This is a genomic window from Acetobacter syzygii (assembly GCF_000964225.1).
In the GTDB taxonomy this organism is placed as follows: Bacteria; Pseudomonadota; Alphaproteobacteria; order Acetobacterales; family Acetobacteraceae; genus Acetobacter; species Acetobacter syzygii.
On the sequence record NZ_BAMZ01000021.1, the window covers coordinates 57,672 to 115,342 of the forward strand.

At 56.9% G+C, this 57,671-nt stretch carries 55 protein-coding genes and 1 tRNA gene (2 of these 56 cut by a window edge); 27 read left to right on the top strand and 29 right to left on the bottom strand.

The features are described 5' to 3' along the window. A protein-coding gene (locus Absy_RS08405; protein ID WP_084597022.1) for a heavy metal translocating P-type ATPase crosses the window boundary here: on the bottom strand, positions 1 to 368 show its beginning. It extends 2,014 nt beyond the left edge of the window; only the first 368 of its 2,382 coding nucleotides appear in the window; it begins with the start codon at positions 366 to 368; its stop codon lies off the left edge, out of view. Positions 369 to 491: 123 nt separating this feature from the next. On the opposite strand from Absy_RS08405, the gene Absy_RS08410 reads away from it, so the two are divergent. From Absy_RS08410 to Absy_RS08425, 4 genes are all read left to right on the top strand, one after another. Then, a complete protein-coding gene (locus Absy_RS08410) occupies positions 492 to 905 on the top strand; it encodes a hypothetical protein (protein ID WP_146802606.1) in 414 nt (137 codons plus the stop codon). Positions 906 to 990: 85 nt separating this feature from the next. Next, on the top strand, positions 991 to 2,700 hold the full coding sequence (locus Absy_RS08415; protein WP_048854300.1) for a copper resistance system multicopper oxidase: 1,710 nt from the start codon (positions 991 to 993) through the stop codon (positions 2,698 to 2,700). After that, the gene (locus Absy_RS08420) at positions 2,697 to 3,758 is read left to right on the top strand and encodes a copper resistance protein B (protein ID WP_084597024.1); all 1,062 of its coding nucleotides are present in this window, start codon (positions 2,697 to 2,699) and stop codon (positions 3,756 to 3,758) included. The genes Absy_RS08415 and Absy_RS08420 overlap by 4 nt, the downstream gene beginning before the upstream one ends. A gap of 147 nt (positions 3,759 to 3,905) precedes the next feature. Continuing rightward, positions 3,906 to 4,238, top strand: a complete 333-nt coding sequence (locus tag Absy_RS08425) for a metal-sensitive transcriptional regulator (protein ID WP_048854301.1) — start codon at positions 3,906 to 3,908, stop codon at positions 4,236 to 4,238. A gap of 58 nt (positions 4,239 to 4,296) precedes the next feature. Here the strand turns inward: Absy_RS08425 and Absy_RS08430 are convergent, their stop codons facing one another. Further along, a complete protein-coding gene (locus Absy_RS08430) occupies positions 4,297 to 4,869 on the bottom strand; it encodes a hypothetical protein (protein WP_245614781.1) in 573 nt (190 codons plus the stop codon). 55 nt (positions 4,870 to 4,924) lie between these two features. Here Absy_RS08430 and Absy_RS08435 point away from each other — a divergent pair, with 55 nt between their 5' ends. Continuing rightward, entirely contained in the window at positions 4,925 to 5,566 is a 642-nt protein-coding gene (locus tag Absy_RS08435; protein ID WP_181015897.1) for a LysE family translocator, read from the top strand. Positions 5,567 to 5,685: 119 nt separating this feature from the next. Here the strand turns inward: Absy_RS08435 and ilvC are convergent, their stop codons facing one another. From ilvC to miaA, 4 genes are all read right to left on the bottom strand, one after another. Further along, positions 5,686 to 6,705 (bottom strand): ketol-acid reductoisomerase, encoded by a 1,020-nt coding sequence (gene ilvC, locus Absy_RS08440; RefSeq protein ID WP_048854355.1) that lies wholly within the window; start codon positions 6,703 to 6,705, stop codon positions 5,686 to 5,688. 61 nt (positions 6,706 to 6,766) lie between these two features. Next, complete coding sequence (gene ilvN, locus Absy_RS08445) at positions 6,767 to 7,285, bottom strand: acetolactate synthase small subunit (protein ID WP_083503692.1); 519 nt, start codon at positions 7,283 to 7,285, stop codon at positions 6,767 to 6,769. 65 nt (positions 7,286 to 7,350) lie between these two features. Next, positions 7,351 to 9,165 carry a biosynthetic-type acetolactate synthase large subunit gene (gene ilvB, locus Absy_RS08450; protein WP_048854303.1) on the bottom strand — a complete coding sequence of 605 codons (1,815 nt, stop codon included), beginning with the start codon at positions 9,163 to 9,165 and terminating at the stop codon, positions 7,351 to 7,353. Positions 9,166 to 9,204: 39 nt separating this feature from the next. Then, positions 9,205 to 10,233 carry a tRNA (adenosine(37)-N6)-dimethylallyltransferase MiaA gene (gene miaA / locus Absy_RS08455; RefSeq protein WP_048854304.1) on the bottom strand — a complete coding sequence of 343 codons (1,029 nt, stop codon included), beginning with the start codon at positions 10,231 to 10,233 and terminating at the stop codon, positions 9,205 to 9,207. A gap of 30 nt (positions 10,234 to 10,263) precedes the next feature. Between miaA and serB the strand changes: the two genes are divergently transcribed. From serB to Absy_RS08475, 4 genes are all read left to right on the top strand, one after another. Then, complete coding sequence (gene serB, locus Absy_RS08460) at positions 10,264 to 11,151, top strand: phosphoserine phosphatase SerB (RefSeq protein WP_048854305.1); 888 nt, start codon at positions 10,264 to 10,266, stop codon at positions 11,149 to 11,151. A gap of 46 nt (positions 11,152 to 11,197) precedes the next feature. Further along, positions 11,198 to 11,392 (top strand): hypothetical protein, encoded by a 195-nt coding sequence (locus Absy_RS08465; RefSeq protein ID WP_048854306.1) that lies wholly within the window; start codon positions 11,198 to 11,200, stop codon positions 11,390 to 11,392. 145 nt (positions 11,393 to 11,537) lie between these two features. Then, a complete protein-coding gene (locus Absy_RS08470) occupies positions 11,538 to 11,804 on the top strand; it encodes a metal-sensing transcriptional repressor (protein ID WP_048854307.1) in 267 nt (88 codons plus the stop codon). A 15-nt stretch (positions 11,805 to 11,819) separates the two neighbouring features. Next, positions 11,820 to 13,001, top strand: a complete 1,182-nt coding sequence (locus Absy_RS08475; RefSeq protein WP_048854356.1) for an MFS transporter — start codon at positions 11,820 to 11,822, stop codon at positions 12,999 to 13,001. 84 nt (positions 13,002 to 13,085) lie between these two features. Here the strand turns inward: Absy_RS08475 and Absy_RS08480 are convergent, their stop codons facing one another. Beyond that, the gene (locus tag Absy_RS08480) at positions 13,086 to 14,117 is read right to left on the bottom strand and encodes a mitochondrial fission ELM1 family protein (protein ID WP_084597030.1); all 1,032 of its coding nucleotides are present in this window, start codon (positions 14,115 to 14,117) and stop codon (positions 13,086 to 13,088) included. A gap of 134 nt (positions 14,118 to 14,251) precedes the next feature. On the opposite strand from Absy_RS08480, the gene Absy_RS08485 reads away from it, so the two are divergent. From Absy_RS08485 to Absy_RS08495, 3 genes are all read left to right on the top strand, one after another. After that, on the top strand, positions 14,252 to 15,463 hold the full coding sequence (locus Absy_RS08485; RefSeq protein ID WP_048854358.1) for a DEAD/DEAH box helicase: 1,212 nt from the start codon (positions 14,252 to 14,254) through the stop codon (positions 15,461 to 15,463). 231 nt (positions 15,464 to 15,694) lie between these two features. Continuing rightward, a complete protein-coding gene (locus Absy_RS08490; RefSeq protein WP_052945732.1) occupies positions 15,695 to 16,732 on the top strand; it encodes a M14 family metallopeptidase in 1,038 nt (345 codons plus the stop codon). A 242-nt stretch (positions 16,733 to 16,974) separates the two neighbouring features. Further along, positions 16,975 to 17,688 (top strand): MgtC/SapB family protein, encoded by a 714-nt coding sequence (locus Absy_RS08495; RefSeq protein WP_048854308.1) that lies wholly within the window; start codon positions 16,975 to 16,977, stop codon positions 17,686 to 17,688. 93 nt (positions 17,689 to 17,781) lie between these two features. Here Absy_RS08495 and Absy_RS08500 read toward each other — a convergent pair whose 3' ends face one another. Beyond that, positions 17,782 to 19,074, bottom strand: coding sequence for a DEAD/DEAH box helicase (locus tag Absy_RS08500; RefSeq protein ID WP_048854309.1), 1,293 nt, complete (start codon positions 19,072 to 19,074; stop codon positions 17,782 to 17,784). Between the two features lie 266 nt (positions 19,075 to 19,340). Next, entirely contained in the window at positions 19,341 to 20,630 is a 1,290-nt protein-coding gene (glyA, locus tag Absy_RS08505; RefSeq protein WP_048854310.1) for a serine hydroxymethyltransferase, read from the bottom strand. A gap of 130 nt (positions 20,631 to 20,760) precedes the next feature. Between glyA and Absy_RS08510 the strand changes: the two genes are divergently transcribed. The 3 genes from Absy_RS08510 (at position 20,761) to Absy_RS08520 (ending at position 23,038) form a co-directional block, all read left to right on the top strand. Continuing rightward, positions 20,761 to 21,024: a hypothetical protein gene (locus tag Absy_RS08510; RefSeq protein WP_146802603.1), complete on the top strand. Its 264-nt coding sequence runs from the start codon at positions 20,761 to 20,763 to the stop codon at positions 21,022 to 21,024. A gap of 160 nt (positions 21,025 to 21,184) precedes the next feature. Next, positions 21,185 to 22,189: a porphobilinogen synthase gene (gene hemB / locus Absy_RS08515; protein WP_048854313.1), complete on the top strand. Its 1,005-nt coding sequence runs from the start codon at positions 21,185 to 21,187 to the stop codon at positions 22,187 to 22,189. 75 nt (positions 22,190 to 22,264) lie between these two features. Continuing rightward, positions 22,265 to 23,038, top strand: coding sequence for an arginyltransferase (locus Absy_RS08520; RefSeq protein ID WP_048854314.1), 774 nt, complete (start codon positions 22,265 to 22,267; stop codon positions 23,036 to 23,038). Between the two features lie 31 nt (positions 23,039 to 23,069). On the opposite strand, the gene parC is transcribed toward Absy_RS08520, so the two are convergent. From parC to dnaE, 8 genes are all read right to left on the bottom strand, one after another. Then, positions 23,070 to 25,280 (bottom strand): DNA topoisomerase IV subunit A, encoded by a 2,211-nt coding sequence (parC, locus tag Absy_RS08525; protein ID WP_048854315.1) that lies wholly within the window; start codon positions 25,278 to 25,280, stop codon positions 23,070 to 23,072. A gap of 86 nt (positions 25,281 to 25,366) precedes the next feature. Beyond that, complete coding sequence (recO, locus tag Absy_RS08530) at positions 25,367 to 26,125, bottom strand: DNA repair protein RecO (RefSeq protein ID WP_048854360.1); 759 nt, start codon at positions 26,123 to 26,125, stop codon at positions 25,367 to 25,369. A 39-nt stretch (positions 26,126 to 26,164) separates the two neighbouring features. Further along, entirely contained in the window at positions 26,165 to 27,070 is a 906-nt protein-coding gene (gene tsf / locus Absy_RS08535; RefSeq protein WP_048854316.1) for a translation elongation factor Ts, read from the bottom strand. A gap of 129 nt (positions 27,071 to 27,199) precedes the next feature. Continuing rightward, positions 27,200 to 27,988 (bottom strand): 30S ribosomal protein S2, encoded by a 789-nt coding sequence (gene rpsB / locus Absy_RS08540; RefSeq protein ID WP_048854317.1) that lies wholly within the window; start codon positions 27,986 to 27,988, stop codon positions 27,200 to 27,202. A gap of 163 nt (positions 27,989 to 28,151) precedes the next feature. Next, on the bottom strand, positions 28,152 to 29,258 hold the full coding sequence (locus tag Absy_RS08545; protein WP_048854318.1) for a Rieske 2Fe-2S domain-containing protein: 1,107 nt from the start codon (positions 29,256 to 29,258) through the stop codon (positions 28,152 to 28,154). 159 nt (positions 29,259 to 29,417) lie between these two features. Continuing rightward, the gene (locus Absy_RS08550) at positions 29,418 to 30,224 is read right to left on the bottom strand and encodes an aminotransferase class IV (protein WP_146802601.1); all 807 of its coding nucleotides are present in this window, start codon (positions 30,222 to 30,224) and stop codon (positions 29,418 to 29,420) included. Then, the gene (locus Absy_RS08555; RefSeq protein ID WP_048854320.1) at positions 30,221 to 31,597 is read right to left on the bottom strand and encodes an anthranilate synthase component I family protein; all 1,377 of its coding nucleotides are present in this window, start codon (positions 31,595 to 31,597) and stop codon (positions 30,221 to 30,223) included. Before Absy_RS08555 ends, Absy_RS08550 begins: the two co-directional genes overlap by 4 nt. A 3-nt stretch (positions 31,598 to 31,600) precedes the next feature. Beyond that, positions 31,601 to 35,020, bottom strand: a complete 3,420-nt coding sequence (gene dnaE / locus Absy_RS08560) for a DNA polymerase III subunit alpha (RefSeq protein ID WP_048854321.1) — start codon at positions 35,018 to 35,020, stop codon at positions 31,601 to 31,603. A gap of 184 nt (positions 35,021 to 35,204) precedes the next feature. Here dnaE and panC point away from each other — a divergent pair, with 184 nt between their 5' ends. The 3 genes from panC (at position 35,205) to Absy_RS08575 (ending at position 36,903) form a co-directional block, all read left to right on the top strand. Continuing rightward, positions 35,205 to 36,044 carry a pantoate--beta-alanine ligase gene (panC, locus tag Absy_RS08565; RefSeq protein ID WP_048854322.1) on the top strand — a complete coding sequence of 280 codons (840 nt, stop codon included), beginning with the start codon at positions 35,205 to 35,207 and terminating at the stop codon, positions 36,042 to 36,044. 40 nt (positions 36,045 to 36,084) lie between these two features. Continuing rightward, positions 36,085 to 36,435 carry a RidA family protein gene (locus tag Absy_RS08570; protein WP_048854323.1) on the top strand — a complete coding sequence of 117 codons (351 nt, stop codon included), beginning with the start codon at positions 36,085 to 36,087 and terminating at the stop codon, positions 36,433 to 36,435. Between the two features lie 153 nt (positions 36,436 to 36,588). After that, the gene (locus Absy_RS08575) at positions 36,589 to 36,903 is read left to right on the top strand and encodes an addiction module antidote protein (protein ID WP_048854324.1); all 315 of its coding nucleotides are present in this window, start codon (positions 36,589 to 36,591) and stop codon (positions 36,901 to 36,903) included. Positions 36,904 to 37,063: 160 nt separating this feature from the next. On the opposite strand, the gene Absy_RS08580 is transcribed toward Absy_RS08575, so the two are convergent. Further along, positions 37,064 to 37,139 (bottom strand) — tRNA-Asn (locus tag Absy_RS08580). A gap of 361 nt (positions 37,140 to 37,500) precedes the next feature. On the opposite strand from Absy_RS08580, the gene Absy_RS08585 reads away from it, so the two are divergent. Then, entirely contained in the window at positions 37,501 to 38,538 is a 1,038-nt protein-coding gene (locus Absy_RS08585) for an ABC transporter substrate-binding protein (protein WP_048854326.1), read from the top strand. Positions 38,539 to 38,627: 89 nt separating this feature from the next. Here the strand turns inward: Absy_RS08585 and Absy_RS08590 are convergent, their stop codons facing one another. From Absy_RS08590 to gluQRS, 5 genes are all read right to left on the bottom strand, one after another. Beyond that, positions 38,628 to 39,545: a DMT family transporter gene (locus tag Absy_RS08590; RefSeq protein WP_245614782.1), complete on the bottom strand. Its 918-nt coding sequence runs from the start codon at positions 39,543 to 39,545 to the stop codon at positions 38,628 to 38,630. Positions 39,546 to 40,500: 955 nt separating this feature from the next. Further along, positions 40,501 to 40,893, bottom strand: a complete 393-nt coding sequence (locus Absy_RS08595) for a hypothetical protein (protein ID WP_245614783.1) — start codon at positions 40,891 to 40,893, stop codon at positions 40,501 to 40,503. A gap of 94 nt (positions 40,894 to 40,987) precedes the next feature. Beyond that, complete coding sequence (locus Absy_RS08600) at positions 40,988 to 42,193, bottom strand: pyridoxal phosphate-dependent aminotransferase (protein ID WP_048854329.1); 1,206 nt, start codon at positions 42,191 to 42,193, stop codon at positions 40,988 to 40,990. 3 nt (positions 42,194 to 42,196) lie between these two features. Beyond that, a complete protein-coding gene (locus tag Absy_RS08605; RefSeq protein ID WP_048854362.1) occupies positions 42,197 to 43,399 on the bottom strand; it encodes a pyridoxal phosphate-dependent aminotransferase in 1,203 nt (400 codons plus the stop codon). 225 nt (positions 43,400 to 43,624) lie between these two features. Continuing rightward, on the bottom strand, positions 43,625 to 44,563 hold the full coding sequence (gene gluQRS, locus Absy_RS08610; RefSeq protein ID WP_048854363.1) for a tRNA glutamyl-Q(34) synthetase GluQRS: 939 nt from the start codon (positions 44,561 to 44,563) through the stop codon (positions 43,625 to 43,627). Positions 44,564 to 44,752: 189 nt separating this feature from the next. On the opposite strand from gluQRS, the gene Absy_RS08615 reads away from it, so the two are divergent. Next, entirely contained in the window at positions 44,753 to 45,316 is a 564-nt protein-coding gene (locus Absy_RS08615) for an HNH endonuclease (RefSeq protein ID WP_048854330.1), read from the top strand. Positions 45,317 to 45,338: 22 nt separating this feature from the next. Here the strand turns inward: Absy_RS08615 and Absy_RS08620 are convergent, their stop codons facing one another. Further along, a complete protein-coding gene (locus tag Absy_RS08620; RefSeq protein ID WP_048854364.1) occupies positions 45,339 to 45,605 on the bottom strand; it encodes a hypothetical protein in 267 nt (88 codons plus the stop codon). A gap of 188 nt (positions 45,606 to 45,793) precedes the next feature. Next, positions 45,794 to 46,006 (bottom strand): heavy-metal-associated domain-containing protein, encoded by a 213-nt coding sequence (locus tag Absy_RS08625; protein ID WP_048854331.1) that lies wholly within the window; start codon positions 46,004 to 46,006, stop codon positions 45,794 to 45,796. 140 nt (positions 46,007 to 46,146) lie between these two features. On the opposite strand from Absy_RS08625, the gene Absy_RS08630 reads away from it, so the two are divergent. Continuing rightward, positions 46,147 to 46,839 (top strand): hypothetical protein, encoded by a 693-nt coding sequence (locus tag Absy_RS08630; protein ID WP_048854332.1) that lies wholly within the window; start codon positions 46,147 to 46,149, stop codon positions 46,837 to 46,839. 96 nt (positions 46,840 to 46,935) lie between these two features. Here Absy_RS08630 and hpnR read toward each other — a convergent pair whose 3' ends face one another. Together hpnR and ndk are read right to left on the bottom strand one after the other, a co-directional pair. Beyond that, complete coding sequence (gene hpnR, locus Absy_RS08635) at positions 46,936 to 48,477, bottom strand: hopanoid C-3 methylase HpnR (RefSeq protein ID WP_048854333.1); 1,542 nt, start codon at positions 48,475 to 48,477, stop codon at positions 46,936 to 46,938. Between the two features lie 223 nt (positions 48,478 to 48,700). Next, a complete protein-coding gene (gene ndk, locus Absy_RS08640; protein WP_048854334.1) occupies positions 48,701 to 49,123 on the bottom strand; it encodes a nucleoside-diphosphate kinase in 423 nt (140 codons plus the stop codon). Between the two features lie 139 nt (positions 49,124 to 49,262). Here ndk and Absy_RS08645 point away from each other — a divergent pair, with 139 nt between their 5' ends. Then, positions 49,263 to 51,155, top strand: a complete 1,893-nt coding sequence (locus Absy_RS08645) for an ABC-F family ATP-binding cassette domain-containing protein (RefSeq protein ID WP_048854335.1) — start codon at positions 49,263 to 49,265, stop codon at positions 51,153 to 51,155. Between the two features lie 79 nt (positions 51,156 to 51,234). On the opposite strand, the gene Absy_RS08650 is transcribed toward Absy_RS08645, so the two are convergent. Then, a complete protein-coding gene (locus Absy_RS08650; RefSeq protein ID WP_048854336.1) occupies positions 51,235 to 52,434 on the bottom strand; it encodes an MFS transporter in 1,200 nt (399 codons plus the stop codon). A 157-nt stretch (positions 52,435 to 52,591) separates the two neighbouring features. Here Absy_RS08650 and Absy_RS08655 point away from each other — a divergent pair, with 157 nt between their 5' ends. The 5 genes from Absy_RS08655 (at position 52,592) to Absy_RS08675 (ending at position 57,069) form a co-directional block, all read left to right on the top strand. Then, positions 52,592 to 53,692, top strand: coding sequence for an AI-2E family transporter (locus Absy_RS08655; protein ID WP_048854365.1), 1,101 nt, complete (start codon positions 52,592 to 52,594; stop codon positions 53,690 to 53,692). Between the two features lie 83 nt (positions 53,693 to 53,775). Next, positions 53,776 to 54,453 (top strand): winged helix-turn-helix domain-containing protein, encoded by a 678-nt coding sequence (locus Absy_RS08660; protein ID WP_048854337.1) that lies wholly within the window; start codon positions 53,776 to 53,778, stop codon positions 54,451 to 54,453. A gap of 17 nt (positions 54,454 to 54,470) precedes the next feature. Beyond that, positions 54,471 to 55,892, top strand: coding sequence for a HAMP domain-containing sensor histidine kinase (locus Absy_RS08665; protein WP_245614784.1), 1,422 nt, complete (start codon positions 54,471 to 54,473; stop codon positions 55,890 to 55,892). A 107-nt stretch (positions 55,893 to 55,999) separates the two neighbouring features. Continuing rightward, positions 56,000 to 56,341, top strand: a complete 342-nt coding sequence (locus Absy_RS08670; RefSeq protein WP_048854339.1) for a hypothetical protein — start codon at positions 56,000 to 56,002, stop codon at positions 56,339 to 56,341. Beyond that, positions 56,338 to 57,069 carry an SIMPL domain-containing protein gene (locus Absy_RS08675; RefSeq protein WP_146802599.1) on the top strand — a complete coding sequence of 244 codons (732 nt, stop codon included), beginning with the start codon at positions 56,338 to 56,340 and terminating at the stop codon, positions 57,067 to 57,069. The genes Absy_RS08670 and Absy_RS08675 overlap by 4 nt, the downstream gene beginning before the upstream one ends. A gap of 107 nt (positions 57,070 to 57,176) precedes the next feature. On the opposite strand, the gene infC is transcribed toward Absy_RS08675, so the two are convergent. Continuing rightward, positions 57,177 to 57,671, bottom strand: partial view of a translation initiation factor IF-3 gene (infC, locus tag Absy_RS08680; protein WP_048854340.1) — the 3' portion only. Its footprint extends 42 nt past the window's final position; 495 of the gene's 537 nt are visible here — the last part of the coding sequence; the start codon falls outside the window, past its right edge — the gene reads right to left on this strand; it ends in the stop codon at positions 57,177 to 57,179.

Consider the following 57,671-nt stretch of genomic DNA (forward strand, 5'->3'; position numbering starts at 1 on the left):
AGGGATGGTGCATCCACCACGCCGGGTACAAAACAGACATGCGCCCGCTCCGTAGCCAGATTAACCGATGCCTGAACGGATGGCAGGGCGTTCAGCACTTTTTCCACCCGGTTTACGCAGGATGCACAGGTCAGACCTGTCAGAGCCAGATCCACACTGGTACTCTGGGGCGTAAATCCGGCCTGTCGCACGGTATCCAGCACGCCGGGCAACTGTTCGGCCACGTTCTGCACAGTAACCTGCGCCCGTTCGGTGGCAAAATTGACCGACGCCTGTACCCCCGGCTGCCTGTTGAGCACTTTTTCCAGCCGGGCGGCGCAACTGGCGCAGCTCATACCCTCCACGGGAAAACTGACTATCTGGCTCATACTGTTATGGCTCCATACCTGTGATCAGGCCCGGCCGGGCAAAAATGCAGTGGCATGGGGCGTGCCACCATACCGTGTTCCATTCTTCTTGCCATATATGCCCCCTAGGGGTATATGCAAATTATGCAGCGCCACTTTCCCCTGCGTGGATTTATTCTGACCTGCCTGCTTATGCTGGGCAGCATGGCTGGCGTCTGGGTGCTGCATTCCCCAGCCCATGCGACCCAGACCACCATGGTCCATGCCCCCCTCCACAATGGGCACCACCACGCCATGGCACCGGGCGGTCCGCACAACAATCCCACTTCCGCCGTTGGCTGCCCATCCGCTACGGCAGCGGTGCACCATTTGATGCACCACCACGCAGCCTGCTGCATGACGGGTAATGCCCTGTCTGTTATGGATCCATCGGCCGACATATTGCCTGCGGGTTTTTTATGGCACGCAGCGGTGCGCCCGGTGTTTACGCCCCAGCACGCACTACCTGACCGCAGGGCCGCCCCCCTGCTCCGCCCGCCCAGACTGCACACAGCCTGACCCAGCCGCCGGAGCCTCCCTACAGGCTCCGCCCGATCAGACCTGTGATCTGCCTCACGCAGACCATGCAGAATGGACCCATACCATGCCCCGACCTTCCCCCGATCGTGGAAGAGGTATTGCGCGCCGTCAGTTTATAACTGGCGCCAGCGCCCTTGCCGCCCTGACAAGCCTTGGCACCGTGCCGGGCGCCCGGGCCGACACTCTTTTTGCACCCACCGTGCCAGCAGGTGCCAGCTCGGTTTTTGACCTGCACATCAGCCCACTGACATGCACCATTGCCGGTAAAACCCAGACCGTTCCGGCCATGAATGGCAGCGTACCCGGCCCGACCCTCCGCTGGCGGGAAGGGGATGAGGTCACACTGAACGTACATAACCATTTGAGCGAAGATACCTCCATCCACTGGCACGGCCTGCGCTGCCCGGCCAACATGGATGGAGTGCCGGGCCTGAGCTTTGGCGGTATTGGTCCGGGGCAGAGTTTTACTTACCACTTCCCCATCAGGCAGAGCGGCACCTACTGGTACCATAGCCACTCCAACATGCAGGAAGCGCGTGGGCTGTATGGAGCCATTATTATTGACCCGCACACTCCCTCCAGCCAGACATGGGACCGGGACTATGTTGTGCTGCTCTCCGACTGGTCGGACGTTGCCCCGCACGACATTATCAGCAATCTTAAATTTCAGGACGATTACTATAACTTTCGCCAGCGCACGGCGGCTTCCCTTGTGCACGACGCCAAGCAGGACGGCCTGCTGCCAGCCCTGAAAAATCGCCTGCAATGGGCAGGTATGAACATGTCCGCCACCGACATTTCGGATGTAACAGGCATTATCTACACCTATTTAATGAATGGCTGCACACCAGACACAAACTGGACCGGACTGTTCCGCCCCAATGAGCGGGTAAGGCTGCGTTTTATCAACGCGTCCTCCATGACTTTTTACGACATTCGCATTCCCGGTCTGCAAATGGATGTGGTGCAGGCAGACGGTAACGATGTGGAACCCGTACGTGTTGATGAATTCCGCATTGGTGTGGCCGAAACCTATGACTGCATTGTGCAGCCTAAAAGCAACCGGGCTTACACCATTTTTGCCCAGACCGAGGACCGTACGGGGTTTGCACGGGGCACGCTGGCCCCACAGCCTCATATGCAGGCCGCCATTCCTCCAATGGACCCCCGCCCGGTACGCACCATGCTGGACATGGGTATGGCCGAAACCATGAACATGAAGAACATGGACATGAAAGGGATGAATATGGAGGCCCCCCTGCCAGCCCATACCCCTCCTTTGAATGTTGAAAACCAGAATATCGCCCGCACCCCCATAGACCGGCTGGCCGACCCTGGAGATGGACTCCGCAACAATGGCCGCCGCGTTTTAACCTATGCGGACCTGCGCGCCCTGCGCCCCGTACAGGACACACGCCCCCCCTCGCGCGAGATTACACTCCACCTGACCGGCAATATGGAACGCTACATATGGGGGTTTGACGGCAAAAAATTCTCCGAATCAGAGCCTATTCCCCTCCGTCTGGGCGAACGGGTCCGCTTTACTCTGATCAATGATACGATGATGGAACACCCCGTACACCTCCACGGACTCTGGAGCGAGCTGGAAAACGGGAACGGTGCTTATAATCCGGTCAAGCACACCATTATTGTGCAGCCGGGGTCCAGGCTCAGCTACCTTGTCTCCGCCGATACGCCGGGATTGTGGGCTTACCATTGCCATCTGCTCTACCACATGGACCTTGGCATGTTCCGCACTGTGGTGGTGTCATGATCCGCGCGGCAAGCAAAAGCTGTGTGGCGCTCCTTGTCGGGTTAAGCAGCTTCTACCCGACCGTTGCCACCTATGCCGCAGATGCCCATACCATGCCCGCAATGGCCGGCATGGACGATATGGGTGATATGCAGGGTATGGATATGGGCGATGAGAAGAGCACCATGCCCTCCCCTCCCCCACGGCAACCGCGGGCACAGGCACCTCATGGCCGCAAAAATAACCTGCCATCCACTCCGCAGCGCACTTCCGCCAGCATGGCCGCAGGTGGGCAAACCCACGCACAAGGGCAGAATACCCACCATATGCCAATGCACGTCACTTTACCTGCACTGGCCCCCAGTGCGCAGTGGCCCGCAACGCCCCCCATAACACCTGCTGTGCATTATATTCACAACATGCCACCGGTTATGGACCACAACACGTATTTTCATGTTCTGATGGAACAGTTTGAGGGACGTTACACAGCAGGCAACAGCTTACTGCGTTACTCTGGACAAAGCTGGTTTGGCACAGATTACAACAAGCTCTGGATCAAATCCGAAGGGACGGTGGATGGACATGGCCACATGAGCGATGGTGACCATGAATTTTTGTACGACCATGCCATATCCACCTATTTTGATGTACAGACCGGCGTGCGGCTGGATCTGGACAGTGGCCCCACACGTGCATGGGGCGCAGTTGGGGTACAGGGGCTGGCCCTGTATTTTTTTGATGTATCCGCAACCGCCTACTTCAACGCCCAAGGTGTGGCTGGCAAACTGGAAGGGTCTTATGACCTGCTGATTACCAACCGGCTGATCTTGCAACCACAGGCAGAACTCAACTTTTATTCTCACACGGATGCCCAGCGTAATGTCAGCCGTGGTTTTTCCGACATTGATGCGGGGTTGCGCCTGCGTTACGAATTCAAACGCAAGATTGCCCCCTACATTGCCGTCACCTACGCTGGCCATTACGGCAACACCGCCAACCGCTCAGCCAATGGGCATGGTGCGGCCGATAATGGTGTAGAAGATATACGCTTTACCTTTGGGGTTCGAACATGGTTCTGACCCACACTTGAGTTGGCCTCATTTACTGCCAATTCCACAAGCATTCTGCACGAATGCCAAGACGACCCACAAAGCTGAAGCCGGGTGTGTTATACCCGGCTTCGACCTTTTTCTTCCGCCACCTTAAAACAACCAGCAGAATGCTCCATGCCCACAGACAAACCCGGTTGCCAAGCCTGCACACCCCCCACCCCGGCCAGCCCTGAGCGGCACGTAACACAGCCTGACAAAACAGCTCTGATCAACCGCCTTAAACGGATTGAGGGACAGGTGGGCGGTATTCTCAACATGGTGCAGGATGACCGCTACTGCGTGGATATTTTAACCCAGTTATCCGCAGTTAAATCTGCACTTGATGGTGTGGGTGTTCAAATTCTCACCTCCCACGCCAAAGGCTGCGTTCGTACCGCCATAGCTGAGAATGGTGGAGAAGATGCGATAGAAGAACTGATGGGCGTTATCCGCAAGATGGTCAAATAGTGCTGCTCTGGCAGCTATTACCAGACACCCACACCTCTATGCCCCCACTTTACCCGGTTCAGCACTCCGTATCGGAAAGACCAAACAGCTCCGGGTAAGGCATGGCGTTTCTGCCGAGTTTCTTTTTCTTCCACTCAACCAGCGCCCTGTTATATTCGACATGACGCAGGACAAACTGCAACGCCTCCTCGTGGCGTTCGTTGGTGTCATCCATCACCTTGCGGCGCCAGCCTGCTGCAATCAGCCAGTATTCCCCCGCAAGCTGCCATGCCCCCGCCCGATGCTGCTCCATGGCAAGCCGCTCCAGCCCGTGCATACTAGCATCCGCACTGGCCAGCGCCTGCGCTGTTAGAATAAAGTCATCCCCCTTCCACAGGAAAGTTGACTTCATGCTCGGGAACTGACGGGTAAGAGCCCCCGGATCGCCAAAGTGTTCCTTGATCAGCATCGGAACCAGCCTGTCGTAAGACCTACGCCATTCGCACTGCACAAACTGCCCCTTGCCAATTCTGTTGAAAAACGCTGCCTCTATAACGGACTTGCCCTGCAAAGTCGATTTACACCAGCACCCCGCCCCGCAGAATGCAGGAAAAACCGTAGAACTGCCCGCTCCCCCAATACCTTGACGCATGAATGAGGGTTCTGGTCATAGTATCTGCTCCATTTTAGGGGAAAGAAGCATAGCCATGGATCTGGCACAGGATTTATCCATTATCGCTGCGGTTTCCGCATTCTGGCTGGTTGCCATGATCGTGCCGGGGCTGGATTTTCTGCTTGTCACGCGTCTGGCGGTCCTGCGGGGGCGCAGGGCTGCCCTACAGGCTACTCTTGGCATTGCAACGGGTGTTGCAGCATGGGGCGTGGCTGGTTTTTTTGGTATCAGAACACTCTTTATTGCAGCACCGTGGTTGTATCTGGCGCTCAAAATCGGTGGCGGCCTTTACCTGATAACAATTGGAATAAAGCTGTTCATCAGCAGTTGGCACAGCACGGCTGAACCAACTCAGGTAACCTCAGCCACGGAAGCGCGCAGCAGTCATTTTCTCGCAGGACTTCTGACCAATCTGGCCAACCCCAAAGCCCCAATTTTTATCTCAAGCCTTTTTGCGGCCACCATGCCCAGACATGCCCCTATTCATCTCGGTCTGGCCTGTGTTGCTGCCATGTTTGCGGTGGCCGTTGCATGGTTTGCACTGGTGACGTTGCTGCTCAGTCTTGAGCGTGTTTCGGCTGTTTTTCTCAGGTGCCGTCGCTGGGTTGACCGCTGCGCCGGCCTTGCATTCATGGCGCTTGGCATGCGCTTTGTCACCGAACGCGCACCAAGCTGAGCCTGCTCTGCCGGACAACAGAGTTACCGTGGCAACGGTGGCCCTTACCAACAAAAAAGGCTCCCCCACATCTGTGAGGGAGCCTTTTTTACAGCGTTATGCCGTTAAGGGCCGCAGTCTTAGTTCTTGGTTTTGTCAACCAGACGGGACTTGGCGATCCAGGGCATCATGCCACGCAGTTTTTCACCAACGGCTTCAATCTGGTGGGCATCGTTGCGTGCACGGGTTGCCTTGAAGAACACGTTGCCGGACTTGTTTTCCAGCACGAAGTTACGCACGAAGGTGCCGTTCTGGATATCCGTCAGGATGTCCTTCATGGCCTTCTTGCTTTCTGCCGTGATCACACGCGGGCCAGACACATACTCACCATACTCAGCGGTGTTGGAGATGGAGTAGTTCATGTTGGCAATGCCGCCTTCGTAGATCAGGTCCACGATCAGCTTCATTTCGTGCAGGCATTCAAAATATGCCATTTCCGGGGCGTAACCGCCTTCGACCAGCGTTTCAAAGCCAGCGCGGATCAGTTCGACCAGACCACCGCACAGCACGGCCTGCTCACCAAACAGATCGGTTTCCACTTCTTCCTTGAAGGAGGTTTCGATCGTGCCTGCACGGCCACCACCAATGGCGGATGCGTAAGACAGGGCAATGTCCAGAGCCTTGCCGGACTTGTCCTGTGCAATGGCCACCAGGCAGGGCACGCCGCCGCCACGCTGGTATTCGGAACGCACGGTGTGGCCAGGGCCTTTTGGTGCAATCAGGAACACGTCCAGATCAGGGCGGGCTTCGATCAGGCGGAAGTGGATGGACAGACCATGAGCAAAAGCCAGAGCGGCACCCTGCTTCAGGTTCTTTTCCAGAGATTCGGTGTACAGCGCGCCCTGACCTTCGTCGGGGGTCAGCACCATAACAACATCGGCCCATGCAGCAGCTTTGTCGGGCGTCATAACCGTAAAGCCAGCATTACGGGCTTTTTCTGCCGCCGTGGAGCCTTCACGCAGGCCGATCACAATGTCGGATACACCGCTATCCTTCAGGTTGTTGGCATGGGCATGGCCCTGGCTGCCGTAACCGATAACGGCCACCTTTTTGGACTTGATCAGGTTAACATCGGCGTCACGGTCATAATACACGCGCATAGCCATTATTCTTTTCTCCCTGTTGCCGGAGTCACTCCCCGGCGTTGCTGCCTGCTATACTTCAGAAGTTCTGAATTGTCTGCGGCCCACGGCAAATGGAGGCCACCCCGGTGCGGGACACCTCAACAAGCCCGAGCGGGCGCATCAGCTCAATAAAACTGTCCAGCTTGTCTGTAGAGCCGGTCAGTTCAAACACAAAGGAACTGGCAGTTGTATCCACCGCCCGCGCCCTAAACGCCTGCGCAATACGCAGGGCTTCTGTCCGTGGTTCGCCGGAAGAGACCACTTTGACCAAAGCCATTTCCCGCGCAACATAAGGCCCTTCCGCCGTCAGATTGACCACGCGGGAGACGGGAACAAGCCGCTCAAGCTGTGTTTTAACCTGCCGGATGGAAGACTGCGTCCCTGTTGTAACAATATTGACGCGCGAAGTCTGTCCGTGCTCATCCACTGGAGCGACGGTCAGGCTCTGGATATTGTACCCACGGCCAGAAAACAGTTCTACAATACGCGCAAGTGCCCCGCTTTCATTATCCACCAGAAGGGAAATAACAGCGGAACCGGAAACTTCGACCTGCATATTCATGTTTCTCACAATCAAAGCAGAATGAACAAGACAGAACCCAAAAGCAAAGCTGGTTTTGTTTAAACCAGCATCTGCCCTTCCTTGCTGATCGTAGCGCCACTTTCCTCCTGTTCGGGGCCCAGAATCATCTGGTTATGAGCCGCGCCAGAAGGAATCATGGGGAAGCAGTTTTCGCCTTCTGCCACGCAAATATCCACAACCACAGGCCCATCATGCTCCAGCGCCTGACGGATGGTGGCATCCAGCTGGTCAAGGCGGGTAACGCGCAGGCCGGTCGCATGAAAACTTTCCGCCAGCTTTACAAAATCCGGCAGTGCATCGCTGTAGCTTTCCGAATAGCGGGAGCCATGCAGCAGTTCCTGCCACTGGCGAACCATGCCCATGTAATGGTTGTTAATAATAAAAATCTTAACTGGCAGACGATACTGCGCAATGGTCCCCAGTTCCTGAATGTTCATCAGGGTAGAGGCTTCACCCGCCACATCAAGCACCAGCGCATCGGGGTGAGCAATTTGCGCACCAACAGCGGCAGGCAGGCCATACCCCATGGTGCCAAGCCCGCCAGAGGTCAGCCAGCGGTTAGGCTGGTCAAACCGGAAGAACTGTGCAGCCCACATCTGATGTTGCCCGACCTCGGTGGACACATAAGTGTCTCGCCCGGTCTGGCGTGCCAGTTCGTAAATCCGCTGGATGGCCTGCTGCGGCTTGATCACCGCATCGGCTGCATTGTCCTGCGTAAAGCGCAGGCAGTCCAGCGCACGCCATGCTTCGATCTGTGCCCACCAGGCCTCCAAATCGGCTTTGTGCGCGTATGCGGGCTGTTTTTCCCACTCTTCGATCATCATAGCGATGATCTGGCCGACATCGCCCACAATGCCTTCGTTCACATGCACGATCTTGTTGATCTGCGATGGATCAATATCAACATGGATCTTGAAAGAATTGGGCGAGAACGCATCCAGCCGCCCGGTCACCCGGTCATCAAACCGGCTGCCAAGGGCGATCAGCACATCGCAATCATGGGTTGCCAGATTAGCTTCGTACGTGCCGTGCATACCCAGCATTCCAAGGAAGCGGCTATCCGTTCCGGGGAACGCCCCAAGGCCCATAAGCGTGGAAGTAATGGGAAAACCCGTCAGCTCCACCAACTTACGCAGGTTCTCGCTTGCCTGCGGCCCTGAATTAATGACCCCGCCACCAGTATAAAACAGCGGACGTTTGCCTGCCTTCATGGCTGCTACGGCGCGGGCAACGGCTGCACGGTCTGGCGTTGCGCCCATGCGGGTGGTGCGGGGCGTTACGGACTGCGCATCTGTATAAGGCGCATCGCCCACTGTAATGTTCTTGGGCAGATCGATCAGAACCGGGCCGGGGCGGCCAGAACGGGCAATGGCAAAAGCCTCATGCACAGCAGGCGCCAGATCCTCGGGTTTACGCACCAGATAGTTATATTTGGTAACCGGGCGGGTAATGCCTGTTGTATCCGCCTCCTGAAACGCATCATTCCCGATCAGGGGAGTTGGCACCTGCCCGGACAGGCAGACCAGCGGAATGGAATCCATCATGGCGTCCAGCAGGCCGGTCACGGCATTGGTTGCACCCGGTCCGCTGGTTACCAGCACCACGCCCACCTTACCGGTTGAGCGGGCATAAGCTTCCGCCGCGTGCACGGCAGCCTGTTCGTGCCGGACCAGAACATGGCGGATATGGGTCTGCTTGAACAGCGCATCATAAATAGGAAGAACAGCGCCACCGGGGTAGCCAAAAATAACCTCGACCCCCTGTTCGACCAAAGCGCGCATAAGGACTTCCGCACCCGGCAGGGTTGCAGTTGTCTGAGCGTCCAATGTGGTCGAACCCGTTGTGCGTGTCATAGCGTCCTCTCTTCCCGGAATTGGGAGCAGGTCGTCTGTTTAGGGCCCGATCCTTGGGGCGTCAATCCCCCTTAGAATAAAAGAAACAATTTCATTGTAATTTCTTTCCGAAAATTGCTCAAAATCGGAAAAACAGGCACTAACTATGCTTGTGAGTCCCTCTGCCGTAAGCGGATGGTGCGCAAACCATGTAGCCTGCCGCTTGGTGTAGCGCCCTGTGGCGGCTGTAGCCTGCGTCTGGGCTTCGGGCAGCGTTATTTCTCCCCGCAGCATGGCTGCCAGTTCGGGCACACCATGGGCGCGCATGGCAGGCAGGGTCGGGTCCAGATTCTGTTGTAACAAATGCCGGACCTCATCCACTGCACCCTGTTCCAGCATGGCCGCAAAGCGCGTGGCAATCCGTGCACGCAACTCTGGCCGGGAGGGATGCAGCCGCACGGCAACAAAACGGCACGGAGCGGGTGGCAGACCAGGCTGGGCCTGCCACCAGCCCAGCCCCTGCCCCGTACCCCGCCAGACCTCCCATGCCCGGGCCACACGTTGCGAATCTACAGGTTTAAGCCGCATGGCCGTTTGCGGGTCCACCGCCATAAGCCTTGCATGTACGGCGGGAGCCCCTTCAACCTCCACAAGAGTACGGGCTTCCAGCCGAACGCTTTCTGCACATTCGGGGATCTGGGCAAGACCATCGGTCAGGGCACGCATGTACATGCCCGTTCCCCCACATAATATGGGCAACTGGCCAGCACACCATGCCTGCTGCATGGCAGCCAGAGCCTGCTCACGCCACCATGCAACGCTGCCTTTTTGTGCAGCGGGTAAAACACCATATAATTTATGCGGGGCAAGCTGCTCCTCCCGCTCATCCGGGCGGGCGGTCAGCACACGCAGATCGCGGTAAACCTGCATGGAATCCGCATTGATAATGACCCCGTTCAACTGCTGGGCAAGCCGGAGCGCAAGCGCGGATTTGCCCGAACAGGTCGGGCCCGCAATAATAAGGGCGGGCGGGTTTGCATGGGCCTGAGCCACCGCATGGGTGGGGCCTGGGTGTTCTGCTTGCTTCATGCCCGTATTCCTGCCACACACCCAAGTGCCATGACGAGCCTTGTTCTGACCCTGGTTGCCCCCCGCGCGGCAACCGTACTCGATACCGCCACCATCTCCCTCGCGCGTGATATTGTCCGCGCCAATGGCGAGACGATTATCCTCTCACCCGGGGAGGCGGTCGATATTCCATGCCCGCCCTGTGCGCAGGACGCACTCCCCGTGCTCCGCGAGCAGCTTGGGGGCAAGGTGGATACCATCATTACCCCAGCACAGGGACGCCGCAAAAAACTGCTGGTCTCGGACATGGACAGCACAATCGTTGCGAACGAAACATTGGATGATCTGGCGAGTCTGGCCGGAATTGGGGACAAGGTAGCCGCCATTACCACCCGCTCCATGAATGGTGAACTGGATTTTGCCACCTCACTGCGGGAACGCGTGGCCCTGCTTAAAGGCCTCCCCCTGAGCCTGCTGGACAAAGCCTGGCAGGATGTACGCCTGAACCCCGGTGCCGTGGAACTGGTCCGTACCATGCGGGCGCATGGGGCCTATACAGCGCTGGTTTCTGGCGGATTTACCTTTTTTACCTCACGCGTAGCCGCACTTTGCGGATTTGAGGAAAACCACGCCAACACCCTGCTGGCGGATGATACGGGCCATCTGACGGGTGCCCCCGGCCAGCCCATTCTGGGCGCACAGACCAAGCTGGACCTGCTGGAAAAACTGACCAGCCACCACAAGCTGGAAAAAACACAGACACTGGCTATTGGCGATGGTGCAAACGACCTGCCCATGCTGGGCAAGGCGGGCCTTGGCATTGCCTTTTTTGCCAAGCCTGTTGTGCGCCAGAGCATAGCCGCCCAGATCAACCACACTTCGCTCCGCACAGCCTTGTTCATGCAGGGCTATCCCGCATCTGCCTTTGTCAGTGCGTAACCCACACCACCAGAGCTGGACCGTACCTTAAAGGAAGCAAAGCACCATGCAGTTTGACCCAAGGGATATTTCCACCTACCCCATTGCCCGCGTCATCTGCATTCTGCTTGGTGCGGGGCTGGTTCTTTACTGCTTCAACTTCTATCTGACCTTGCCGCAGGATACGCCTGAGCATGTTATGCGGCATGTTGCGGCCCTGATTGTGGGCACCATTCTGCTGCTTGGCAGTATATGGATTTAACGCTGTTCGTGCATTTTCAAGCGTATTTTCCAATATAACAATTCCCACGGCATCGTCTGTGCCTCATCCGCTTTTATGTTCGGCGTGATCTGGATAATAGCCTTGCCCCTTGCATACCCCCTCCCCTACAGGGTAGGGCTTGGGGATGATTCATAAATCACACGCTCTTATCCGGCAGCACCTGCAACAGGCCCATGGTCATCTGGCAAAAGTCATTACCATGATGGATGAAGGCCGGAGTTGCCCCGAACTGGCGCAACAACTGGCAGCCGTGGAAAGCACATTACGCAAATCCAAGCGAATGCTGGTGCAGGACCATCTGGAGCACTGCATTATCGATGCCATAGCCGATGGGCAGATCAGCCGCGAGGACGCCCTGCAGGCCTTTACCTCCCTTACCAAATATCTTTAGGAGCAGGAGCGGCACATGCTGCATGTTCTGCACCACCGAACGTACCGCCGCCTGTTTGCCGCACAGCTTGTTGCCCTGACTGGTACGGGCCTTGCCACTGTGGCTCTTGGACTTTTGGCCTACCACATAGCGGGGGAACAGGCCGGGGCCGTGCTGGGCACGGCATTGGCCATAAAAATGCTGGCTTATGTTGGCGTTGCCCCTTTTGCCGCAGCTTTTGCCAACCACTTACCCCGGCGCACCCTGCTTGTGCTGCTTGACCTTGTGCGCTGCCTTGTGGCGGCCTGCCTGCCCTTTGTCAGCACGGCGGGGCAGATTTACGGCCTGATTTTTGTACTGCAAGCTGCATCCGCGGCGTTCACCCCAACTTTTCAGGCGACCATCCCCGATATTCTACCCGATGAAGACGATTATACCGATGCCCTCTCCCTCTCGCGCATTGCGTATGACATGGAGAGTGTTCTCAGCCCGCTTCTGGCCGCAGCCCTGCTAGGCATTGTGCCCTTCAATATACTGTTCATAGGAACGGCTGTCGGGTTTTTGTGCTCCGCCGCTCTTGTTCTTTCCGTGCCTCTCCCACGCCCACAACAGGAGCCAAAACGTGGTGTGATCGAGCGGACAACCCGGGGCATCCGCCTGTATTTGGCAACACCCTGCCTGCGTGGCCTGCTGGCCATAGATATGGCGGTTGCTGCCGCAGCATCCATTGTGCTGGTTAACACGGTTGTTTACGTGCAGGCCCACTTTGGTCTTGGCCAGAGTGCTACGGCTCTCGCACTCGCCTGCTTTGGCGGTGGGTCCGTGCTGGCAGCGCTGGGCCTGCCACGCCTGCTGGCACACATGGCCGACCGCACCGTTATGCTCGCAGGGGCGGGTATGCTGTGTGCCGGTGCCTTTATGGCCATATGGGTGCCAAGCTATGGCTGGCTGCTACCACTATGGACGGTTTTTGGCATTGGGTATTCGGTCGCGCAAACGCCCTCCGGCCGCCTGCTCCGCCGCTCCAGCACAGCGGAGGACCGCCCCGCCCTGTTTGCGGCCCAGTTTTCACTCTCGCATTTATGCTGGCTACTGGCTTACCCACTTGCAGGGTGGTTGAGTGCTGGTCTGGACCTCTCCGCTGCGGCTATGGGGCTCTGCGCACTTGCAACCATAGCGACCATGCTGGCTCTGTCCATCTGGCCAGCACAGGATTGAGGCACAACAGCCCTAGGGCCAACTGCTGTCCCTGCACCTTTTTGCACAACCCGGGCAACAGGCACCTGCTCTTGTAGCAGAGGGTTAAAAACCCAGCCTATTATGCATTTCCCCCACAAGTTCGGGCGTATCATCCAGTGGGGTTACGTACCATGGTGCAGGCAGGCGGGTTGCGCTCTCCCCCAGCACACGCACACGACCGGCCAGTTCCAGTTCTTCCACAAACTCACTGATCCGGCGTGATTTGCCCGGAAGCGGAAAAACCGTGACTGGTGCACGACCTGCCACGGATTCGGACATCATGGACACGCTATCTATGGTAACCAGCAGGTTATCCGCACACGCGATCAGCCCGATGTAGGGATTCTCACCCTCCCCATCCCACACGTAGCCACCTGCGGGTTCTATAATTTCCTTCAGCACGGCCAGAGCCTGCGGATCTGTCCGGCGGGAGGCCGTCACAATCAGGCTGCCACCTTCGGCCTGCCGGGTCTGCACCAGCACATTGGCCAGTCTGCGCGCTTCAGCCTCCCCTAGCTGGAAGCGCCCATTGGACCCGCCAACAAGGGCGGCCACCAAGGGGCGGGGCAGATGGGCCAGCTTTGGTTCCCACTCCTGTTTGGCATGTTCCAGCTCTTCTGGGGTCAGACCATGGAGTGCCGTACGCCCCAGCAGCACATTGGGGCCAGAAATATCATCATGGCGGCAGGCAATCACCAGATCAAAGCGGGCAAGGGACTGGCGTGGATTCTGAATTTGCACAACAGGCCGGCAGGAGGAGCGCAGGGCAGCCCCAATGGCTCCCCCTTTGCCACCAATGCTGATCACAACATCCGCACGCAACAGGTCTGCGTGGGATTCCAGGGTCTGCCCGCTGCTTCCGCGCAGGCAGGGTTTGCCCAGCCAGCGCGGACCTGCCAGGGCCATACGTGCAACACGGCCGGGGCACACGGGCTGAAAAACGCCATGCCACCCGGCACGGTTGGTCAGCCCCAATGCCTGCGAACGCATACCGGCAAAATTTTCCCCCACAACAAAAGCATGGGGCTGCGCACAGGGTAAAACCTCTGTGGGATTTGAACCAGTTTGCGCACCTGCATACATTGCGCTCGCCATAACGCGCATTCCTCCGCTACACATCGGCCTTTGCAACCATGCGCCCTGCATGGTCCTGCTTTGTCCTTGCAACCGGATTGCCTTTAAAAGCAAGGCACCTTGTACGCATTACAGACCACGAGAAAGGCAACAGTATGTCCGCTAGCTTTAAGGAGACGGGTCTGTCCCCAGCCCTTTGCGCCCACGCACAACAGGCAGGCATGGTAGAACCGACCCCCATCCAGCTGGCCGCCATTCCCGCTGCGCTGGATGGGCGGGATATTCTGGCAACGGCCCCAACCGGCACGGGCAAAACCGCAGCTTATGCGCTTCCCATGCTGCACAGGCTGCTCAAGGCGCGCAAACCGCGCACGCTGCTGGTTATGGTCCCTACGCGTGAACTTGTATTGCAGACCGCCAAGGTTTTCCGAACCTGCATGGGTGATACAGGCAAAAACAAGCAGCCTTCCAATACCAAACCCATCAACCTGCCCCTTATCTGCCTTTTTGGCGGAGCAGACAGGGACGAACAGGCAGCAGAACTCATCCAGACCAGCGGCGCCACGCGTATTCTGATCGCAACACCGGGACGGCTGCTGGATTTTATTGGCACAGGCACCTGCGACCTTTCGGACTGTTTTCAACTGGTCATGGACGAGAGCGACCGCCTGCTCACCCACGAGTTTGAGGAGGAAACCATGACCATCCTCAACTACCTGCCCACTCCGCGGCAAACCCTCGCCTTTTCCGCCACAATGCCTGCAGCGTGCAAAACCATTCTGGCTGGCATTGTGTACAAGCCCGTTGAACTGAGCGTGGAAAAACCGGCAGAGGAACGCCCCGCCATCCGGCAGGGGGTCCTGTTCCTTGAGAACGAGCAGAAAACCGCTTTCCTCAAAACCTTTTTTGGCCGCAGCCCCAAAACACGCAGCATTGTTTTTGTACGCACCAAAGCCGAGGCCGACGTGCTGGCCGCCACTCTTAAAAAAGCACGGTTGGCAGTTGCTCCCCTGCACGGCGATCTGACGCAGGACAAACGCACAAGCACGGTTGCCAGCTTTGGTGCGGGCCGCCTGTTCATTCTGGTAGCAACCGATGTGGCCGCCCGTGGGCTGGATATTGCCTCGGTCACGCAGGTCATCAATTACGATGTGCCGGAACTGCCAGAAACCTATCTCCACCGCATTGGTCGCACTGGCCGGGCAGGAAAAAAGGGATCAGCCCTCACGCTCTGCTCGGGTGCCGAGCGCAAGCTGTTACGGCAGGTGGAAGTTGGTGCCCATGTTAAACTGCGCGTTTTAAGCATGGAACAGGCCCTTCCTAGCCCAGCGCCTGCCAAACCCCGCACCAGACCTGCCAGCACGTAAAGCCCTGCCGTTAAACCCATTTTTGTGGTGGAAGCCCGCTTCCACCACAATTATGCACACGCGTACGCACACCGGCAGAGAAACCGCTCCACGCACTTAACCCGGCACGGAGGGATTGCAGCCAGCCCAAACCCGAACCATACTTGCATCCATGTGGTGCAGCTCCTTCCCCCCTCACCCATTCTGCCGCGTTTTTATGCCAACGCGCCGTTGCAATGCACCGGGGCAACCATGAGCTGTGGTGCCAAACGCAAGCGGAGTGGCCAAAACTCTTACCGCTTCCATACCCTGCCGGAAGTTCTGCCTCCGCCACTCCCCCCTTTACCCCATGCCGCACCGGAATATCCTCTACCCGACCTGACCCCGTGGGCGCAGGGAAATTGCGGCATAAAAGGGGTACATCATTTTGAAAGCCACAAACCCGGCCCACATATTGCCATTACTGCCCTTATGCATGGGAATGAATATGCTGGGGCCCATGCGCTAACCCAGTTACTCAGCACTCCATTGCACCCGGCCCATGGGCGATTAAGTCTGATTTTTCTTAATCTGGAAGCATATGCTGCGTTTGACCCACGCCGCCCCTCCCAGTTCCGCTTTATTGAGGAGGATATGAACAGGCTGTGGATGCCACACCTGATCCGCTCATCCCACACATCGCTTGAAATGCGTCGGGTGCGCGAGTTGCTCCCCGTTATCGACACGGTGGACATTCTGCTCGACCTGCACACCATGACATGGCCTTCCGCAACCCTGCTGCTCACCAGCATGGCGGAGCGGAACCTGCATATGGCAAGCGCACTGGCCAATGGGCAGGCGGCACCGCCACAGGTTGTGCTGGACCACGGGCACCCCACCGGCCCCCGCCTGATTGACTATGAACGGTTTTCCGCACCGGCGGGAACAGCCCGCGCCTGCCTGCTTGAAGCAGGGCAACACTGGACACGCTCCGCCGCAGGGCAAAGCCTGCTCTCAGCACGCCAAATACTGGCCCTGCATGGAATGCTTCCCGTTGCCGCGCAGGAGGGCCTGTGCCCGTCAGCTTCGTGCGTAAACGCCATGGTTACCGACTGTGTGGAAGCCTACACCGCCAGCTTTGCTTTTGTGCGCCCTTTTGTGGGGGGAGAAATTATAGAGCAGGCAGGCACCATAATTGCCGTTGATGGCATGGATGAAATCCGCACCCCTTACAACAACTGTATGCTGGTCATACCCAATTTACGCCCCCGGCGTGGCCACACGGCGGTAAGGCTGGCGCGCATTCTTTAAAATCCACTGTCAGGCACTGCGACTATTCCCCAACAAACGGGGCAATAAAACTTTAATATGGGCACCAGATCTGACTCGTCCCCACACGTATGGGTCATCGCGTGCCCCAAGCACTTCCATATCCGTCACACACAACACTTCCCGGGTCTTGACGGTGTTCCCCTCCCTGCGCACCCTGCGCCACGCACCCACCACACGGTGCGTGTTCTGGCAGTTTTTTTAACAGGCAGGAATGAGGCGCAATGCATTTTATTACGACATTCGACCCATCCTCTTTTCGCGATACATTTATAAGTTATCTGTCTGCTTTTATTTTTGGCACCCTTATTGGCGCAGAACGCCAGTACAGGCAGCGTACGGCTGGCCTGCGCACCAACGCACTGGTGGCCCTTGGGGCAGCAGCTTTTGTGGATCTGGCCCAGCAGCTTGCAGGCAATGCAGATGCCGTGCGGGTTATTGCCTATGTTGTCTCCGGCGTAGGTTTTTTGGGCGCAGGTGTGATCATGAAGGATGGTGCCAATGTGCGCGGGCTCAACACCGCGGCAACATTATGGTGTTCCGCTGCCGTTGGGGCATGTGCCGGAACCGACATGGTGGCCGAAGCCGGGTTACTCACACTCTTTATTATTGCGGGGAACACCCTGCTACGGCCTTTGGTTAAAGCCATTGACCGCATTCCCGCCGGTCAATCGGACGAAGCAACCTACTCCGTAAGCGTCCTGACCGACCATGCCCATGCGGGCCTGTTGCGAGACCTTGTGGTGGACCGGCTGGAGGAGGCCCGTTTTCCCGTTGCCGAGGTCGCCTTGTCCGACCATGCGGAAGGAAGTGTGGAAATTTCGGCCATACTCAGTTCCAACGTGCTGGACACAGTGGAACTGGAACGCGTTGTAAACCAGTTGGAAGCCGAAAAAGGCGTTACACACGCAACATGGCTGACCGCGCGGGAAAACTAGGCCCGCACATTCCAGCAGACAAGGCCAGACTTTACGCCACATTCCGCAAATATGTGGCTAGTAAAGCCGCGCCCCTGACCTTATGCAGCGTAATCAGCCTGCGGCTTGTGCTTTTTGGGCGGCTGCGCGGGCTGCCATTTTTTCTTCCTCGGTCCAGACCTTACGCTCACGCTTTTGCTGCGGCTTGACCTGCTTGACCGGCCCGCCACCCAGCACAGGTGGACGCATGGTGGAATTCTGGGCAGCATCCGAATGCCATGGATGATCGCGCTGCACGTCCAGACCACGCCCAATTTCGCGCTCTACAGCATGGAGCCATGCTCTTTGCTCGGCATCGCACAAGGTAATGGCAAAACCGCTCCGCCCCGCGCGGCCTGTCCGGCCAATACGGTGGACATAACTTTCGGGCAGGCTGGGCAGATCGTGGTTAAAAACATGCGTCACCGTATCCACATCAATGCCACGGGCGGCAATATCCGTTGCAACCAGAACCTGCGCATGACCCGTGCGGAAGGCCTCCAGCGCACGTTCGCGCTGGCCCTGGGATTTGTTGCCATGCAGGGCTTCGGCGGTCATGCCCGCTTCGGTAATAAAGGCACAGACCTCGTTGGCAATGTTCTTTTGCAGGGTAAAAACCACAGCCTGCCCCATACCCGGTGTTTGCAGCAGGGACAGGAGCGCGTCCTTTTTGTCCGCAGCGTTCACAAACATGACCGACTGCTCAATCCGGTCAACCGTCGTCGATGGGGGGGCAATTTCAACCTTGGCCGGGTCTTGCAAAAGACTTTCGGCCAAAGCCGCAATGGATTTTGGCATTGTTGCCGACAGCAGCACCGTGTGCCGCTCCTTGGGCAGGGTTGCAACAATACGCTCAATCGGTTTGGCAAACCCCATATCCAGCATCTGGTCGGCCTCATCAAGCACCAGTGCTTCCAACTGGGACAAATCGCAAAGCCCCTGTTCAATCAGGTCAAGCAGACGCCCCGGTGCTGCAACAATAATATCCACACCATCCTTAAGGGCATTCACCTGATGTATCTGGGCGAAACCACCAAAAATGGTTGTCACACGTGGCTTGAGGTAACGGCCAAAACTTTCAAACCCATCCGCAATCTGGGAGACCAGTTCCCGCGTGGGAGCCAGCACCAGCACGCGGGCCCCTCCCTTGGGGGCCGGGCGGGGTGTTTGTGCCAGACGGTGCAGCAAGGGCAAGGCAAAAGCTGCTGTTTTGCCTGTACCCGTCTGGGCCATACCCAGCAGGTCGCGGCCTTGCAGCAGCAACGGTATGGACTGGGCCTGAATGGGGGTGGGCTTCGTGTACCCTTCCTCCGCCAGAGCATTGAGCAGGGGCTGGGTCAGATTAAGGTCGGTAAATGTTGTGGGCATGATCACACAGCGCCTCCGGCGCTAATCAGGCTGCGCCTATTCGGGCTTCGCTGGGTTCGGGAAGGCAGAGCATTACGGGGGGTGTTGTGCCACGTCAACGCGCAAAAAAGACGCGGTGCGTTTTATCTGCCTCCATCCCCTGCCCCTTTGTGCGATCGGCCACCGCCACACCCCACAAACGGTGATGGCACCAGGGAAACAGGCAATAAAAAAAGCGTGGGAGAAAACCTCCCACGCTTTTTGACACACCCAGTTTTTAAGGCGAATTACCGCGCATAAATGGGGAAGCGTGCGCACAGGGTCTTAACCCGTTCGTGCACAGCGTTCTCAACGACTGCATCACCTTCACCGCCGGAAGCGGCAAGGGCTGTCAGCACTTCGTCAATCATTTCCCCAACCTGACGGAACTCTTCCTCGCGGAAGCCACGCGCCGTTGCCGCCGGGCTGCCCAGACGCACGCCAGAGGTAATGGCGGGTTTTTCCGGGTCAAACGGAATGGCGTTTTTGTTGGCTGTAATGCCTGCACGTTCCAGCGCCTGCTCGGCGGCCTTGCCGGTAACCTTTTTGGGCCGCAGGTCAACGAGCAGCAGATGGGAATCCGTACCACCCGTAACAATATCAAACCCGCGTTCAACCAGCACTTCGGCCAGAACCGCTGCGTTCTTCTGCACGGCCTTCTGGTATTCCTTGAACTCGGGGCGCAGGGCCTCGCCAAAAGCAACGGCTTTACCGGCAATAACATGCATGAGCGGGCCGCCCTGCAAACCGGGGAACACGGCGGAGTTGATCTTCTTGGCCAGAGCTTCGCTGTTGGTCAGGATCAGGCCGCCGCGGGGGCCACGCAGGGTTTTGTGCGTGGTGGAGGTAACAATGTCCGCATATTCAAGCGGGTTGGGGTACAGACCTGCTGCCACCAGACCGGCAAAGTGTGCCATGTCCACCATAAGCAGTGCGCCCACTTCGTCCGCAATCCGGCGGAAGCGTGCAAAATCGATAATCCGCGGGTAAGCAGACCCACCAGCCACAATAATGGACGGCTTGTGCTCACGCGCAAGGCTTTCCATCTGTTCGTAATCCAGCATCCCATCCTGCTGGCGCACGCCATACTGAACGGCATTGAACCATTTGCCAGAATAGTTGGGAGCTGCGCCGTGTGTCAGGTGGCCACCAGCGGCAAGGCTCATCCCCAGCACCGTATCGCCCGGCTTGCCCATGGCCATGAAGGCCGCCTGATTGGCATTGGCACCAGAATGGGGCTGCACATTGGCAAAAGCCGCGCCAAACAGAGTTTTAGCCCGTTCAATGGCAAGGATTTCCACCTTGTCCACTTCCACGCAGCCACCATAGTAACGGCGACCGGGGTAACCTTCTGCATATTTGTTGGTCAGCACACTGCCCTGCGCCTGCAAAACGGCCTCGGAGGCCATATTTTCGCTGGCGATCAGCTCAATGCCATCCTGCTGGCGGGTCAGCTCGGCGGCAATGGCGGACGCAACGTCCGGATCCGTCTGGGTCAGGGGCGCATGAAAAAAACGGTCCAGATCCGTGTGGCTCATTCGGGTGTTCCCTCAAAATCAAACTGTCGTTTGGCAACATGCCTGCCGGGCGGCAGATAGCGGTCAATGGTTCCAGCACACTCCAGCCAGACTGCACCGGAGCCTGCATTATAGCAGACAGAAGCACTGGATGGTCTCTTACCCCGTTCCACGCGCCCCTGACAGGAGAAAAATTCCAACACGGCAGAACCTCGCTCCCATTCAGGCTGATCCCGCTTTTACACGCGGTCTGCCTTTGGATAAACCGCAAACAACAGCAGGGAAAAAACATACCGCCACAAACCACCCCGGCATGGCGCAACCTCCCCCCGCCTGCTCCACCCCCCGGTTCCATACATCCGGCTCCATACATTTAAGGGCCGGACTGGTCCGGATTCGCAAATCCGGCTCTTAAGCACCGTTCCACGCGGAGCTGCTCCCTGCTGCTCCGGGGTTGCATAACATGGGCAGGAGCGCATACTCCGCCACGTCTTATTCACCCCTGTTTGTTCTGCCATGTTCAACCGGGCCAATACCCCGCTCCGTGGCGAACACCGTGCAAGGAGATCCCGCCCATGATGGCAGGTCGTTTCCCTTTGACCCGCCCGCGCCGCAACCGGTTTGACGATGCGACACGCCGCCTGGTTGCCGAAAATTCACTGGGCATCAGCAACCTGATCTGGCCGATTTTTTTCATGGAAGGTACGGGTGCCACAACCGAAGTATCCTCCATGCCCGGCGCGCACCGCGTAACACTCGACCGGTTGGCCAAACATGTTGAGCCTGCTGCAAAGCTGGGTATCCCCGCTCTTGCCCTGTTCCCCATCACCCCGTCCGAAGCACGGGATGAAACCGGCAAAGAAGCGCTCAACCCGGACAATCTGATGTGCCGCGCAGCACGGTTGCTCAAAAAAGAATTCCCTGACCTCGCCCTGATCGGGGATGTGGCACTCGACCCCTACACCAGCCATGGGCATGATGGGGTGATCGAAAATGGCTATGTCGTCAATGAGGCCTCGGTGCAGATTCTGGCCCAGCAGGCTGTTAATCAGGCCATTGCAGGGGTGGATATTATTGCCCCATCAGACATGATGGATGGCCGCATTGGCACCATCCGCCAGGATCTGGACGTGAATGGGCTGATCAACACACGTATCATGTCCTATTCCGCCAAATATGCCTCGGCATTCTATGGCCCGTTCCGCGATGCCCTTGGTTCTGGCGGTCTGCTGAAAGGGGACAAAAAAACCTACCAGATGGACCCGGCCAACAGTGACGAAGCGCTGCGTGAAGTCGAGATGGACATTGCCGAAGGGGCTGACATGGTCATGGTCAAACCCGGTATGCCTTATCTGGATATTATCCGCCGGGTGAAAGATACCTTCAGTGTGCCGACTTTTGCGTATCAGGTCTCTGGAGAATATGCGATGCTTATGGCAGCCATCAACAATGGCTGGCTCGACCGCGACCGTGCCATTATGGAAAGTCTTATGGCCTTCCGCCGTGCAGGTGCCAATGGCGTGTTAACGTATTTTGCCATTGAAGCCGCACAGCATATTCGGGAAAGATCGGGCCTGTAACCACACAGCCTGGCCTATGCCGGGTAAGGCGGACTGGCATAACACCAGCCCGCCACGCATCCGGGATTGCCGACCATGACGTCTCCACTGCGTAACCCGCAGTTTTTTTACACCACCACCCCACAGCCATGCCCGTATTTACCGGCGCGCATGGAACGCAAAATTCTGGCTGATCTCTCTGTTCCTGATGCAGACACACTGCATAGCCGCCTGTCCTGTGCGGGTTTCCGCCGCAGTCACACGCTGGCCTATGCGCCATTGTGCGAAGGCTGCTCGGCCTGCATCCCCATCCGCCTGCCCGTTGCGGATTTTACCCCCAGCCGTACACAAAAACGCATTGGCAACCGTAATGCGGACCTGACCGCTACGCTCCTGCCCCCAACAGCAACCAGCGAGCAGTACACGCTCTTCCACCGTTACCTGAGCACCCGCCATGCGGATGGTGAAATGGCGGGCATGAGCCCGCGCGATTACCGGATTATGGTGGAAGAAACCACAGTCGATACGCAAATTATAGAATTCCGTACCCCCGACCAAAAACTGGTTGCAGTCAGCCTGACCGACACACTGGATGATGGGCTTTCCGCCGTATACAGTTTTTACGACCCAAGCCAGCCCATGCGCTCCTTGGGGGTTTACGTCATTCTTTTTCTTATCCGCCAGACGTTCCTGCTTGGCCGGCCCTACCTTTATCTGGGCTACTGGATTCCAGGCAGCCCCAAAATGGCCTATAAAAGCGGCTTCCGCCCGGCAGAAATCCTGCGGCAGGATGCTTGGCGTACACTGGACCCCACTCAGCCAGTCAACACAGAGCGCTGCGGTTTATTCCCAGACGCTCCGTTATTCTGACCAGCCGCCTGGCAAGCACGCCGCGCCAGAATTAGCCCTTTTTATTGGCCCATGTAGGGGCCAGCTTGCCAACACTGGCGCGCTTGCCCAGCCAGTCCTGCAAATCCGCCATGGAACGGCAGCGTACCGTTCCCGGCCAGACCAGCCCATCCTCTGCGGCAAACACCACAGCCTGCCGCAGTTGGCCTCCATCTGCATATTTTTGCAGTGCCACACCAAGGCCACGCGTCATAACCGGAAGCTGATCCAGTGGGAAAATCAAAAACCGCCGGTTGTCCCCCAGAACGGCAACATGGTCACCCTGTGCTGGAATACACAACTGGGCGGACTCATCCCCCTTGAGGTTAAGCACCTGCCGCCCCGACCGCTTTTCGGCCACCAGAGCGTCATCCTCTACCACCATGCCGCGCCCGGCACTGGACGCCACCAGACGTTTGCCCCCTTCTTCCAAGGGGAATACCGCCAGAAGCTCCTCATCATTGGACAGCTCTATCAGCAGGCGCACCGGCTGGCCATCACCGCGCCCACGCGGCAGGTCGGCCCCCTTTACGGTAAAGGCACGGCCATCGGTTGCAAAAAAGCACAGCCGGTCCGTACTCTGGCAGGGAATAGCCAGCTTAAGCCCATCGCCTTCCTTGAACTTCTGGTTATCCAGATCAACATTATGGCCCTTAATGGCCCTGACCCACCCTTTCTGGGACAGGATCATGGTCAAAGGCTCACGTTCCACGGTTTCCACAACCGAAATATCAACCGGCTTGGGCGCAGACAGAATGGTGCTGCGCCGGGCCCCAACACGCCCTTTGCCAAACACCTTGACCATTTTGTCCAGTTCCTGCCCGATCTGCTTCCAGCGCAGTTTTTCATCCCCCAGCAGACCGACAAGGCTGGCTTTTTCCGCCGAGAGTGCGTCATGCTCCTTACGGATTTCCATTTCTTCCAACCGGCGCAAACTCCGCAGACGCATATTCAGCACAGATTCCGCCTGCATGTCCGTCAGCCCGAAGGTGGCAATCAGGCTGGCTTTGGCGTCGTCCTCCTCGCGGATAATCCGAATAACCTCATCCAGATTGAGGTAAACAATTAAAAAGCCAGCCAGAATTTCCAACCGCCGCTCCACGGCAGCCAAGCGGTGGCGGCTACGGCGCTCCAGTACCTCGTGCCGGTGGTCCAGCCATGCCTGCAGAACCTGTTTAAGCCCCAGCACACCGGGGGAGCGGTCCGCGCCAAGTACGTTCATGTTCAGGGCAAAACGGCTTTCCAGCGGTGTTGCCCTGAACAGGGTTTCCATCAGCACTTCGGGTTCAATACCACGAGTTTTAGGCTCCAGAATCAGGCGGATCTCGTCCGTACTTTCATCACGGATGTCGCCCAGAAGCGGGAGTTTTTTCTGCTCCAGCAGATCCGCCACCTGCTCGATCAGGCGGGATTTCTGTACCTGATACGGAATTTCCGACACCACAATATGCCACGTGCCAAACCGCCCCTGCTCTACAGCCCAGCGCGCCCGCATACGAAAACCACCACGCCCCGTTTCGTATGCCTGCAAAATGGCAGAAGCATCCTCAACAATCAGCCCACCGGTAGGAAAATCCGGCCCCGGCATAAGGGCCAGCAGGTCCTGCGTTGTGGAGGCGGGTTTACGTGCCAGCAAAGCCGCAGCGGCACAGACCTCGGCAGCATTATGGGGGGGAATACTGGTCGCCATACCCACGGCAATACCCGCAGCACCATTGGCAAGCAGGTTGGGAAAAGCCGCAGGCAGCACAATGGGTTCCTGCTCCTCACCATCATAGGTGGGCCGAAAATCCACGGCGTCACTCTCTATCCCGTCCAGCAGGGCTACGGCCACCTCGGTCAGGCGTGCTTCCGTGTAACGCATGGCGGCGGCGTTATCACCATCGATCGAGCCAAAGTTGCCCTGACCTTCCACAAGCGGGTAACGGGCAGCAAAATCCTGTGCAAGCCTCACCAGTGCTTCGTACACCGAGGCATCACCATGTGGATGGAACTTACCAATAACGTCCCCCACAACGCGTGCGCATTTTTTGAACCCCGAAGCCGGGTCCAGCTTAAGCTGGTGCATGGCGTAAACCAGCCGCCGGTGAACAGGCTTTAGCCCATCGCGCACATCTGGCAGAGAGCGCGACATGATGGTGGACAAAGCATAGGCCAGATAACGCTCGCTTAGCGCATCCGCCAGTTTTGTCTCCTCAATATGGCCTTCAAATGTCTCGTTCATGCTCTGCCCCAGAAAAAACGGTGCGATATGTGATTTGCCACAGACATACCGCCACAGGCCCAGTTGTGCCAGCCTTGGCGCGCACTTCAGTCCGTGTTGTGCCCTGCAACCAGTTTTTCAACGCGTGCAAGCAGCCTCTGCCGTGCCGCAGGCAAGGGTTGATGCCGCTGCCCAAATGCGTCCCGCGCCAAAAAATATCCACTCAGGCGCAAACCATCCAACCAGTCTGCCCAACTCCCTGCATTTGTAGGATCGTGCAAAAAAGCCGGGAGTGGTAAAAGCCGGTCTTTCCACGCGCCTGCGCCTTCCGCGCTGACCGCACGCCCTGTGCGGGGGGAAACATAGGCAAGCCCGTGCGTTTGCCCGGTTACCGCGCAGGCGCGCAGATCAAGCCCAAAACCCAGCACGTCCAGCAGTGCCAGTTCCCACTCAATATAATTTGGTAATCCCACCCGTTCAGCCACATCCGGGTCATACCCGATGAAAGACAGCAACGTGAGCGTGGCACCAAAAAATGCCGGGCATGGTTCGCCTTCAGGCAGGGTTGCATCGACCAGCACGCAGGCAGACTGCATCATGGCCAGTGCCAGTGGCATACTTAAAATACGCGCAGCGCAGCCATAAAGCACTTCGCCTGAAACACGCAGCGGTGCGCCCTCGCTCCGTTGCACAAGCCTAGCCTTAACCACATTCCCCGGTTGCCACAAGGCGCGCCCTGCACGGCTGGCCCCGCCATAAGCCAAAGCCCGCACCAGCCCATCTTCCTCAGTCAGTAAGTGAACCCGTGTGCCGCTCTCGCCTTGTGGTGCCACAAAAACAACAAGGGCGGGAGCCTCCCTTTCCAGAGAAGTCCCGCCCTTGTTCAACATCCAAAAGACCCGGTCTTAGACGCCGGAAACCTTTGCCACTTCCGCAGCAAAGTCATCAACGGTCTTTTCAATGCCTTCGCCCAGATGGAAGCGGTCAAAACCAGCCAGTTTAACACCAGCTTTTTTAACAACGTCCTTCACGCGGCTTTCGCCATCGTGCACCCATACCTGCTCCAGAAGAACAACTTCTTCATAGAACTTGCGGATACGGCCTTCGACCATTTTTTCAATAATGGCTTCGGGCTTGCCGGATGCGCGGGACTGTTCGATCAGAACAGCGCGTTCACGCTCGACTTCTTCCTGATTCAGGCTGCTGACATCCAGAGCGGACGGACGGGTAGCTGCAACGTGCATCCCAACCTGACGGCCAAGCTGTTCAATAGCTTCATCAGCCGTCGGAGCTTCAATAGCTGCCAGAACACCAATCTTGCCCAGACCAGGGCGCAGGGCACCATGCACGTAGGTTGCCACAACGCCAGACGGCACGGTGAACACGCGCGCGCGGCGCAGGGTCATGTTTTCGCCAATGGTGGCGATCAGGTGCGTCAGCTCATCAGCCACGGTGCGGCCCGTGTCCAGCGTAGCGGCCTTAATGGCTTCCAGATCTTCACCAACCTTGAGCGCTACTTTGGCAACGGATTCCACAAAGTTCTGGAATGCTTCGTTACGGGCAACAAAGTCGGTTTCTGCATTGACTTCCACCATGGCGGCAACCTTGTCGCCAGAGGCAACGGCCACCAGACCTTCTGCTGCAACACGGCCAGACTTTTTGGCTGCTGCGGCAAGGCCCTTGGTGCGCAGCCAGTCAATGGCGGCTTCAATATCACCCTGCGCTTCGTTCAGCGCTTTTTTGCAATCCATCATGCCTGCGCCGGTTTTTTCGCGCAGTTCCTTGACCAGTGCAGCGGTAATTTCCGCCATATTCCTACTCCTTAGAAAACCGCAACGCGCCCTTGGCAGGGCGCGCGGCAGAACATTCCATTGCCTGCAAAAAACAGGCACTTCATGCAAAAAAACAGCCCGGTCTGGACCGGGCTGTTTTTAAAGGCTTCAGCCGGCTGCCGGAGCTTCTTCAGCCACCGGAGCGGCTGCAAGAGCAGGCTCAACCGGCAGTTCTTCAGAAGCACCCACATCGTGCCCAGCCGCACCCAGCTCGGCGGAAATACCGTCCAGCACGGAAGCGGAAACAAGGTCACAATACAGGCCAATGGCGCGAATGGCGTCATCGTTACCGGGGACCGGGTAGGTCACGCCGCGGGGGTCGGAGTTGCTGTCCAGAATGGCCACAACCGGAATACCCAGCTTGTTGGCTTCTTCAATGGCCAGCTTTTCCTTGTTCGTGTCGATCACGAACAGCACGTCGGGCAGGCCACCCATTTCCTTGATCCCGCCGAGGGAGCGTTCCAGCTTGTCACGCTGGCGGGTCAGTTCCAGCACTTCCTTTTTGGTCAGACCGGAAGTTGCGCCTTCGAGCGTTTCTTCAATCTGGCGCAGGCGCTTGATGGAACCCTGAATGGTCTTCCAGTTGGTGAGCATACCACCCAGCCAACGATGGTTGACGTAGTACTGGCCGCAGCGGCGTGCTGCTTCTGCAATCGGGTCCTGTGCGGCGCGCTTGGTGCCAACGAACAGAACGCGGCCACCACCGGCCACAACATCACGAATCGCTTTAAGGGCGCGGTCAAGCAGGCCAACGGTCTGCTGAAGGTCGATGATGTGAACCTGGTTACGAACACCAAACAGGAACGGCGCCATGCGCGGGTTCCAGCGGCGGGTGTGGTGACCAAAGTGAACACCAGCTTCAAGCAGCTGGCGCAGTGTGAAATCGGGCATCGCCATGGGGCGTATTCCTACCTAACTGGTTAAACCTCCGCGAGACACCACCCAGCCATTGGACCGGGCACCAGAGGTGTATGGCCTCGCGTGTGTTATACCCCCGCAAGACGCCGGGGCGGCTCTATATGGCGTTTTTTGGCCCCACAGGCAAGGCCAAAATATGGGTTCAGCCCTGCTCCAGCGGTTTGGCGTACTGGTTGGGCACACCACTGCGTGCCAGCAGGTCCCGCAGGCTTTTAACCACCGGGAACACCTCCACATTGTGGTCTCCGCCCAGTTCACGCCATGCGTTTTGCTCCATTTCCACAATCTCGCGATCTTCTTCAAAAATGCGATGTGTGAACAGGCCGAGCACAGGCCACGCCATATCCAGCAAAAAAGTCCATTTGGGTTTTTTAACGGACAGCAGACCAAACGCCTGCGTAACCTGCTGGGTTTCCCCCAAGGGCAGATAACAGGCCCACAGGTCCATAATAAGATCTCCGTCCTTATCGTGGATCTGAAGAGTCTGGTACGGGTAAGTGGTACGGATGGATACCACCTCCTCCACAGGCTGCTCCCGGCCATCATCATGGTGTTTGCCAAAAATCAGGGCTTCGGCCAGCGGCTGGTTGCCGCCCTTGCGGGCAAAGCTGTAGCGCGCTTCCATAAAGTTATCGCCCTTGTCCTGCCCCAGAAAACGGGCGGTAATGGACCCCATCTGCCTGCGGTGCAGGAACTGGTGGTTCATGTCCATCAGGTTTTCATGCATGAAGGTATAATGGCACTTCAGACGCGGGCTGAACTGGCGGGTTTTGTATTCGGGGTTACCAACCTGCGCTATGTCCGGCACGGGCACCTTGTCAGCCAGATCCGGGTTGCCGGGGAAAATAAAGATCAGCCCGCTTTTTTCCCGGCACGGATATGCCTTGACCGGGCGGCCAACGCCCTCCTTGTTCAGGTATGGTACGGTCACGCACTTGCCCTGCCGGTCAAACGCCCAGCCATGATAGCAGCATTTAACGCACCCTTTATCGTCCACAACGCCTTTGCTTAGCGGCACCTGCCGGTGGGCACAGCGGTCTTCCAGCGCATAAACCGGACCGTATTCGGGGCGGATCAACGCAATGGGGTGGCCTGCAAACTGCGCAGCAAATGCCTTGCCCGGCCGCACCTTGCTGGACCATGCCACAGGATACCAGAAGTTGGGGTCAACATCGATCTGCCTCAGATCGTAGCGGGGGGCATTGGCCCGCTCCGCCTGCTGCTCCGTGGTGGTTGTTGCCTGTTGCATGGTTTCACCTCGTCAGAATACCACAGACCGGCTCTTCCGATGCACATTATTCCGGCCTGAAAGGGAATGGCGCACGATTGAGCATTCCGCCCGATCTGCACAAGCCCTTATCATCGCATGTCTGCCTTCCAGACGAAAAGGGCATAAATCAAACCAGTTTTATGCAACCTGCCGCAGGCAATCCGCCAGACGGGCCGTCTGCTCATCCGCATCCGGCATTTGCTGCCCATCAACACGCTCCACCACCCGGAGCGAAAGGGAGTTAACCAGCCATACCCCCCGCGCGCAATGCAAAGCCGCAGGGTGCACCGGGGCTTCCTGCACCACACCTTTTTCCAGCAGGCGCAGGCGGGCAATACCTGCCAAAGCACCCTCTGCTGCTGGAGGCGTTACCAATCCGGCATCGGTTGCCAGAACAAGGTTACTGATTGTACTTTCCGCCACCCGCCCCTGCGTGTTGAGCAAAAGCGCATCCTGCGCCCCGGCCTGCTCGGCCTCCTGCCGGGCCAGAATGCCGGGCAGATAATTCAGGCTTTTAATATAAGATAACGGGGATGCCTCATCCCGCCTGATCAGGCGGCTGGTTATCACCCGCACAGATGATACGGCAAATTCTCCCGGCACGGCAGTCAGCAGAACTGTTGGCTGCCCATGCACAGGGGGCAACAGCCCCCTTGGTCCTTCCCCCCGTGCCACAGTCAACCGCAACACGGCATCTTCCAGACCGCAGACACTCAGCAAGGCTTTTGCTGCCTGTTCCACACATTCCTCTGTGGGCACAGTCAGCCCCAGCACACTTCCCCCGGCTGCCAGCCGCGCCATGTGGCGGGGCAGATGCACAACCTGCCCACCAACCGCACGCATGGTTTCAAACAGTCCATCGCCCAGAGTAAAGCCTCGATCCGCCGGGCTTATCCGGGCCTCGTGCTGGGCGCAAATGGCACCGTTGAGCCAGACAAACATCACACACCCTCCGCAAAGACAACAAATGGTGCCAGTTTAAGCCGCATTTCCTCATATTCCTTCTGCGGGTCGGACAAAATGGTAATCCCACCACCTGTGCCAATACGCAGTTGACCGCCTTGCGCCACAAAACTGCGAATAATTACGGAACTATCCATCCGCCCATCCACACCAATACAAAAGACTGTGCCGCAATAAGCACCACGTGGCGTATTTTCCAGCTCGTCAATAATCGCCATGGCACGGTGCTTGGGCGCACCCGTTACAGACCCCGGCGGCAGTGTTGCCAGCAGCAGGTCAAACACATCGCGCCCCGGCAGCAGACGCCCCTGCACTTCCGAAACGAGGTGATGCACATGCGCAAACCGCTCCACCACCCAGAGCTGGGGCACCTGCACGCTACCAACCTGTGCTACCTGCCCTATGTCATGGCGCATCAGGTCCACAATCATCAGGTTCTCCGCACGTTCCTTATCGTCCGCTGCCAGACGCTGGGCCAGATGCTGGTCTTCGGTCGGGGTTTGCCCGCGGGGGGCTGTGCCTTTTATGGGGCGTGTTGCCACCTGCCCGTGGCGATCAACCTGCAAAAACCGTTCCGGCGAGCAGGAAAGAAGAGAAAAATCCCGACCACAAGACAAAAAAGCACCAAACGGGGCGGGTGCAACCTGCCTGAGCTTACGGTACAGGTCGCTACTCCGCACACAAGGCGGCAAAGCCGCACTATGCTGGCAGGTTATGTTGACCTGAAAAATATCGCCCGCGGCAATATACTGCCGCGCCTGCTCCACCACATGGCGGTAGCTGGCATCGCTGTAGCTGGGATGCAGGATCAAAGGCCCCACAACAGGAGGGGGAGGAGCCTGTTCGGGCAAAGCCGCCCATGCCGCCAAAGCCTTGCCCCGTGCATGAGCAGACAACCCACCCTGCGTTAGCCCTGCCAGAAAAACACGTTTGTTCTGGCGATCCCATACATAAGCATGATTGTAAAAAGCGGCGGAAAAAAGCGGCTCTTCCCCGGCCACATGGCGGGTTGGCACGCCCTGCACCGCCATACCAAACGCATAGCTGGCCAAGCCAACCCAACCACCACAAAAAGGCACATCCCCTTCAGGCACAGTCTGCGTAAATTTTTGCAGTATTATCCGCAGGGTTTGCATAACGTCCTGTGGTGAACCGTGCACTATGGGCGCGCCATCCAGTTCTGCCCTGTCTGTAAAAACATGAAGGGTATGGCATGGATTATGGCAAAAAATCTGCCAGCGGTTACGGCCATCCAGCTCTCCGCCACTATCGAGAAAAGCACACCACGGTGCCTGCCCCCACATGGCCAGCACCACATCCGGGTTACGCCATGCCAGTGGCTGCACCCATGCCATGCCTCAGACCTGCTCCACGCGGGAAATACCTGCCAGTGTGCGCAGTTTTTGCCCAAGCAGTGGTGTAACCTTGTACCCTCCCCGCAACCGGATTTCCACATCGCAGCTTTCCGCCACACCGGGAAGCAGCACAATGCGCCCTGCCCCTCCTTTCTGTTCACCCAGCACGGTTTGCAGGGCAGGCAGGGCCTCCTCCTTATCCAGCCATATCCGCATTTCGCTCTGGCCTTGCGCAGCAGCCTGCTCCAGTTCCACAATGTCGGACGCGGTTATGCGCATGGCCTCCCCCTCCAGCTTAAGCTCGGCTGTTACCAGCACGGCCCGCCCGGCTACCAAACTTTCGCGCACCCGCCCCAACACTTCGGAAAACACGGTCACTTCGCACCCACCCGTAGCATCGGACAGGCGCACCCATGCCATTTTGTTCCCCGTGCGGGTTGGACGTTCCTTGCGGTCCACAACGCAACCTGCAATTTTAACCCGCCCGACACCTGCTTCCGCCACAGACAAAAGCTGCGAGGATTTGACTACCCCCAGCTTGCGCAACACCGGCCCATAGGAATCCAGCGGGTGCGCTGTCATGTGGAAACCAATAGCCTCCGCTTCCATCGCCAATTTTTCAAACTCAGGCCAGTCCGGCCCATCGGCCAGACGCAGAGGCTCCTTTTCTCCTCCGCCCCCAAACAGACCGATCTGCCCCGATGCCGCCTCCTGCGCCTGACTGTGCGCCCGGCGCAAAATGGCATCCGCTGAATGGAAAACCCGTGCGCGGTTTTTATCCAGGCATTCGAATGCACCAGCTTTAGCCAGATTTTCCATTTGCATACGATTGATGTGCTTGGGGTCAATGCGGCTTGCAAAGTCTGCCAGATCGGCAAAAGGCGTGTTGCCACGGGTTTCGACCAGAACTTCCATGGCACTAAAACCAACTTTTTTAATCGCAGCCAGTGCGTAACGGATGCCATATTCCCCATTGGGCAGAACCTCAACGGCAAAATCCGCTTCTGAGCGATTGATGTCGGGCGGAAGAACGGTAATGCCCATACGCTCGGCTTCCTGCCGTAGGGCTGCCAGCTTTTCCGTCCGTTCGCGCGCAAGGGACATACAGGCAGCAAGGAAGGCCACAGGGTGGTTGGCCTTCATCCATGCAGTCTGATAGGAAACCAAAGCATAAGCCGCGGCATGGGATTTGTTAAAACCATAGTCCGCAAACTTGGCCATAAGGTCAAAGACCTCCACCGCCTTGTCATGGTCTATGCCGCGCCCGGTTGCGCCTTTGGTAAAGATCTCGCGCTGGTGGTCCATTTCCGCCCGGATCTTTTTACCCATGGCGCGGCGGAGCAGATCGGCTCCACCCAGACTATAGCCTGCCATTTTCTGGGCAATCTGCATAACCTGTTCCTGATAGACCATAATGCCATAAGTCTCTTCAAGAATATCGCGGATTTCCTCGTGCGGTGGCTCCCATGCCTCACCATGTTTACGGCGGCAGTAATCGGGAATATTGGCCATTGGACCGGGGCGGTAAAGTGCAACGGCCGCAATCAGATCTTCCAGTCGGGTCGGGCGCATCTGTTTGAGAACATCGCGCATACCCGCGCCTTCAAACTGGAATACGCCTGCCGTATCCCCCCGGCTGAGCATATCGTATGTTGGGCCGTCATTCAGGGGAATGCTTGCCAGATCAACCGTTTTGCCCATTTTTTGGATAAAATCCACACCCCGTTTAAGGATGGTCAGCGTGGTCAGCCCCAGAAAGTCGAACTTGACCAGACCGGCCTGTTCAACAAACTTCATGTTATACTGGGTGACCAGCGTATCGCTCTTGGGGTCTCGGTACAGCGGCACAAGTTCGACCAGCGGACGATCCCCGATCACCACCCCTGCGGCGTGGGTACTGGCGTGGCGGAACAGCCCTTCCAGTTGCTGGGCAATTTCAAGCAGTCTGCGCAATGCCTCGTCATTATCACGCATTTCCTGCAATTTTGGCTCGCCTGCTATGGCTTCCTTGAGCGTTACAGGCTTTGCTGGATTGTTGGGAATAAGCTCCGCCACGCGGTTGACCATGCCATACGGCAACCCCAGAACGCGCCCCACGTCCCGCACTGCTGCGCGGGCCTGCAACTTACCAAAGGTAATAATCTGGGCTACACGGTCGGCCCCATATTCGCGCCTGACATATGCAATGACCTCGTCCCGTCGGTCCTGACAGAAATCGATATCAAAGTCAGGCATGGACACACGTTCGGGGTTAAGGAACCGTTCGAACAGCAGGTTAAAGGGAATGGGGTCAATATCCGTAATGGTTAAGGCCCATGCCGCCAGCGAACCAGCACCCGACCCACGCCCCGGCCCCACGGGAATATCATGCGCTTTGGCCCACTGGATAAAGTCCGCCACGATCATAAAGTAACCGGGGAACCCCATTTTGGAGATAATATCCAATTCAAACGCCAAGCGCTCGCGGTAGCGGGTCTGCAATTCCTCATCGAGCTGCATGGTGGACATGCGGCGCTCCAGCCCTTCCCTTGCCATGGCGCGCAGGGTCTCATCCTCCGTCGCGCCCTCCCGCACCTTGGGGCATACTGGCAGCAGGGGCTTGCGCGTTTCCACCTTGACCGCGCAGCACCGGGCAATTTCAAGCGTGTTGTCGCACGCATCGGGCAGATCCGCGAACAAGGCGCGCATCATCTGTGGCGGTTTAAACCAGTGCTCGGGCGTTACGCGGAAGCGGTCTTTTTCCGCCATGGTCCGGCCTTGAGCAATACAGACAAGGGCGTCATGCGCCTCGTACATTTCCGGCTTGGGGAAAAAACATTCGTTTGTGGCAACAAGGGGCAAGCCAAACTGGCTGGCCAATGCCAGAACGCCCGGTTCCACCGCTTTTTCCATAGCCAGACCGTGGCGATGCAACTCGACAATCAACCTGTCATTAAAAGCTTCGTGCATTCTGGCAAGCCAGCGGGTTGCCTCGTCCTTCTGCCCTTCGGCCAACATCTGGAATACGGGGCCACGTGTGCCACCAGTCAGCAAAAACAGCCCTTCTGCCCGTTCGCACAGCACGTCCATGCTAACAAACGGGTCGGACGGGTCGGATGTTTTAAACCCTTGGGAAGAAAGGAACTGAAGATTGGCCAGCCCCACCTCATTCTGCGCCAACACCACAACCGGCTCGGCTGGTGCGCCCGGTTTGTCGTTACGGGCTGGCAGGCCAATCTGCGCGCCAATAATAGGCTGAATGCCACTTTTTGTGCAGTACTGTGAAAATTCCAGTGCCCCGAACAAATTGCCCGAATCGGCAATAGCCACGGCAGGCATACGCATTTCCTGCGCCAGAGCAGCAATTTCCGGCACACGGATCGCACCCTGACTCAAGGAGTAAGCAGAATGCACACGAAGATGAACAAAATCAGCGTAGGACATACCCCTCTATAGCACAGGCAGCCCCCCTCTCCACCGATTGCGTAGACTTAAATCGGATGTAACCGCGCCACTCCACCCAGCCCCCGCGACTGGAAACACATACCGATCAGCACTAGACTACAGCACTTTCACGCTCTGGGGTGTATTCCCCCCATGGGTGTTCATCTGTTTTTCAGGATATTTCATGCGGATTATCAGATCCAGAACAGAGCTTGCCACACAGGTTGCCCAATGGCGTACAGAAGGGGCAACTATTGGCACTGTTCCCACAATGGGCGCGCTCCATGCTGGGCATCTGGCCCTTGTTAACGCACTGGATGGTGTGGTGACACGCCGGATTGTGACCATTTTTGTCAATCCCATCCAGTTCAACAACGCAGCGGACTTCCAACTTTACCCACGCGGGCTGGAAGCGGATGCAACCCTGCTGCAAAACACTGGCAAAGTAGATGTGCTCTATGCCCCCGATGAGGCCGACATGTACCCACCGGGGTTTGCAACGCGCATTATGGTCTCCGGCCTTGATGAGATGCTGTGTGGCGCGGACCGGCCCGGGCACTTTGATGGCGTAGCAACGGTTGTGACCAAACTGCTGCTCCAGACCGGGGCGAGTGTTGCTGCTTTTGGTGAAAAAGATTACCAGCAGCTCTGCCTGATCCACCGGTTTGTGCGCGACCTTGACCTGCCCGTGCGCATAATCCCCGTCCCCACCGTGCGCGAAGCGGATGGACTTGCCCTATCCTCACGCAATCGCAGGTTAACCCCTCCACAACGCGAGCAGGCTAGCGCGCTACCCACTGCATTAAAAACCTGCATTACCGACCTTCAAACAGGCAAACCTGTTGCCACCTGCCTGCAAACATGCCGCGAAAACCTGAAAATTCATGGATTTGACGTGCATTATCTGGACCTGCGCATGGGGGATACATTGAAGGAAGCCCAGACAGCCACACCGGGCACACGCCTGTTTGTTGCCGCCAGTCTGGGAGAAATTCGCCTGATTGATAATATGCCTGTTACGTAACCCCATAAAACCACCAACCTGCAACACAAGGAAAAACACGATGAGCATAACCCGCCTGGACCCGGAAGAACGCCTGACCGGTGCGGTCATTCACAACGGACTGGTTTATCTGGCAGGGCAGATTGCTGACGATGCCTCGCTTGATGCGCAAGGGCAGATGGCGGACATTCTACGCCAGGTCGATGCCCTGCTTGCCAAAGCAGGCACGGATAAAAGTCGCCTGATTTCCGTTCAGATTTTTCTATCAGACATGAACGACATGGCCGCCATGAACCGCGCATGGGACGACTGGCTGGACAAAAACAACAAACCTGCCCGCGCAACCGTACAAGCCAAACTTGCTGACCCATCATGGAAAGTGGAATTAACCGGCATTGCGGCATTACCCTAAAAAAAACCAATAGACAGCTCTGGCAGCCAGCCTGTTCGATTTGTGCAGACCTTATGGCAAGCATGCAACAATAACCCGGCCACAAGCGCCGGGTCGCTGCCAGTGCCTCCTTCCCAGCAACACATACATGCCGCGGACTTTGGAAGACCAACCATGAAGGAAACAGAACAGACCGCCCTGCACAGCGCAGCAGCCGCACAAAAACGGCGCGTTCAGGAAGAACAGCTCAACATGGCTTGGAAGAACGGCCATATACCCGCCTTCACCCAAGCACTCTCAGCTATAGCCAAGGCACAGGGCATGGCAGAGACAGCAAACAAGGCAGGCATCAGCCGCCAGGCTCTTTACAAGGCTCTTTCCGACAAGGGGAATCCCAGCTTATCAACCCTTATGGGTATTATGAAAGCCCTTGGTATTCAGGCAATTTTTCACCCAACGGCAGAAGATGCCAAACAGAAATCCCATTAACAGATAAGGCTTTTATGCCCGAACCCGCCATGATTTTTATGTAGGTGCAAGGGGAACGCAGGAGACGAAAAGACACCACTTGCATACAATAAAAGTACAACCAGTCCCTGCGCAGAAGGCAGACGGCTTGAATTTTTTAATTGTGTGGAGAGATGTGTGGTGGCTCCCGAAGTAGGACTCGAACCTACGACCCAGCGATTAACAGTCGCTTGCTCTACCAACTGAGCTATTCGGGAATAATAATTTTTTCAACCACTTAGCAACATAGTGTCACCCAGAATTTCTCAACCCGTGGCGCTCTGTGTTGCTGAAAGGGTGTATAACGGCAACCCTTTGAGGGTGCAAGACCCTTTTTATATTACAAAATGTTAATTTAAACCCTCCTCCAAAAGCCACCTGTAACTGAATGATCGCCTCCTCACCCACCCCTGCCCCCATGGCCTTAAAAGCAGGGAAGTAAAAGACTGTTCGGCACCGGTCCATGCGTGTCTGCGCATCCAAAACATCATCGCGGCACAAGAACCCAACAGGGATTTTTTTCATTTTCTCCTCCCCTTAACCGGGACACCACTGCCAACTCGGTGTAAAGAAAAAGACATGAGCGCACCTGTTCCCCCTTCATTTCCGCGCCGTGCCCTGTTCTGGGGGGCCGGAGGTTGCGCCATTGCTGGTGGTTTTGCCCTGCTTACCCACCACCACAAACCCAGAACACCACGCAAAGAACCCGATGGTGTTTACCGCAAGCTCAAGATCGGCTGGCCGGAAGCCAGCATGTCCCCCGTGCTTGCTGCTGCGTTGGAAAAGAATTTTTTTGCCCAGTACAATCTGGACGTGGACCCCCTGCCCAACATCCATAACGGGCAGGAGGCGCTGGATGCCCTCGCCCATCAAAAGACTGCCTATGCACTTGCCCCCGCACTAACATGGCTCCAGCACTTACATGCTGGCCTGCCTGCCCATCTGGTTATGGGGGTGCAATCGGGCAGTCGCCGCCTGCTGGTCCGCCGCAGCAGCGGTATTACACGGCTGGACCAGCTTATGGGCCGCAACGTAGCCGTGCCCGACCAGAATGCAGCAGACAAGCTGTTCTTTTGTATTATGATGCGCCGTAAAGGCATGGATGCGCTCAACCACATCAACTGGATTGACCTGCCAATCCAGCAGATAGAACAGGCACTCCATGACCAGAAAATAGATGCGGTGGTCACGCATGATGCTGATGCGTGGATTTTACTCCAGAACCACCCCGACCTTTTATACGAACTGGTCGGCAGCGATACCGGGCATTATGCCGCACGCACCAGCCTTATTCTGGGTGTTGCGGACACAGCGCAGGAACATGACCCAACAGCCGCAACGGCACTGGTTATGGCCCTGCGCGAGGCAACCTTGTGGGTGAACACCCACAAAGATGATGCCGCAACCCTTATTGCAGATAACGCAGCAGGCCTGCCTGCCACCAGTGCCCGCAACATGTTGCACAACGAACCAACCATCCACCCGCTTGTCGGCCACGCGCTGCGCGAACAGATTGCCCAGTACTGCGACGAACTCCAACTTGTGGGAATGCTGGGGGAGGAGGAAGATTCCACTGCCCTCGCACACCGCTATACGCTCAACGTTCTGCACGAATAACTGTAACGTCCCGAGTTATTGGCAAAGACTACGCCACTCCGGACGAATGGACTACGTATGAGGTTAGGCACCATACATTACAAAAAAGCCTAGTCCTGCCGCTGCTGTTTGCTAGGCAGGCGCACCTCGCTGACCAGAACACCAAGAATAACCAGCGCTCCCCCCACCAAAGCCCGCGCAGGCAGGTATTCGCCCGCCAAACGCCCAACCAGCCCGGCCCACACAGGCTCCCCTGCATAAATGAGGGTTGCCCGGGTGGGGGATACAGTTTTTTGCGCCCAGTTCATAACCAGTTGAATAACGGCACTCATGACCCCAAGGCCCAGAGCGGGCACAACCCACCACCACGCAAAGGCTGGCACATGCTCCCCCATAACGGGCATGGCTGCAAAAGCCAGAAGCCCCGCCACAAACAACTGCACAATAGCGACCCGAAAGCTATTGATGGCGGGGGAAGCAAAGCGGCTGATCAGCACAACCTCCATGGCAATGGCAATGGTGCTGACAAGGGTAACGACCTCACCAAACTGGAGGCGCAGATGGGTTATGGCCTGTGGCCCGGTCAGCAGCACCAGACCACAAAAAGCAAACAGCACCCCAAGCCAGACCATAAGATGCGGCGGCCTGCGGAAAAAAAACCACTGCAAAAACGGCACCACAGGCACATACATGGCTGTAATAAAAGCGGACTGACTGCTGGAAATACTCCCCAGCCCAACAGTTTGCAGCGCATAGCCAAAAAAAATGGCCACTCCCACACAGGCCCCCGCACGCACCTCACGCAAGGTCAGGTCCAGTAGCAACCGGCGGAACAGCAGCATGGAGAGCAGGGCCGCCGTGGTAAAACGCAGCCCTACAAAAAACATCGCCCCCGTATAGCGCATGGCCGTATGCACGACCAGAAACGTAACACCCCACAGGACGGTAATACAGACCAGCGCCCATTCCTCGCGCGAGAAGGTACGGAACGCTATTTTTTCCCGCACAGGCAGGGACTGGTCAGGCAAGTCTGGTGCTCCCGGTCCCGGCTTTTCTGGCAGCGGCGGACCTGTTTTTATTCTGGCTGGGTCTTGTTTTATAGGGTGGTATACTTGGAACCACAAACCCCGACAAGGCAAACCCTCCTTACTCTTTAAAGAGGATAATTTGATATCAAAGCTATATGTGCCTCATTTCCATCATTCTGCCGTGTGCCTTCCAATGCAGTTAAAACGCATCCAAAAGCAGAAAAACAAGTAGATGACAAAAAACCTGAATTACATTCAGCCTCTTGAATTATTCTGCAATGTGGTAGGTTATATTGCGTAACACAACCTACCACATTTAACTTCATGTGATGGAATTCACTTCCGTCTGGCGTGATGTGTTTTCTTTATCTCGGCTTCGCTGAAATAATATATTCCAGCATGGGGCAGTTTGATCCCAAACCGATGCTGTTCCCGATAAGGAAGTCCTTCATCTTCAGGAACAATATCAGTTCTAATGTCCTCAATCTCTCCAACGAAATCAAGATCGTAGTTTCTGGGCCAGCCGGTATAGACGCGAACCATATCACCTACTGAAAACGGGTGACAGGTTCCTTTCTATTATAAAGAATACCTATTTTAGATAATATTTTTAATAAAAAATCTCTCATAACTGATTGACCTCGTGTTTTTGCCCTACGACGAGCAATATTAAGCATCAACGTCATCCCTGGCGTCGGGCGGGTCGTAGCGTGTTCACACGAGGTATAGGCACGCCCTGCTTATTTCCCTTGGGCGATGGAATGAGTGCCCCCATTCACCGCCTTGGCTCGAAAGCCGGGTGTTGCATTAGGCAGGCCACCCGACATAGGGGGCGACCTCGAGTGAAAAGGCGCTACGACACGCCAGTTCCCAACGTATGGGAAAACAGGTTTTTCAGCAATGTTTTTCCTGATTACGGAAAAACATTGAAATACACTTCCTTATTTTAATCAGGCTATATTTTATAAATCTGGTCAAAGCACTTTTTGAAATCAAATAAAAAATATCTCATATCCTGTATGGATACGGTAATCCTGATCGGTTTTTCCTTGTGCTTCGCATTCCAAAGAGTAATTGATTCGATTTGTTTGATCTTATTGGGATTGTAATGCAGATCGCCATGGGCCAAGGCATGCCTTACAAAATAGATGAATTCTAGATAATTGAGCGTCCCCGCTGCCTCGGATTCAAAGGGTATCGGTGGAGGTTTTCCTCTGAAGTGCCTGATAAATTCCTTCCCTTTGGCCGATTTTTCAAAAGGATGAATGAAGGCACCCAAAAAGGTATTGATCAGTTGGGTGACCTCACAAAGGTCATAAGCCTGATAACTTGCTTCGATAAAATCCAAGTTGATGAAGGACCGCCTCATGATCTCCACGAAGAGGCGGCACAACATAAGAACTCTGCTTATCAGATACTTATGGCTCCCAGTCTATAACCCCCTATTTTAACCCGCTTACAAACCGCGCCATACGCGTGCAGGCCTCGGCCAGCACATCATCCGATGTCGCGCAGGACAGGCGCAGGTAGGGGGACTGGCCAAAGGCAGAACCGGGAACAGTCGCAACAAACTCTTCTTCCAACAAAGCGGTTGCAAAGTCATGGTCCGTGTCTATCCGCCGTCCACCAGCTGTTGTGCGACCAAGGCAGCCAGCCACGCCCGGATAAGCATAAAATGCGCCCTCTGGCATGGCACAGGTCAGCCCCGGCACGGCGCGCAACGCCTGCACAACGGCAGTACGCCTGCGGCTATATGTTGCGACCATTGTGCTGATCAGGTCTGGTGGCCCATCCAGTGCGGCAGCCGCAGCCGCCTGTGCAATGGAACAAACGCCAGATGTAGCATTCCCCTGCACGCCGCGCATGGCGGCAATAATATCCGCAGGCCCCCCGGCAAAACCAACCCGCCACCCGGTCATGGCATAGGCTTTGGAAACACCATTGAGCGTAATGATACGGTCTTTAAGGTCTGGTGCCACAGCAGCAATAGAAGCCGAACGCCCGCCTTCAAACACCAGATGTTCGTAAATCTCGTCCGACAAAATCCAGACATCGGGGTATGCACGCAAAACTTTTGCGATTTCCGCCAGATCTTCCGCCGGACATATGGCACCCGTAGGGTTGTTGGGAAAATTCAGCACAACCCAGCGCGTGCGCGGCGTTAGAGCCTGCGCCAGAACATCGGCCCGGAGCCTAAAACCATCTTCTTCCGCGCAGGGCGCAAAAACCGGCGTTGCCCCAAACATGCGGGCAATCAGCGGGTAACTCACCCAGTAGGGCGTTGGTACAACGACCTCATCCCCCGGATTAAGGGTTGCCATAAACGCGTTAAAGATGACCTGCTTACCGCCGTTGGAGACCATAATCTGCTCAGGCGTGTAATCCAGCCCGTTCTCCCGCGCGAATTTACGGGCAATAGCCGCCTTGAGTGCGGGCGTACCATCCACTGGTGGGTATTTGGTCTGCCCGTTTAACGCGGCCTGATGCGCCGCCTCCACCACTGCTGGAGGCGTTGCAAAATCCGGCTCCCCCAGAGCGAGCGAAATAACCGCCCGCCCTTCCGCCTTGAGTGCCCGGGCGCGCCGGGCCATCTCTATGGTTGCGGGGGCGGGCAGACCATTCAGGCGGTGTGCAAAACTCCGGGACATGGCTTACAGCAGACTTTCGCAAAAACGCTGGATACGGGTGCAGGCATCCCGCAGGCTCTGCGTATCCGTAGCGTAGGAAATGCGCATATACCCCGGATACATAAAGGCAGAGCCATGCACGGCGGCCACGCCTTCCTCTTCCAGCAGGGCGGTTACAAAATCTTCGTCCGTATTCAGAAGTTTTCCACCTGGAGAGGTTTTTCCCAGACATTTTTCAATACATGGGAACACATAAAATGCCCCCTGCGGCACCGCACACTCCATGCCTTTGGCCTGGTTGATCATGCTTACCACCATGTCACGACGCCCCTGATAGGTGTCCACCATGGTCTGAATAAAGTCCTGCGGACCTGTAAGAGCTTCCACCGCCGCGGCCTGCGCAATGGAGCAGGTGTTGGAGGTGGACTGGCCCTGCAACTTGTTCATGGCTTTGGTCAGTTCCACCGGCGCGCCAGAAAAGCCAATCCGCCACCCTGTCATGGCGTAGGCTTTGGAAACACCGTTCATGGTTACTGTGCGGCTACGCAGGCGGGGTTCCACTTCCACAAAAGTGGCAGGGCGGAAGCCATCATATGCCAGTTTGGCGTAAATATCGTCCGTAAAAATCCACACATGCGGGTGGCGCAGCAGCACATCGCACAGCGGTCGCAGATCCTCGGCGGAATAGGCAACACCTGTGGGGTTGCATGGCGAGTTCAGGAACAGCCATTTGGTGCGTGGCGTAATCGCTGCCTCCAACTCCTCCGCCTGCAACCTAAAACCATTTTCGCGCTTGCAGGGTACCACTACGGGCACGCCCTCAGCCAATGTGACAATATCCGGGTAGGACACCCAGCAGGGGGCGGGAATAATGGCCTCATCCCCCGGATTAAGAGTTGCCATCATGGCATTGTAGATAATCTGCTTACCACCGGTGGAAACAATAATTTCCTCAGGCGTGTAATCCAGACCGCTATCAAGCCGGAAGCGTTCTGCCACGGCTTTGCGCAATTCAGGTGTACCCGCCACATCCGTATAACGGGTCTGCCCTTCTGCAATGGCCTTTATGGCAGCCTGAGCAATGTTGTCCGGGGTATTAAAGTCCGGCTCACCCGCGGAAAGACTGATAATATTCCGCCCTTCGGCCTTCAGCGCGCGCGCACGCGTTGAAATGACGATTGTCTGGCTAGGGCTGATCCTGTTCAGGCGGTCAGCAACAAGGCTCATGGTTTTCTTACTTTCCGACACAATATTGTAAGGCACCCACCACCGGACAAAACCCGAAGTCCTGCCTGTGGGGCAGATGCGCTGCTCCGGCGCGCACAGTAATCCTCTTCCGGCCATGGCGGAACCGGAGATTCCACTTGCTCTATCTTTTTTGTTCTGCGCGCCCTCTTCCCCTGTTATGCGAGCGGAGGACGACAAGAACCACAACCCAGTTCCACGCGGCGTTTATGGTGCCTTTATTGCTCCGTGTGCTGCACATTCAAACAGGGCTTTCTGCCGCACCTGCTCCGCACTCAACCCGCTCGCGCGCATGGCACGCACAGATAGCGCTCCATCACGCTTGGCAAGGCGGCGGCCCGTTGCATCCCTCAGCAGGGGGTGGAAGGCATAAGCCGGGGCTGGCCAGCCCATAAGGGTCTGCAACAACCGGTGCAGACTGGTCGCCGCGCACAAGTCCTCCCCCCTTGTAACCAACGTAACACCCTGAGCCGCATCATCATACGTGACGCACAAATGGTAGGATGCTGGCACATCACGCCGGGCCAGAACCACATCACCAAACAGATCAGGCTGGCAGGGCACCGGACCACAGGCAAGATCATGATAGACCAGAGGCCATACCCCCTGCTGCTCGGCAACCAGCCTGCGGGCCTGCTCCACGGCACGCTCCATATTCAGCCGCAACACATAGGGCTGACCGGCCTCCATACGGCGTAAACGCTCCTGCGCGCCAAGGTGGCGGCACCGGCCGGGGTAAAGCAGACTGCCATCTGGAGCCGTATGAGGGGCGGAGAACATGGCAGCGCTCTCTCGCGCAATGTCTGAGCGGGTGCAAAAACATGGATACAGCACCCCCATCCCCGCAAGCACATCCAGAGCCTCCCTGTAAGCCGCCATACGGGTGGACTGGTATAAAACCGGACCTGCTGGCACCAACCCCAGCCATGCCAGATCTTCCAGAATACCCGCAGCGAACGCAGGCTTGCAGCGCTGGGGGTCTATATCCTCCATCCGCACAAGCCATTGCCCATGGGGCTGGGCAAAACGCCACCCAAACAGCGCCGATGCAACGTGCCCCAGATGCAGGGCACCTGTAGGGCTTGGAGCAAAACGTGTGACCCAGTCTGTTTTGCAATAGTCACTATACTGTAATCGAATAGTCATAATGCTCTTACCAGATGCGCAATGCAGCCAAATAGCCAGCACTATTGCTCCGCATTTTCTTGCCACGTCCTGTTTGGTCTGCAATAGTCTTGGCGGAGATTATCTCGACGACGCACTTCTGATGGCGGTCGGCTTGAGTTTTTGGACCCCCTTCGGATCTGTGTTCTCGTGCAAACGGGGAGACATGTCTTGGCCGATGGCAGTACTTTAAACTACCCAGCCCTTGTTCTAAACGCAGACTTCCGCCCACTATCCTACTTTCCGCTGTCTCTATGGCCATGGCAGGATGCCATAAAGGCTGTGTGCCTCGACCGGGTTTCGGTCCTGAGCGAATATGACATGGAAGTGCACTCACCCAATCAGGCTTTTCGCCTGCCCAGCGTTATTGCCCTTAAGGATTATATTCCCGCCGCCCGCAAACCGGCTTTTACGCGGTTCAATGTTTTTTTGCGGGACAATTTTTCCTGCCAGTATTGTGGCAAACAGCACCCCACGCAGGAACTGACGTTTGACCACGTTATTCCACGCTGCAAGGGTGGCCGCACAAGCTGGGAGAATGTTGTAACCGCCTGTGGCTGCTGCAATCTGCGCAAAGGCCCGCATATGCCCCACCATATTGGTATGCTGCCCCGCCGCACGCCGGTGCGCCCCACATCCTGGGAGTTGCAGGAAAACGGGCGGGCATTCCCCCCCAATTACCTGCACAAAAGCTGGCGGGACTACTTATACTGGGATGCGGAGCTGGAGGGATGACCCTTCCGCCGCACCCTAAACGTTAGCGGGTGTAGCTATAGCCGTATTCATCCGCCAGTTTTTGCAGATCAGGCGCATTCTTCAGGTCCAGAGGCAGGGGTTTGGCTTTGGCCGCGCCCAGAATAAACCCGCCATTGCTCATACGCTGGCAGGTATTGGCCGCCAGCGGAAAGCTGAGGAACATAGGGCCGGCCATCTGCTTGTGCAGGCAGCTTACATCTGTATCCACCATGGGTACACGCCCGATTTCGGACGAACACCCGGCCAGCAGGAAGCCCCCTGCCGCCATTATCCCCAAAGCAAATCTGTTTGTTTTCTGCGTCACGGACCAGCTTACCTTTGTTCCCGCCTGTTGAGCGGCCTTTTGCCACCGGTTACCCCGGCGCGTTCCATGGTGCCATGCCTGCCAGCCCACAACCAGAGAGCGCATGGCACCCCCCCTTTCCGCTGGCTGCATGACAAACTCAGGGATTGTGCTCAGCTTACCTCGTAACCTGCGCCACGCATGGCATCACGCAGGGAGGATACGCCAACGCGTGCGGGGTCATATGTTACCTTAACCTCACCGTTTGCCAGATTAACGTCCGTACTTTCCACTCCGTCAATCGCAGCCAGCGCACGTTTTACGGCAGAAACGCAACCGTCGCATGTCATCCCTTCGACCATAAAGCTTGCTGTCGTCTGGCTCATTGCGTTTGCATCCTTTTTACCTGTTGTACCCGTGGTGGTTGTTATACCCCCATTCTACCTCTTCCATAACGCAACTCCGCCTTGAAGCGAAACAATGATGTGCCCCTCATTCCCGCTGCAAAGCATGATATAAGGGGCACATGCCCCACTTTGCGCCCCCTCCGCCGCTTATGGCAGACCCAGCCCCCTTCTGGCGGAACAGTTTTGTGCACCGGCTTATGCTGGCAACGCTGATCAACCAGATGGAAAACCGCCTGCTGGCGGAAAACAGCGCCACGCATACGCTGGAACACTGGCTGCACGAACACGGCCTGCTTGGTCGGGCAGACACACTCCGGGTCGAGCGCGAACGCACGGGACAACGCCTGTGCCCCCCCGACCTGGCAGCGGCTCTGGACCTGCCCACCAGTCAGGGCGAGCAATGCCTGCGTTACCGTAAAATTCGTCTGGTTGCGCACAACCGGACCTATTCGGAAGCCGAGAACTGGTTTGTGCCAGAACGCCTGACCAAGCCCATGACCGAAGCGCTTGAGCAGACCGACACACCCTTTGGCCGGGTTGTGGCCCCCCTGCGTTTTACCCGCCAGTTGATCCGGCGCGAGACCCTGTGGTCCCCCCTCCCCCCGTTGTGGGAGATGCAGCACCACATACCCTCATCCCCCCATAGTGCAGAAGCAGAAAATGGGGAGGACGCCCCACTGGACCTTCCTCCCCATTTTTTCCGGCATATCGCTCTTTTACGTCGGGATGACGGCACACCATTTAGTCTGGTGGTGGAAACCTATACGCCGCAATCTTTTGCGTTCACGCCACCAGCAGTGGCTTCATCTTGAAAAAAACAAAAGTGCGGCCAGCGGGTTGCTGGCCATAGTAGCCCGCTCTGGCATACACAGGACAAACCATGCCAGAGCGGAAAAGAAAAGCTTAAATCAAGCCTCTTCCCCCATACGGGTTTTATCCACAAAGTTTTCGGTCGCATCATCCAGTGCGCGGGTTTTACGCCCACCCGGACCATGCACATACAGGTCTTTACGGTCCAAGCTCTCCACCGCATCCGGCTGCATGGGCATAAGGTAACGTGCAGGACGCTGATGGTCAGCAAGCTGAAGCTCGGGGTTAAACACCGAGTTAAACTTCCACAGCATCTTCACAAAGTTGGTCTGGCCGTTTTTCAACAGGTTAACCGCGATTCCTGCCGTATCCTTGAGCGCCTGCCACCCCATATGCTTGGTGTTGAGCACCTGCTGGGTTTTGACGAGTTCTTCATAGAACTCAGGCAAAGGTAGCGTTGTGGGCAGCACGGCGTGCTGGATATCAAACAGGCGATAATCGCGCGTGGTCAGGCGGCGCGCTTCCTTGTGCCAGATTTCCGTGCCCGGATAGGGGGTTGTGACAGAAATATTCACAATATCCGGAATTTCCAAACACCACTGCCGCACAGCCTCAAAGCGCGCACGATCCCAGGATGGGTCGGCAATAATGTTAATGGCCACAATCAGCCCCAGCGAGCGGGCATATTCCAAAGCCTCAAAGTTCTTATCAAGCGAGACGCGCTTGCGGAACTGTTTAAGCCCCTCCTCATCGACGGCTTCCATGCCGATAAAGATGTAGGACAGACCGATCTCGCTCCAGACCTTGAACACTTCCTTATTGCGCAACAGCACGTCTGCGCGGGTTTCAAGGTAATATTCTTTTTTAATGCCACGTTTTTTAATTTCGTTGGCAATGGCCATCCCATGTTCTTCGTGCACAAAGGCCACGTCATCCACAATAAAGATGCCGGGTTCCTTGATTTCTTCCAGCTCGTCCGCAATGACCTGCGGGCTGGCCGTGCGGTAGGAACGGCCATAAAAAGTCCATGCCGAGCAGAACGTGCAGTCCCATGGGCAGCCACGGGCAAATTCAATGGAGGCTGCGGGGTCAAGCGTACCAATAAAATACTTGTTACGGTGGCGCAGCAGGTCACGCGCGGGGCGGACCTCATCAAGGGATTTAACAAAAATCGGGGGTGGGCCTTCCCCATCCAGCGTTACGATGCCCGGAACTTCCAGAATATCCGTGCCCTTCTGCACGGCATCAAGCAACAGACCGACCGTAGCATCGCCCTCACCCTTGAGAATGCAGTTGACCGTGCCTTCGGAGAGTTCCAGCACATCTTTGGCAATGAACGAGACCGAGTGACCACCAATAAACTGGAAAACGAGTGGAAAACGGTAACGGGTTTCGCGGCACAGATCGAGGATTTCGGGCACATTGGCCAGATAGCTTCCAGAGTAACACACCACATCGGGCTGGAATTCTTCTACCAGCTTCCAGTAGTCTTCGTGTGTTTCCGCCTGAAGGTCGATAATCCGTACATCATGTCCGGCATTCCGCGCAGCACCGGCCACCAGTTCCAGCCCCAGCGGCTCCAGCCGCAGGAAGACCTTGGTGTACATCAGGGCGCTAGGATGAACCGCCAGAACTTTCATGACATTCCTTTCTGCCTACTGCGGGCCAGGAACGCAAACAGCATCCCACTTTACCCATAACGCTAAAGCATAAGAAACGATCATATATAAGAAATGGCATGTCTTGCCCTGCCTTGCCGCCGGGTATCTCCCATGCGCAAGACGTTTACCTTGGCGGTTTTCCGCCATTTGGTCGCCCCCGACGTATGCACAAGGCACAACGCCGGGGTGTGTCCTGCCTGTATTAGGGCAGGATTTCCGTTTCTGCGAAGAAGAAGCGGATTTCGTTTGCAGCATTTTCGGCGCTGTCGGAACCGTGCACGGAGTTTGCTTCAATGCTTTCAGCAAACTGGGCGCGAATGGTCTGGGGGTCGGCCTTTTTGGGGTCGGTAGCGCCCATGACTTCGCGGTTTTTGGCAACGGCATTTTCGCCTTCCAGAACCTGCACCACGACCGGGCCAGAAATCATGAAGGACACGAGATCGTTATAAAAAGGACGGTCTTTATGCACGGCATAAAAAGCACCAGCCACAGCGTGGGAAAGCTGGACGCGCTTCTGGGCAACAATGCTCAGACCTGCATCTTCAAACACGGCGTTGATCTTGCCGGTCAGGTTGCGACGGGTTGCATCCGGCTTGATAATGGAAAGAGTACGTTCTTTAGCCATAAGGCCCTCCTTAGATATAAACGCAGATATCCGCCTTGATCTGGCGAACGCTCAGCGTTTCCATCTAGAGCATATCGGCGCTGGCTGGTAGGTACCACACAGAATGTAATGAACAATTCCAGAAGAAACGAGAGTTGCGTTGAGCCTGCTTGTCATCTCCAACCTTAGCCTGCGTATGGCTGGCCGTGTTCTGCTGGACCAGGCAAACCTTTCCATTGACCCCGGCCGCAAGGTGGGGCTGGTCGGGCGCAACGGTGCGGGCAAGTCCACCCTGCTGGCCGCCATTGCGGGAGATATTGCCCCCGATGGGGGGGAAATCCGCCTTTCTTCCCGCGCACGTATGGCCCGCGTCAAACAGGAAGCCCCGGCAGATGGGGCTAACCTGCTCCAGACCGTGCTGGCGGGGGATACGGAACGCACAGCCCTTCTGGCAGAAGCCGAGCAGGCCACAGACCCCATGCGTCTGGGCGAAATACACGAACGGCTGCGCGCCATTGGGGCCGATAGCGCCCCCGCGCGCGCAGGGGCCGTGCTGGCAGGGCTGGGCTTTAGTGCGGAAGCGCAGCTCCGCCCCGTATCAGATTTTTCTGGCGGGTGGCGTATGCGCGTCTCGCTCGCCACAGCCCTGTTTTTGGAACCAGACCTGCTACTGCTTGATGAACCAACCAACCACCTGGACCTTGAGGCAACACTTTGGCTGGAAGACTGGCTACGCCGATTCGCGGGAGCCGCTCTGATTGTCAGCCATGACCGTGGCCTGCTCGACTCCTGCGTGGATGCCATTGCCCACCTTGAACGCGGCAAGCTGAGCCTGACCCCCGGTGGCTATGAAAATTTTGTCCGAATCCGTACCGAGCAGGCCTTGCAACAAACCCGGCAGGCAGAAAAAATTGCTGCGCGCCGGGCGCATATGCAATCTTTTGTGGATCGTTTTCGGGCCAAGGCCACCAAGGCCAAGCAGGCACAGGCCCGCCTGAAAGCGCTGGAAAAACTCCCCGTAATCGATGCTGTGGTAGAAGACACGGCGGCACATTTTGCCTTCCCCGAACCCGATCAGCTTCCGCCACCCATCCTCACGGTCAACCGCGCCAGCGTGGGGTATGACGGCAAGCCCGTGCTCAGCAACCTCTCCTTCCGGCTGGATATGGAAAGCCGCATTGCCCTGCTTGGGGCCAACGGTAACGGCAAATCCACACTGGCCAAACTCATTGCCGGTCGGCTTTGTGCGCAATCGGGCGATGTGGAACGCAACCCGCGGCTCAAGGTCGGATATTTTGCCCAGCATCAGGCGGAAGAACTCCACCTAGACCAAACTCCGATCGACCATATGGCCCGTGCGCTGCCCAAAGCGACACCCCCCATTGTGCGGGCACAGCTCGCACGGTTTGGACTGGATGCCGATAGAGCGGAAACAGCGGTAAAAGACCTGTCCGGGGGGGAAAAAGCCCGCCTTCTGTTAGCCCTTGCCACGCGCGATGCCCCCCAACTGCTTATTCTGGACGAACCAACCAACCATCTGGACCTGGATGCGCGAGATGCCTTGATCCGTGCGCTGGCCGATTTTGAAGGTGCAGTTGTGCTGATCAGCCATGACCCACATCTGGTGGAACTGGTGGCCGACCGACTATGGCTGGTAGCAGATGGGCAGGTCACCCCGTTTGAAGGGGATATGGGCGAATACCGCACATGGCTGCTTGAACGTAACCGGGCCGCCAACCGCCCCAAGCAGGATAATACTGCCCAGCAAAGCCGCAAGGATGAACGGCGGGACCGGGCAGAAGCCCGCAAGGCGCTGGCCCCCTTGCGCAAAATTATCAAGGATGCGGAGGCCAGACTGGCCAAACTGGCCGCCGAACGCACAAAACTGGAAGCCTTACTTGCAGACCCCAGCCTGTATGCGGATGGCAACGCCGCAGAGGTCACACGGCTGAACACGCGCCTTGCAGCCATTGCCAAAGATGAGGCCGAAACCGAAGAGCGCTGGCTGGCAGCCGAAGCCGAAATGGAGGAAGCCGCAGCCAGCGACCCCTGACACCCGCCCTCAAGGGCGGGAAAACAGAGCCGCGCCCCTGCCCGTTGGCAGCACGGCAGCTTTAAACTGCAAACAGAGGTCAGGCAGACTGGGTGGCTTTTTGAGCGTCCCGCTCCTCCACCCGGAGCGAGAGCAAAAAGAGCACCAGCCCAATAAGCGAGAGCGCCATACCAGCCCAGCCCGTGGACTCCAGCCCGAACCCCATGGCCAGAACCAGCCCGCCAAGCCAAGCCCCAATCGCATTGGCCAGATTGAAGGCGGCGTGGTTCATGGAAGCGGCAAGGGTCTGGGCATCTGCTGCCACGTCCATAAGGCGGACCTGCATGGCCGGACCAATGGCAATGCCACCACCAAGCATGAATACGGCCAGAGCCGTCAGCCATATGGTGTGGGCTACAAGAGCAAACAGGCCAAGTGCTGCGGCATTCCACAAAAAGGCAAGGATGGTGGCCCACTTCAGGTTTTTGTCCATCAGGTGGCCACCACCCCATGCGCCCACGCACATGCCCACACCCCATAGCGCCTGAAAAAGCGGCACACCCCAAAGCGGTACGTGGGTTACGTCCTGCAAGGTAACGGAAAAATAGGTGTACACGCAGAACATGCCGCCGCACCCAACCGCCACCGTGCCCATAACATACCAAACCTGCTTGCGGGAAAAAGCGCCAAGCTCGGACAAGGCCGAACGCGCCCGGTTTGGCGGGTCATACGGCACCCATGCCAGCACCATAAGGCAGCACACAGCCCCAATAAGGCCAATAAACAGGTAGGACAGCCGCCACCCAAAATAAGATCCGGCGTAGGTAGCAAACGGAGCCCCGACCACATTGGCAATGGTCAGGCCGGAAAAAACCCGCCCAACGGCGCGCCCACGGTACCCCCGGTCCACCAGCCCTGCCGCCACCAGTGCAGCAACCCCCATAAAAGAGCCGTGCGGCAACCCGGTTATGAACCGTGCAAGGTCCAGCATTCCCAAGGAACCAGCCAGCGTGCCCAACGCATTGGTTGCGGCAAACCACGCCATAAGCATGACCAGCAACTGCCTGCGCGACAACTGGGCCGCCACGACCGACACCACAGGCGCACCCACCACCACACCCAGAGCATAGGCGGAAATAGCCTCCCCCGTGCGTGGAATAGTGGCATGCATACTGTCCGCCATTTGTGGCAGCAGCCCCATGGCAGCAAATTCCCCCGTGCCGATGGCAAAAGTTCCCACCGCCAGAGCAAAAATGGCCTTGGAGGCAGCCGCCAATCCACCATCGTTCGCGCCAGACATGCCCGTTCGCACTCCTCAAACTTTCAAAGAAATGTCTTCTCACATCCGTGCATGAATGGATAAGAATACAAAAAAAAATAATATGTTCGTCTGCCCACTGACTAACAAGCGGACAGCCGTTACACAGCCTTTCCCGATCCTGAAAGAGTTTTCTTCCATGCCATCTGACAGCAGCCCTCCACCTCCCTCCACGCCGCGCGCGGATTCTCCTGCTTTTGGCCCCGAACATATTGCCCGCATCCTGCGCCTCAGTTTGGGGGCCGTGTGCGTTAGCCTGATCATCTGGCTTCTGGGTGATGTGCTGATGGTTCTTTTTGCATCCGTCTTGTGCGCGGTCGTGCTGTATGGGCTGTCCAACATTCTGCGCCGCCACCTTGGGCTGTCCCACGCATGGGCGTTGTCCATTGTGGTGCTGGGTCTTTTATCCAGTGCGGCCCTGCTGGTCTGGAACAGTGGCCCCGCGATTGTCAGCGAAGCCATCCGTTTGCAAGAGGCCCTGCGCCAGCAGGAGGCCGCCCTGCGTGACACCCTGCAAGGCTCCCCCACCGGGCAGATGATCCTTAACTACCTCCCCGCCTCCCTTGGTGGGCACCATACGGGTGGGGATAGCGGTCTGGCCTCCCTTGGCTCGCGCATTGCCGGGTCCATGACCGGTATTCTGGGCTCGGCCTTCGGGGCCATTGGCACGCTGGTTGTGGTGCTTATTGCCGGGCTTTATTTTGCCATGTCCCCCGCGACCTACGCCAATGGCCTGCTGCGCCTTGTGCCGGAGGAGCGCCGTCCGATCATCCGCCAGCTGCTCCTGCGTGCAGGGCAGACCCTTTGGGCATGGGTTGCCGGTCAGTCGCTGGACATGCTGGTGGTCGGAACACTCTCTGGCATTGGATTATGGTTTATTGGTGTGCCCCTGGCCCTTGCGCTGGGTGTACTGGCTGGGATGTGTAATTTTATCCCGTATATTGGTGCGATCATGGGGGCCATACCCGCCCTGCTGCTTGCCCTGTCGCTTGGCACGCGCGAGACCATTATGGTGGCCGTTCTGTACAGTGTGATCCAGTTTTTTGAGGGTAACGTGCTGGCGCCGGTTATTCAGCGCCATGCCGTACAGATGCCCCCGGCCCTGACTGTTCTGTCCCAGACCCTGTTCGGGGCCATTCTGGGATTCCCGGGGTTGATTTTTGCCTCCCCCCTTACGGCGGTTTTGCTGGCAATGCTCGATTCCCTTACAAAACCCCTAGCCGAAACAGACCGGATATGAAACATTCGCGCACTTACCCGTGACAAGAATATATACTTCTTGTAAGAATTTGGTAATCCGTTTGGGTGATTAGAGGTCTGTCTATGCGTGTTCTTTTAATAGAAGATGATCAAACGGTCCGTAATTTTGTTGCCAAGGGCCTGTCCGAAGCGGGCCATCTGGTTGAACAGGCAGCAGACGGCAAGCAGGGTTTTACACTTGCCAGCCAGGACAAGTTTGACGTCATCATTCTCGACCGCATGTTGCCCGGCGGGGTAGAAGGCCTCCACCTGCTGGAAACCCTCCGCAGCGAAGGAAACCTGACCCCCGTTCTCCTGCTTTCCGCTCTGGCAGATGTGGATGAAAAAGTGGCAGGGCTCAAAGCAGGCGGGGATGATTACGTAAGCAAGCCTTTTTCCTTTTCAGAATTGCAGGCCCGTCTGGAAGCACTTGTGCGCCGCAACCGGAACGAGGCCCAGCCCCTGACCAAGCTTAGCGTTGGAGATCTGGAGATTGACCTCCTCTCCCGCTCGGTCCGGCGCGGTGGGCAGAAAATAGACCTCCAGCCCCGCGAATTCCGCCTGCTGGAATTTTTAATGCGCCATACCGGACAGGTCGTAACCCGCACCATGCTGCTCGAAGGCGTGTGGGACTACCATTTTGACCCACAGACCAACGTGATTGACGTCCATATTTCCCGCCTGAGACAAAAAATAGACAAGCCTTTTGACCATGCCCTTGTGCATACAATCCGTAATGCCGGATATATGCTGCAGGAATGAGCTGGTTAAGGCGATTTATGCCAACCCGGCTACCAGGGGTTCGCATACAATCCGTTAGCCTGCGTTTTGGCATTGTTTACAGCGTTCTGTTCATTATCTCCGCCATACTGTTTTTATCTTTTGTATGGTGGGGTACGATTGGTCTGCTGGACCAGCGCGTCCGCCACTCCATAGCGGTGGATGCCCACGCCATGTTAACGGAGTGGGCCCACGAGGGCGTTCCCGGGCTGGAAAATCTGATTAGCAACCGGCTGGCGCAGGACATTGACGATAACGCCATTTATTTGCTGAGCGCCCCGGATGGCAGACTGCTGGCGGGCAATCTGGCCCACTGGCCCGCACGGGTTGACCATGCCATGCACTGGCAGACACTGCCCGTCCTGCGCGATGGGCAGCTTAATCTGGCCCAGACCCGCGTGTGGATGCTGGATGGCAACTACCGCCTGCTGATCGGGCGGGACATAAGCGCCCGCACCCAGATCCAGCGTATGCTAACAGACGCCATGCTCTGGACATGCCTGATGGTTGGCCTGCTGGCCATAGGCGGCGGATGGGTCGTACGCACCCTGTTCCGGCAGATCATCCATTCCATTAACCGGACAACACTGGCCATTACACAGGGCGATATGTCCCGCCGTATTGCCGTATCCGGCACGGGGGACGAACTGGATGATGTGGCACTGACCATTAACCAGATGCTCGACCGGATCAGCCGGTTGATGGATGGGGTCAAGCAGGTTTCCAACTCCATTGCGCATGACCTGCGCACCCCCATCGCCCGCGCCCGCGCGGAACTGGAGGATGCCTCCCGCCACGCAACAAGCGAGCAGGCTCTCCGCGCCGCCATTGATCAGGCCGTCGTTAATCTGGATAACGTAACGGGCATTTGCGAAGCCCTTTTACGCATTGCCCAGATTGAGGCCGGAACCCGCCGCTCGGCCTTTGCCACGTTCGATCTGGCATCCACCTTGCGTGACATGGCCGAACTATACGAAGCCGTAGCAGAAGAACACGAACTCAAACTGCTGACAGACCTGCCCGAACACCTGCCTTTTATGGGGGATCAGGCCATGTTCCAGCAGGCTTTGGCGAATATTTTGGATAATGCCATCAAGTTTTCGCCTCCTCATGGCTCCATCAGCCTGAGTGCTCAAAAGCTCCCCCCCGCCATACCCAATGACCGGGAATGGGCATCGACCATCCGCATCAAGGTCATTGATTGCGGCATTGGCATGAACAGCGCTGATCTTGCCCGGGCATCCGAACGCTTTTTTCGGGCCGAGCGGGCGCGCAACACCCCCGGTTCCGGCCTTGGGCTGGCCCTTGTTCAGGCCATTGTGGAACTCCATGGCGGCACGCTGTACCTAACCCACAACACCCCCGGGCTTGTTGTGACTATTGATGTTCCTGCCCTCCACGTTTTATCTGATAAAACCTAAAATCTACGTAATATTACAATGATGACCTAAAACTATTAACGTTAATAGATCGTTTGAGACTCATAGTTTAGTTGAAATAACATGAGTTTACGTTTCTTAGTCATCCCATGAAGCTCAGCTTACCTCTTACTCTGCTCCTTGCGTTAGGTGGTGTTGTCACAGGTGGTTCCGTTACGCTTGCCAGTAACCAGCACCTTCCTGCGGCCCTGTCTTTTGGCTGGCATTTTTTTCCAACGTCCACAGCATCCCCTATTGTTGTAACATCCGACAGCCTCTCCTTCTGCCTTGAACTTGCCCATTTGATAGATTCTTATTCAGATGATGGCCCACTACCAACCGTTACCCACCTGAAAAAAGAGGGCATGGCCCTTTGCGAAAACGGACATGTCCGTATGGGGTTGGGCCGTTTGCGGCGGGCTTTATTGAATGCACAAGGAGCACCCTCTTGACCGTTCCTCGCTTTTTCCGGCCTGCGGGCCTGCTGGCCGTTGCCTCTGGCATGGCGCTACTGGCCCACACGGCTACAGCCAATGCCGAAAACAGTGCAGACAACCTGACCCGGCTGGAACTCCACGCCACAGGCACCGTGCAGGCTGCGCCCGACAAGCTGACAGCGCGCTTCAGGGCAGAAAGCCAGAACCAGAGTGCAGCATCTGCCCAGACCGGGGTGAACGCGCTGGTTAAAAAAGCTACGGATGACGCCGCAAAAAATGCGGATATTAAAGCCGCTGTACTGGAATATTCCGTGTACGAAAACCGGCCAGACAAAGCCAAACCTTACTGGACAGCCAGCCAGACTCTAAGCTTTTCTGCAACTGATGGCCAAAACCTTCTGCCATTGGCCGGGCAGCTACAGGCACAGGGCCTTATTCTGGAAGGACTGGACTGGTCACTCTCGGATGAAAAACGGCAAACCCTGTTTTTGGAAGCCGAGAAAAAAGCCATAACAGACTTAAAAAAGCAGGCAGATACACTGGCCACATCACTTGGCCTGCATGTTAGCCGGTTTGCACGGGTCAACGTATCGGACCAGGCGTACCCACACCCCATGCCTATGATGCTGCGTGCCGCAAGTGCTGCCAGCCAGAGCGATGTGGTGCATTACAATCCCTCCAGCACGGCAGAAAACCAGACTGTACGGGCTGACTTACGCGCAACTGTTGTTCTGGCACCCTGATCCACCGCACAAAACACAGTAGGACCACAACGCAGCATATAAAAAAAACCCGCCCGAAGAATTATCTCCGGGCGGGTTTTTTACGAACCAGTCCAAATGGAATGGGCTTAGCGTGGTGCCAGCACCATAATCATCTGGCGATTTTCCAGCCGAGGCATCTGCTCGACTTTTGCCAGTTCTTCAATTTCCACCCGAATCCGTTCCAGGACCTTGATCCCCAGTTCCTGATGCGCCATTTCACGCCCGCGGAAGCGGAGCGTAACCTTGACCTTATCCCCATCGGCAATAAAGCTTTTTACAGAGCGCATTTTGACCTGATAGTCATTTTCGTCGATATTCGGACGAACCTTGACTTCCTTGATCTCAATAACTTTCTGCTTCTTTTTGGCTTCGTTGCGCTTTTTCTGCTGTTCGTACTTGAACTTGCCGTAATCAAGGATTTTTACAACAGGCGGCTCAGCATTGGGGCTGATTTCCAGCAGGTCCAGCCCAACACCGTAGGCACGGGCCAGCGCATCACGCACGGACATAACGCCCGCCATTTCGCCTGTTTCATCAATCAGACGAACCTGCGGCACACGAATTTCTTCATTCACACGCGG

Coding starts and splice junctions, on each gene's coding strand:
- Absy_RS08490 (WP_052945732.1), top strand. CDS start 15,695: ATGAGCTGTGGTGCCAAACGCAAGCGGAGTGGCCAAAACTCTTACCGC.
- ilvB (WP_048854303.1), bottom strand. CDS start 9,165: ATGACACGCACAACGGGTTCGACCACATTGGACGCTCAGACAACTGCA.
- Absy_RS08435 (WP_181015897.1), top strand. CDS start 4,925: ATGGATCTGGCACAGGATTTATCCATTATCGCTGCGGTTTCCGCATTC.
- miaA (WP_048854304.1), bottom strand. CDS start 10,233: ATGAAGCAAGCAGAACACCCAGGCCCCACCCATGCGGTGGCTCAGGCC.
- Absy_RS08665 (WP_245614784.1), top strand. CDS start 54,471: ATGCCAACCCGGCTACCAGGGGTTCGCATACAATCCGTTAGCCTGCGT.
- Absy_RS08475 (WP_048854356.1), top strand. CDS start 11,820: ATGCTGCATGTTCTGCACCACCGAACGTACCGCCGCCTGTTTGCCGCA.
- Absy_RS08575 (WP_048854324.1), top strand. CDS start 36,589: ATGAAGGAAACAGAACAGACCGCCCTGCACAGCGCAGCAGCCGCACAA.
- rpsB (WP_048854317.1), bottom strand. CDS start 27,988: ATGGCGATGCCCGATTTCACACTGCGCCAGCTGCTTGAAGCTGGTGTT.
- hpnR (WP_048854333.1), bottom strand. CDS start 48,477: ATGAAAGTTCTGGCGGTTCATCCTAGCGCCCTGATGTACACCAAGGTC.
- Absy_RS08585 (WP_048854326.1), top strand. CDS start 37,501: ATGAGCGCACCTGTTCCCCCTTCATTTCCGCGCCGTGCCCTGTTCTGG.
- Absy_RS08430 (WP_245614781.1), bottom strand. CDS start 4,869: ATGCGTCAAGGTATTGGGGGAGCGGGCAGTTCTACGGTTTTTCCTGCA.
- parC (WP_048854315.1), bottom strand. CDS start 25,280: ATGAACGAGACATTTGAAGGCCATATTGAGGAGACAAAACTGGCGGAT.
- ilvN (WP_083503692.1), bottom strand. CDS start 7,285: ATGCAGGTCGAAGTTTCCGGTTCCGCTGTTATTTCCCTTCTGGTGGAT.
- tsf (WP_048854316.1), bottom strand. CDS start 27,070: ATGGCGGAAATTACCGCTGCACTGGTCAAGGAACTGCGCGAAAAAACC.
- Absy_RS08625 (WP_048854331.1), bottom strand. CDS start 46,006: ATGAGCCAGACGACAGCAAGCTTTATGGTCGAAGGGATGACATGCGAC.
- Absy_RS08655 (WP_048854365.1), top strand. CDS start 52,592: ATGCCATCTGACAGCAGCCCTCCACCTCCCTCCACGCCGCGCGCGGAT.
- Absy_RS08425 (WP_048854301.1), top strand. CDS start 3,906: ATGCCCACAGACAAACCCGGTTGCCAAGCCTGCACACCCCCCACCCCG.
- Absy_RS08500 (WP_048854309.1), bottom strand. CDS start 19,074: ATGCCCACAACATTTACCGACCTTAATCTGACCCAGCCCCTGCTCAAT.
- Absy_RS08485 (WP_048854358.1), top strand. CDS start 14,252: ATGTCCGCTAGCTTTAAGGAGACGGGTCTGTCCCCAGCCCTTTGCGCC.
- Absy_RS08545 (WP_048854318.1), bottom strand. CDS start 29,258: ATGCAACAGGCAACAACCACCACGGAGCAGCAGGCGGAGCGGGCCAAT.
- Absy_RS08605 (WP_048854362.1), bottom strand. CDS start 43,399: ATGAGCCTTGTTGCTGACCGCCTGAACAGGATCAGCCCTAGCCAGACA.
- Absy_RS08650 (WP_048854336.1), bottom strand. CDS start 52,434: ATGTCTGGCGCGAACGATGGTGGATTGGCGGCTGCCTCCAAGGCCATT.
- hemB (WP_048854313.1), top strand. CDS start 21,185: ATGATGGCAGGTCGTTTCCCTTTGACCCGCCCGCGCCGCAACCGGTTT.
- ndk (WP_048854334.1), bottom strand. CDS start 49,123: ATGGCTAAAGAACGTACTCTTTCCATTATCAAGCCGGATGCAACCCGT.
- Absy_RS08555 (WP_048854320.1), bottom strand. CDS start 31,597: ATGGCATGGGTGCAGCCACTGGCATGGCGTAACCCGGATGTGGTGCTG.
- Absy_RS08420 (WP_084597024.1), top strand. CDS start 2,697: ATGATCCGCGCGGCAAGCAAAAGCTGTGTGGCGCTCCTTGTCGGGTTA.
- Absy_RS08520 (WP_048854314.1), top strand. CDS start 22,265: ATGACGTCTCCACTGCGTAACCCGCAGTTTTTTTACACCACCACCCCA.
- gluQRS (WP_048854363.1), bottom strand. CDS start 44,563: ATGACTATTCGATTACAGTATAGTGACTATTGCAAAACAGACTGGGTC.
- Absy_RS08415 (WP_048854300.1), top strand. CDS start 991: ATGCCCCGACCTTCCCCCGATCGTGGAAGAGGTATTGCGCGCCGTCAG.
- Absy_RS08495 (WP_048854308.1), top strand. CDS start 16,975: ATGCATTTTATTACGACATTCGACCCATCCTCTTTTCGCGATACATTT.
- Absy_RS08510 (WP_146802603.1), top strand. CDS start 20,761: ATGGTCTCTTACCCCGTTCCACGCGCCCCTGACAGGAGAAAAATTCCA.
- Absy_RS08630 (WP_048854332.1), top strand. CDS start 46,147: ATGCCCCACTTTGCGCCCCCTCCGCCGCTTATGGCAGACCCAGCCCCC.
- Absy_RS08410 (WP_146802606.1), top strand. CDS start 492: ATGCAGCGCCACTTTCCCCTGCGTGGATTTATTCTGACCTGCCTGCTT.
- Absy_RS08465 (WP_048854306.1), top strand. CDS start 11,198: ATGCAGTTTGACCCAAGGGATATTTCCACCTACCCCATTGCCCGCGTC.
- serB (WP_048854305.1), top strand. CDS start 10,264: ATGACGAGCCTTGTTCTGACCCTGGTTGCCCCCCGCGCGGCAACCGTA.
- Absy_RS08480 (WP_084597030.1), bottom strand. CDS start 14,117: ATGGCGAGCGCAATGTATGCAGGTGCGCAAACTGGTTCAAATCCCACA.
- Absy_RS08620 (WP_048854364.1), bottom strand. CDS start 45,605: ATGGCGGCAGGGGGCTTCCTGCTGGCCGGGTGTTCGTCCGAAATCGGG.
- Absy_RS08470 (WP_048854307.1), top strand. CDS start 11,538: ATGATTCATAAATCACACGCTCTTATCCGGCAGCACCTGCAACAGGCC.
- Absy_RS08570 (WP_048854323.1), top strand. CDS start 36,085: ATGAGCATAACCCGCCTGGACCCGGAAGAACGCCTGACCGGTGCGGTC.
- glyA (WP_048854310.1), bottom strand. CDS start 20,630: ATGAGCCACACGGATCTGGACCGTTTTTTTCATGCGCCCCTGACCCAG.
- panC (WP_048854322.1), top strand. CDS start 35,205: ATGCGGATTATCAGATCCAGAACAGAGCTTGCCACACAGGTTGCCCAA.
- Absy_RS08600 (WP_048854329.1), bottom strand. CDS start 42,193: ATGTCCCGGAGTTTTGCACACCGCCTGAATGGTCTGCCCGCCCCCGCA.
- dnaE (WP_048854321.1), bottom strand. CDS start 35,020: ATGTCCTACGCTGATTTTGTTCATCTTCGTGTGCATTCTGCTTACTCC.
- Absy_RS08660 (WP_048854337.1), top strand. CDS start 53,776: ATGCGTGTTCTTTTAATAGAAGATGATCAAACGGTCCGTAATTTTGTT.
- Absy_RS08670 (WP_048854339.1), top strand. CDS start 56,000: ATGAAGCTCAGCTTACCTCTTACTCTGCTCCTTGCGTTAGGTGGTGTT.
- ilvC (WP_048854355.1), bottom strand. CDS start 6,705: ATGCGCGTGTATTATGACCGTGACGCCGATGTTAACCTGATCAAGTCC.